The organism is Klebsiella sp. HMSC16C06 (assembly GCF_001808325.1).
In the GTDB taxonomy this organism is placed as follows: domain Bacteria; phylum Pseudomonadota; class Gammaproteobacteria; order Enterobacterales; family Enterobacteriaceae; genus Klebsiella; species Klebsiella variicola.
Genome location: NZ_KV792976.1, coordinates 55,617 through 110,384, shown reverse-complemented (window position 1 = coordinate 110,384; position 54,768 = coordinate 55,617). Strand labels below are relative to the sequence as shown.

Annotated in this window: 56 protein-coding genes and 8 pseudogenes (2 of these 64 running past the window's edge); 32 read left to right on the top strand and 32 right to left on the bottom strand. The window is 52.4% G+C overall.

Features of this window, described 5'->3' with window-relative positions:
- Positions 1 to 585, bottom strand: the 5' portion of a protein-coding gene (gene rluE / locus HMPREF3142_RS01380; RefSeq protein ID WP_012968555.1) for a 23S rRNA pseudouridine(2457) synthase RluE. The gene continues 66 nt to the left of window position 1, outside the view; 585 of the gene's 651 nt are visible here — the first part of the coding sequence; its start codon is at positions 583 to 585; its stop codon lies beyond the left edge, outside the window.
- Positions 586 to 825: 240 nt separating this feature from the next.
- Between rluE and icd the strand changes: the two genes are divergently transcribed.
- Positions 826 to 2,076, top strand: coding sequence for an NADP-dependent isocitrate dehydrogenase (icd, locus tag HMPREF3142_RS01375; protein ID WP_008806032.1), 1,251 nt, complete (start codon positions 826 to 828; stop codon positions 2,074 to 2,076).
- A 117-nt stretch (positions 2,077 to 2,193) separates the two neighbouring features.
- Here the strand turns inward: icd and HMPREF3142_RS01370 are convergent.
- Both HMPREF3142_RS01370 and HMPREF3142_RS01365 read right to left on the bottom strand, forming a co-directional pair.
- Positions 2,194 to 3,321 (bottom strand): annotated as a pseudogene (locus HMPREF3142_RS01370) (phage integrase Arm DNA-binding domain-containing protein).
- A complete protein-coding gene (locus HMPREF3142_RS01365; protein ID WP_012542206.1) occupies positions 3,302 to 3,547 on the bottom strand; it encodes an excisionase in 246 nt (81 codons plus the stop codon). The pseudogene HMPREF3142_RS01370 and the gene HMPREF3142_RS01365 overlap by 20 nt, the downstream one beginning before the upstream one ends.
- A gap of 34 nt (positions 3,548 to 3,581) precedes the next feature.
- Between HMPREF3142_RS01365 and HMPREF3142_RS30155 the strand changes: the two are divergent.
- The 8 genes and pseudogenes from HMPREF3142_RS30155 to HMPREF3142_RS01335 form a co-directional block, all read left to right on the top strand.
- A pseudogene (locus tag HMPREF3142_RS30155) lies at positions 3,582 to 3,770 on the top strand (hypothetical protein); the annotation flags it as partial.
- 62 nt (positions 3,771 to 3,832) lie between these two features.
- Entirely contained in the window at positions 3,833 to 5,242 is a 1,410-nt protein-coding gene (locus HMPREF3142_RS01360) for a tail fiber domain-containing protein (RefSeq protein ID WP_023322372.1), read from the top strand.
- A 422-nt stretch (positions 5,243 to 5,664) separates the two neighbouring features.
- The gene (locus tag HMPREF3142_RS01355) at positions 5,665 to 6,723 is read left to right on the top strand and encodes a sensor domain-containing diguanylate cyclase (protein ID WP_023322373.1); all 1,059 of its coding nucleotides are present in this window, start codon (positions 5,665 to 5,667) and stop codon (positions 6,721 to 6,723) included.
- Positions 6,724 to 7,078: 355 nt separating this feature from the next.
- Positions 7,079 to 7,771 carry an EAL domain-containing protein gene (locus tag HMPREF3142_RS01350; protein ID WP_021462616.1) on the top strand — a complete coding sequence of 231 codons (693 nt, stop codon included), beginning with the start codon at positions 7,079 to 7,081 and terminating at the stop codon, positions 7,769 to 7,771.
- Between the two features lie 5 nt (positions 7,772 to 7,776).
- The gene (locus HMPREF3142_RS28865; RefSeq protein WP_123806412.1) at positions 7,777 to 8,100 is read left to right on the top strand and encodes a hypothetical protein; all 324 of its coding nucleotides are present in this window, start codon (positions 7,777 to 7,779) and stop codon (positions 8,098 to 8,100) included.
- Between the two features lie 317 nt (positions 8,101 to 8,417).
- Positions 8,418 to 8,585: pseudogene (locus HMPREF3142_RS27210) on the top strand (isocitrate/isopropylmalate family dehydrogenase); the annotation flags it as partial.
- Between the two features lie 398 nt (positions 8,586 to 8,983).
- Positions 8,984 to 9,322 (top strand): hypothetical protein, encoded by a 339-nt coding sequence (locus tag HMPREF3142_RS01340; protein ID WP_032732780.1) that lies wholly within the window; start codon positions 8,984 to 8,986, stop codon positions 9,320 to 9,322.
- Positions 9,319 to 9,792 (top strand): hypothetical protein, encoded by a 474-nt coding sequence (locus tag HMPREF3142_RS01335; RefSeq protein WP_032730035.1) that lies wholly within the window; start codon positions 9,319 to 9,321, stop codon positions 9,790 to 9,792. The genes HMPREF3142_RS01340 and HMPREF3142_RS01335 overlap by 4 nt, the downstream gene beginning before the upstream one ends.
- Before the next feature lie 337 nt (positions 9,793 to 10,129).
- On the opposite strand, the gene HMPREF3142_RS01330 is transcribed toward HMPREF3142_RS01335, so the two are convergent.
- The 5 genes and pseudogenes from HMPREF3142_RS01330 to HMPREF3142_RS01315 form a co-directional block, all read right to left on the bottom strand.
- On the bottom strand, positions 10,130 to 10,843 hold the full coding sequence (locus HMPREF3142_RS01330; RefSeq protein WP_064171154.1) for an ArsR/SmtB family transcription factor: 714 nt from the start codon (positions 10,841 to 10,843) through the stop codon (positions 10,130 to 10,132).
- Complete coding sequence (locus HMPREF3142_RS01325) at positions 10,840 to 11,232, bottom strand: amino acid-binding protein (RefSeq protein ID WP_032732783.1); 393 nt, start codon at positions 11,230 to 11,232, stop codon at positions 10,840 to 10,842. Before HMPREF3142_RS01325 ends, HMPREF3142_RS01330 begins: the two co-directional genes overlap by 4 nt.
- Positions 11,225 to 11,548 carry an antibiotic biosynthesis monooxygenase family protein gene (locus HMPREF3142_RS01320; protein ID WP_012542151.1) on the bottom strand — a complete coding sequence of 108 codons (324 nt, stop codon included), beginning with the start codon at positions 11,546 to 11,548 and terminating at the stop codon, positions 11,225 to 11,227. Before HMPREF3142_RS01320 ends, HMPREF3142_RS01325 begins: the two co-directional genes overlap by 8 nt.
- 201 nt (positions 11,549 to 11,749) lie before the next feature.
- Positions 11,750 to 11,881: pseudogene (locus HMPREF3142_RS27205) on the bottom strand (DUF1272 domain-containing protein); the annotation flags it as partial.
- Positions 11,882 to 11,988: 107 nt separating this feature from the next.
- Positions 11,989 to 13,182 (bottom strand): zinc-dependent alcohol dehydrogenase, encoded by a 1,194-nt coding sequence (locus HMPREF3142_RS01315; RefSeq protein WP_070611411.1) that lies wholly within the window; start codon positions 13,180 to 13,182, stop codon positions 11,989 to 11,991.
- A 610-nt stretch (positions 13,183 to 13,792) separates the two neighbouring features.
- On the opposite strand from HMPREF3142_RS01315, the gene HMPREF3142_RS01310 reads away from it, so the two are divergent.
- The 6 genes from HMPREF3142_RS01310 to cydB all read left to right on the top strand — a co-directional run bounded on the left by HMPREF3142_RS01310 (position 13,793) and on the right by cydB (position 18,468).
- Positions 13,793 to 13,978, top strand: a complete 186-nt coding sequence (locus tag HMPREF3142_RS01310; RefSeq protein WP_004150795.1) for a con-10 family general stress protein — start codon at positions 13,793 to 13,795, stop codon at positions 13,976 to 13,978.
- Positions 13,979 to 14,067: 89 nt separating this feature from the next.
- Positions 14,068 to 14,562 carry a YciE/YciF ferroxidase family protein gene (locus HMPREF3142_RS01305; protein WP_008807707.1) on the top strand — a complete coding sequence of 165 codons (495 nt, stop codon included), beginning with the start codon at positions 14,068 to 14,070 and terminating at the stop codon, positions 14,560 to 14,562.
- Positions 14,563 to 14,588: 26 nt separating this feature from the next.
- Entirely contained in the window at positions 14,589 to 15,095 is a 507-nt protein-coding gene (locus tag HMPREF3142_RS01300) for a ferritin-like domain-containing protein (protein ID WP_008807706.1), read from the top strand.
- Positions 15,096 to 15,111: 16 nt separating this feature from the next.
- Positions 15,112 to 15,999 carry a manganese catalase family protein gene (locus HMPREF3142_RS01295; protein WP_043875502.1) on the top strand — a complete coding sequence of 296 codons (888 nt, stop codon included), beginning with the start codon at positions 15,112 to 15,114 and terminating at the stop codon, positions 15,997 to 15,999.
- A gap of 55 nt (positions 16,000 to 16,054) precedes the next feature.
- Positions 16,055 to 17,461: a cytochrome ubiquinol oxidase subunit I gene (locus HMPREF3142_RS01290; protein WP_012542145.1), complete on the top strand. Its 1,407-nt coding sequence runs from the start codon at positions 16,055 to 16,057 to the stop codon at positions 17,459 to 17,461.
- Positions 17,458 to 18,468 (top strand): cytochrome d ubiquinol oxidase subunit II, encoded by a 1,011-nt coding sequence (cydB, locus tag HMPREF3142_RS01285; RefSeq protein WP_032732786.1) that lies wholly within the window; start codon positions 17,458 to 17,460, stop codon positions 18,466 to 18,468. The genes HMPREF3142_RS01290 and cydB overlap by 4 nt, the downstream gene beginning before the upstream one ends.
- On the opposite strand, the gene HMPREF3142_RS01280 is transcribed toward cydB, so the two are convergent.
- Genes HMPREF3142_RS01280 through HMPREF3142_RS01270 form a run of 3 tightly spaced genes read right to left on the bottom strand, consistent with a single transcriptional unit; the run spans position 18,462 to position 21,635 of the window.
- A complete protein-coding gene (locus HMPREF3142_RS01280; protein ID WP_032732787.1) occupies positions 18,462 to 19,382 on the bottom strand; it encodes an efflux RND transporter periplasmic adaptor subunit in 921 nt (306 codons plus the stop codon). The genes cydB and HMPREF3142_RS01280 overlap by 7 nt on opposite strands.
- Entirely contained in the window at positions 19,379 to 19,591 is a 213-nt protein-coding gene (locus tag HMPREF3142_RS01275) for a DUF1656 domain-containing protein (RefSeq protein ID WP_023322380.1), read from the bottom strand. The genes HMPREF3142_RS01280 and HMPREF3142_RS01275 overlap by 4 nt, the downstream gene beginning before the upstream one ends.
- Positions 19,584 to 21,635 (bottom strand): FUSC family protein, encoded by a 2,052-nt coding sequence (locus tag HMPREF3142_RS01270; protein ID WP_048267758.1) that lies wholly within the window; start codon positions 21,633 to 21,635, stop codon positions 19,584 to 19,586. The genes HMPREF3142_RS01275 and HMPREF3142_RS01270 overlap by 8 nt, the downstream gene beginning before the upstream one ends.
- Positions 21,636 to 21,712: 77 nt before the next feature.
- On the opposite strand from HMPREF3142_RS01270, the gene HMPREF3142_RS01265 reads away from it, so the two are divergent.
- Positions 21,713 to 22,507: an AraC family transcriptional regulator gene (locus HMPREF3142_RS01265; protein ID WP_012542139.1), complete on the top strand. Its 795-nt coding sequence runs from the start codon at positions 21,713 to 21,715 to the stop codon at positions 22,505 to 22,507.
- 58 nt (positions 22,508 to 22,565) lie between these two features.
- Here HMPREF3142_RS01265 and HMPREF3142_RS01260 read toward each other — a convergent pair whose 3' ends face one another.
- On the bottom strand, positions 22,566 to 22,763 hold the full coding sequence (locus HMPREF3142_RS01260) for a hypothetical protein (RefSeq protein WP_004140506.1): 198 nt from the start codon (positions 22,761 to 22,763) through the stop codon (positions 22,566 to 22,568).
- 572 nt (positions 22,764 to 23,335) lie between these two features.
- On the opposite strand from HMPREF3142_RS01260, the gene HMPREF3142_RS01255 reads away from it, so the two are divergent.
- Entirely contained in the window at positions 23,336 to 23,968 is a 633-nt protein-coding gene (locus tag HMPREF3142_RS01255) for an ECs1377 family protein (protein ID WP_008807698.1), read from the top strand.
- On the opposite strand, the gene HMPREF3142_RS29225 is transcribed toward HMPREF3142_RS01255, so the two are convergent.
- Complete coding sequence (locus HMPREF3142_RS29225; protein ID WP_032691162.1) at positions 23,947 to 24,135, bottom strand: hypothetical protein; 189 nt, start codon at positions 24,133 to 24,135, stop codon at positions 23,947 to 23,949. The two genes, HMPREF3142_RS01255 and HMPREF3142_RS29225, sit on opposite strands and share 22 nt — an antisense overlap.
- Before the next feature lie 467 nt (positions 24,136 to 24,602).
- Between HMPREF3142_RS29225 and HMPREF3142_RS01250 the strand changes: the two genes are divergently transcribed.
- Both HMPREF3142_RS01250 and HMPREF3142_RS01245 read left to right on the top strand, forming a co-directional pair.
- A complete protein-coding gene (locus HMPREF3142_RS01250) occupies positions 24,603 to 25,289 on the top strand; it encodes a KPN_01159 family EAL domain c-di-GMP phosphodiesterase (protein ID WP_016160694.1) in 687 nt (228 codons plus the stop codon).
- A 129-nt stretch (positions 25,290 to 25,418) separates the two neighbouring features.
- Positions 25,419 to 25,829: a Spy/CpxP family protein refolding chaperone gene (locus tag HMPREF3142_RS01245; protein WP_016160695.1), complete on the top strand. Its 411-nt coding sequence runs from the start codon at positions 25,419 to 25,421 to the stop codon at positions 25,827 to 25,829.
- A gap of 75 nt (positions 25,830 to 25,904) precedes the next feature.
- On the opposite strand, the gene HMPREF3142_RS01240 is transcribed toward HMPREF3142_RS01245, so the two are convergent.
- A complete protein-coding gene (locus HMPREF3142_RS01240; RefSeq protein WP_016160696.1) occupies positions 25,905 to 27,407 on the bottom strand; it encodes a UbiD family decarboxylase in 1,503 nt (500 codons plus the stop codon).
- 120 nt (positions 27,408 to 27,527) lie between these two features.
- Between HMPREF3142_RS01240 and HMPREF3142_RS01235 the strand changes: the two genes are divergently transcribed.
- Positions 27,528 to 28,418, top strand: coding sequence for a LysR substrate-binding domain-containing protein (locus HMPREF3142_RS01235; RefSeq protein ID WP_012968530.1), 891 nt, complete (start codon positions 27,528 to 27,530; stop codon positions 28,416 to 28,418).
- A 6-nt stretch (positions 28,419 to 28,424) separates the two neighbouring features.
- Here the strand turns inward: HMPREF3142_RS01235 and HMPREF3142_RS01230 are convergent, their stop codons facing one another.
- Positions 28,425 to 30,209: a sensor domain-containing diguanylate cyclase gene (locus HMPREF3142_RS01230; protein WP_012542132.1), complete on the bottom strand. Its 1,785-nt coding sequence runs from the start codon at positions 30,207 to 30,209 to the stop codon at positions 28,425 to 28,427.
- Between the two features lie 73 nt (positions 30,210 to 30,282).
- On the bottom strand, positions 30,283 to 31,491 hold the full coding sequence (locus tag HMPREF3142_RS01225) for an HD domain-containing phosphohydrolase (protein WP_008807692.1): 1,209 nt from the start codon (positions 31,489 to 31,491) through the stop codon (positions 30,283 to 30,285).
- A gap of 308 nt (positions 31,492 to 31,799) precedes the next feature.
- Between HMPREF3142_RS01225 and fraE the strand changes: the two genes are divergently transcribed.
- The 4 genes from fraE (at position 31,800) to HMPREF3142_RS01205 (ending at position 35,537) form a co-directional block, all read left to right on the top strand.
- Positions 31,800 to 32,843, top strand: coding sequence for a fructose-asparagine asparaginase (fraE, locus tag HMPREF3142_RS01220; protein WP_012542131.1), 1,044 nt, complete (start codon positions 31,800 to 31,802; stop codon positions 32,841 to 32,843).
- A 657-nt stretch (positions 32,844 to 33,500) separates the two neighbouring features.
- Entirely contained in the window at positions 33,501 to 34,415 is a 915-nt protein-coding gene (gene lpxP, locus HMPREF3142_RS01215) for a kdo(2)-lipid IV(A) palmitoleoyltransferase (RefSeq protein WP_008807690.1), read from the top strand.
- An 89-nt stretch (positions 34,416 to 34,504) separates the two neighbouring features.
- The gene (leuE, locus tag HMPREF3142_RS01210) at positions 34,505 to 35,143 is read left to right on the top strand and encodes a leucine efflux protein LeuE (RefSeq protein WP_004203730.1); all 639 of its coding nucleotides are present in this window, start codon (positions 34,505 to 34,507) and stop codon (positions 35,141 to 35,143) included.
- A 130-nt stretch (positions 35,144 to 35,273) separates the two neighbouring features.
- Entirely contained in the window at positions 35,274 to 35,537 is a 264-nt protein-coding gene (locus tag HMPREF3142_RS01205; RefSeq protein WP_004203731.1) for a DUF2534 family protein, read from the top strand.
- 59 nt (positions 35,538 to 35,596) lie between these two features.
- On the opposite strand, the gene HMPREF3142_RS27200 is transcribed toward HMPREF3142_RS01205, so the two are convergent.
- The 4 genes from HMPREF3142_RS27200 to HMPREF3142_RS01200 form a co-directional block, all read right to left on the bottom strand.
- Positions 35,597 to 35,722: a hypothetical protein gene (locus tag HMPREF3142_RS27200; RefSeq protein WP_012542130.1), complete on the bottom strand. Its 126-nt coding sequence runs from the start codon at positions 35,720 to 35,722 to the stop codon at positions 35,597 to 35,599.
- A 119-nt stretch (positions 35,723 to 35,841) separates the two neighbouring features.
- Positions 35,842 to 35,916 (bottom strand): protein YoaJ, encoded by a 75-nt coding sequence (gene yoaJ / locus HMPREF3142_RS30150; protein WP_004892898.1) that lies wholly within the window; start codon positions 35,914 to 35,916, stop codon positions 35,842 to 35,844.
- Complete coding sequence (locus HMPREF3142_RS27190) at positions 35,916 to 36,017, bottom strand: YoaK family small membrane protein (RefSeq protein ID WP_004150782.1); 102 nt, start codon at positions 36,015 to 36,017, stop codon at positions 35,916 to 35,918. Before HMPREF3142_RS27190 ends, yoaJ begins: the two co-directional genes overlap by 1 nt.
- A 57-nt stretch (positions 36,018 to 36,074) precedes the next feature.
- Entirely contained in the window at positions 36,075 to 37,088 is a 1,014-nt protein-coding gene (locus tag HMPREF3142_RS01200; RefSeq protein WP_023297404.1) for a sensor domain-containing diguanylate cyclase, read from the bottom strand.
- A 155-nt stretch (positions 37,089 to 37,243) separates the two neighbouring features.
- Here HMPREF3142_RS01200 and HMPREF3142_RS01195 point away from each other — a divergent pair.
- Positions 37,244 to 39,295: pseudogene (locus HMPREF3142_RS01195) on the top strand (replication endonuclease); the annotation flags it as partial.
- A 606-nt stretch (positions 39,296 to 39,901) separates the two neighbouring features.
- Here HMPREF3142_RS01195 and HMPREF3142_RS01190 read toward each other — a convergent pair.
- A complete protein-coding gene (locus HMPREF3142_RS01190) occupies positions 39,902 to 42,412 on the bottom strand; it encodes an AlbA family DNA-binding domain-containing protein (protein WP_070611409.1) in 2,511 nt (836 codons plus the stop codon).
- Between the two features lie 764 nt (positions 42,413 to 43,176).
- Between HMPREF3142_RS01190 and HMPREF3142_RS30055 the strand changes: the two genes are divergently transcribed.
- A complete protein-coding gene (locus tag HMPREF3142_RS30055) occupies positions 43,177 to 43,299 on the top strand; it encodes a hypothetical protein (RefSeq protein WP_267283788.1) in 123 nt (40 codons plus the stop codon).
- Here HMPREF3142_RS30055 and HMPREF3142_RS29685 read toward each other — a convergent pair.
- A pseudogene (locus tag HMPREF3142_RS29685) lies at positions 43,272 to 43,575 on the bottom strand (phage portal protein); the annotation flags it as partial. The gene HMPREF3142_RS30055 and the pseudogene HMPREF3142_RS29685 overlap by 28 nt on opposite strands.
- Here HMPREF3142_RS29685 and HMPREF3142_RS27180 point away from each other — a divergent pair.
- Together HMPREF3142_RS27180 and HMPREF3142_RS01185 are read left to right on the top strand one after the other, a co-directional pair.
- Positions 43,573 to 43,851 (top strand): annotated as a pseudogene (locus tag HMPREF3142_RS27180) (integrase core domain-containing protein); the annotation flags it as partial. The pseudogenes HMPREF3142_RS29685 and HMPREF3142_RS27180 overlap by 3 nt on opposite strands.
- A gap of 270 nt (positions 43,852 to 44,121) precedes the next feature.
- Positions 44,122 to 44,361, top strand: coding sequence for a putative hemolysin (locus HMPREF3142_RS01185; RefSeq protein WP_008807687.1), 240 nt, complete (start codon positions 44,122 to 44,124; stop codon positions 44,359 to 44,361).
- On the opposite strand, the gene HMPREF3142_RS01180 is transcribed toward HMPREF3142_RS01185, so the two are convergent.
- Complete coding sequence (locus HMPREF3142_RS01180; protein WP_162493323.1) at positions 44,351 to 44,689, bottom strand: DUF488 domain-containing protein; 339 nt, start codon at positions 44,687 to 44,689, stop codon at positions 44,351 to 44,353. The two genes, HMPREF3142_RS01185 and HMPREF3142_RS01180, sit on opposite strands and share 11 nt — an antisense overlap.
- Before the next feature lie 4 nt (positions 44,690 to 44,693).
- Positions 44,694 to 45,203 carry a 2-thiouracil desulfurase family protein gene (locus HMPREF3142_RS01175; RefSeq protein WP_012968516.1) on the bottom strand — a complete coding sequence of 170 codons (510 nt, stop codon included), beginning with the start codon at positions 45,201 to 45,203 and terminating at the stop codon, positions 44,694 to 44,696.
- 145 nt (positions 45,204 to 45,348) lie between these two features.
- Between HMPREF3142_RS01175 and HMPREF3142_RS01170 the strand changes: the two genes are divergently transcribed.
- The gene (locus HMPREF3142_RS01170) at positions 45,349 to 46,041 is read left to right on the top strand and encodes a CTP synthase C-terminal region-related (seleno)protein (RefSeq protein WP_012968515.1); all 693 of its coding nucleotides are present in this window, start codon (positions 45,349 to 45,351) and stop codon (positions 46,039 to 46,041) included.
- A gap of 31 nt (positions 46,042 to 46,072) precedes the next feature.
- On the opposite strand, the gene HMPREF3142_RS01165 is transcribed toward HMPREF3142_RS01170, so the two are convergent.
- The gene (locus HMPREF3142_RS01165) at positions 46,073 to 47,248 is read right to left on the bottom strand and encodes a CynX/NimT family MFS transporter (RefSeq protein ID WP_162494479.1); all 1,176 of its coding nucleotides are present in this window, start codon (positions 47,246 to 47,248) and stop codon (positions 46,073 to 46,075) included.
- 106 nt (positions 47,249 to 47,354) lie between these two features.
- Between HMPREF3142_RS01165 and HMPREF3142_RS01160 the strand changes: the two genes are divergently transcribed.
- Positions 47,355 to 48,149 carry an AraC family transcriptional regulator gene (locus HMPREF3142_RS01160; protein WP_008807682.1) on the top strand — a complete coding sequence of 265 codons (795 nt, stop codon included), beginning with the start codon at positions 47,355 to 47,357 and terminating at the stop codon, positions 48,147 to 48,149.
- Here the strand turns inward: HMPREF3142_RS01160 and HMPREF3142_RS01155 are convergent.
- The 3 genes and pseudogenes from HMPREF3142_RS01155 to HMPREF3142_RS29680 all read right to left on the bottom strand — a co-directional run bounded on the left by HMPREF3142_RS01155 (position 48,133) and on the right by HMPREF3142_RS29680 (position 49,452).
- The gene (locus tag HMPREF3142_RS01155; RefSeq protein ID WP_012542127.1) at positions 48,133 to 48,579 is read right to left on the bottom strand and encodes a DUF441 domain-containing protein; all 447 of its coding nucleotides are present in this window, start codon (positions 48,577 to 48,579) and stop codon (positions 48,133 to 48,135) included. The two genes, HMPREF3142_RS01160 and HMPREF3142_RS01155, sit on opposite strands and share 17 nt — an antisense overlap.
- Positions 48,580 to 48,696: 117 nt before the next feature.
- Positions 48,697 to 49,197: a YbaK/prolyl-tRNA synthetase associated domain-containing protein gene (locus HMPREF3142_RS01150; protein WP_008807680.1), complete on the bottom strand. Its 501-nt coding sequence runs from the start codon at positions 49,195 to 49,197 to the stop codon at positions 48,697 to 48,699.
- Between the two features lie 95 nt (positions 49,198 to 49,292).
- Positions 49,293 to 49,452 (bottom strand): annotated as a pseudogene (locus HMPREF3142_RS29680) (hypothetical protein).
- Here HMPREF3142_RS29680 and HMPREF3142_RS01145 point away from each other — a divergent pair.
- Complete coding sequence (locus HMPREF3142_RS01145) at positions 49,447 to 50,583, top strand: glycosyltransferase family 9 protein (RefSeq protein ID WP_162550793.1); 1,137 nt, start codon at positions 49,447 to 49,449, stop codon at positions 50,581 to 50,583. The pseudogene HMPREF3142_RS29680 and the gene HMPREF3142_RS01145 sit on opposite strands and share 6 nt — an antisense overlap.
- 170 nt (positions 50,584 to 50,753) lie before the next feature.
- Here the strand turns inward: HMPREF3142_RS01145 and HMPREF3142_RS01140 are convergent, their stop codons facing one another.
- From HMPREF3142_RS01140 to umuD, 3 genes are all read right to left on the bottom strand, one after another.
- A complete protein-coding gene (locus HMPREF3142_RS01140) occupies positions 50,754 to 50,996 on the bottom strand; it encodes a DinI family protein (protein WP_002901096.1) in 243 nt (80 codons plus the stop codon).
- Between the two features lie 263 nt (positions 50,997 to 51,259).
- Entirely contained in the window at positions 51,260 to 52,522 is a 1,263-nt protein-coding gene (gene umuC / locus HMPREF3142_RS01135; protein WP_070611407.1) for a translesion error-prone DNA polymerase V subunit UmuC, read from the bottom strand.
- Positions 52,523 to 52,524: 2 nt separating this feature from the next.
- The gene (umuD, locus tag HMPREF3142_RS01130; protein WP_008807676.1) at positions 52,525 to 52,944 is read right to left on the bottom strand and encodes a translesion error-prone DNA polymerase V autoproteolytic subunit; all 420 of its coding nucleotides are present in this window, start codon (positions 52,942 to 52,944) and stop codon (positions 52,525 to 52,527) included.
- Between the two features lie 493 nt (positions 52,945 to 53,437).
- Here umuD and HMPREF3142_RS01125 point away from each other — a divergent pair, with 493 nt between their 5' ends.
- Positions 53,438 to 54,214, top strand: a complete 777-nt coding sequence (locus HMPREF3142_RS01125) for a BPL-N domain-containing protein (protein WP_016160704.1) — start codon at positions 53,438 to 53,440, stop codon at positions 54,212 to 54,214.
- 26 nt (positions 54,215 to 54,240) lie between these two features.
- On the opposite strand, the gene HMPREF3142_RS01120 is transcribed toward HMPREF3142_RS01125, so the two are convergent.
- Positions 54,241 to 54,768 carry the 3' portion of a TetR/AcrR family transcriptional regulator gene (locus HMPREF3142_RS01120; RefSeq protein ID WP_022065835.1) on the bottom strand. It continues 60 nt past the right edge of the window, so 528 of the gene's 588 nt are visible here — the last part of the coding sequence; the start codon falls outside the window, past its right edge; its stop codon occupies positions 54,241 to 54,243.

Sequence of the window (54,768 nt, the reverse complement as noted above, 5' to 3'; positions counted from 1 at the left end):
GATCAGACGCAGGGTGGGGAAGCCGACGTGGGCGGTCATCCGGCGCACCTGGCGGTTACGTCCCTCGTAAAGGGTGATTTTCAGCCAGCGGGTGGGGATCGATTTGCGCTCGCGAATAGGCGGGTTGCGCGGCCACAGCCACGCGGGCTCCTCCACCACTTCCACGCCTGCAGGCAGGGTGGGGCCATCATTGAGCGTGACGCCGTCGCGTAGCGCGGCCAGCGCCTCGGGCGTGGGTTCGCCTTCCACCTGGACGTAGTAAATCTTGCCGGTGCGTTTACCCGGCTGGGTTAGCTTCGCCTGCAGCGCGCCATCGTTGGTCAGCACCAGCAGGCCTTCGCTGTCGCGGTCAAGACGACCGGCGGCGTAGACGCCCGCGACGGGGATAAAATCTTTCAGCGTGCTGCGCCCGGCTTCGTCGGTAAATTGCGGCAACACATCATAGGGTTTATTGAACAAGATCACAGTTTTTGGCTGGCGTTCTTTACGTTGTCTGGTGACTTGTTGTGTGCTGAATCGCTCAACGCGATGTTTTCTAAATGAAGTTTTCTGCATGGTATTTTCAGGCTCTATCAATTGCCGCATTATAGCCTAATTACGAATGCCTTTCATGGACGCAAACATTCAGGTAGTATTGACATGCTCATTACAAATTATTAACAAAAAATTGCTCAAACCGATTCGCACTACAGGCAGGAAGGCGACACGGACGCGATAGCTCCGCTTAGCGGGAAAACCCGGTACGCTGGAGCTGGCCGACTCAGCCAACACCAGGCTCGCGTGAAGAGGGAAGAGCAGAACCAGAAGCGCTCGAAGGAGAGGTTAATGGAAAGCAAAGTAGTAGTTCCGGCGGAAGGTCAAAAAATCACCCTGCAAAACGGCAAACTGAACGTCCCTCACAATCCGATTATCCCGTTCATTGAAGGTGATGGTATCGGCGTTGACGTTACCCCAGCGATGCTGAAAGTGGTTGATGCCGCCGTTGAGAAAGCCTATAAGGGCGAGCGTAAAATTTCCTGGATGGAAGTTTACACCGGTGAAAAATCGACCCAAGTCTATGGCCAGGATGTCTGGCTGCCAGCTGAAACCCTCGATCTGATTCGTGACTACCGCGTTGCTATCAAAGGTCCTCTGACCACCCCAGTCGGCGGCGGCATCCGTTCTCTGAACGTGGCGCTGCGCCAGGAGCTGGACCTCTACGTCTGCCTGCGTCCGGTACGTTACTACCAGGGCACCCCGAGCCCGGTTAAGCACCCTGAACTGACCGATATGGTTATCTTCCGTGAAAACTCAGAAGATATCTATGCCGGTATCGAGTGGAAAGCCGACTCTGCTGAAGCAGACAAAGTCATCAAATTCCTGCGCGATGAGATGGGCGTGAAGAAAATTCGCTTCCCGGAACATTGCGGTATCGGTATCAAGCCGTGCTCTGAAGAAGGCACCAAACGCCTGGTTCGCGCCGCGATTGAATACGCGATCACCAACGATCGTGATTCCCTCACTCTGGTGCACAAAGGCAACATCATGAAGTTCACCGAAGGTGCGTTCAAAGACTGGGGCTACCAGCTGGCTCGCGAAGAGTTCGGCGGCGAGCTGATCGACGGCGGCCCGTGGGTGAAAATCAAGAACCCGAACACCGGTAAAGAGATCGTGGTGAAAGACGTGATCGCCGATGCGTTCCTGCAGCAGATCCTGCTGCGTCCGGCGGAATACGACGTTATCGCCTGTATGAACCTGAACGGCGACTACATCTCTGACGCGCTGGCGGCACAGGTTGGCGGTATCGGTATCGCCCCGGGCGCCAACATCGGTGACGAGTGCGCGCTGTTCGAAGCGACTCACGGTACTGCGCCGAAATATGCTGGCCAGGACAAAGTGAACCCGGGCTCCATCATCCTGTCCGCAGAGATGATGCTGCGCCACATGCAGTGGTTCGAAGCCGCAGACCTGATCGTCAAAGGCATGGAAGGCGCTATCGCCGCCAAGACCGTGACCTATGACTTCGAACGTCTGATGGAAGGCGCTAAACTGCTGAAATGTAGCGAGTTTGGCGACGCGATCATCGCGAACATGTAATCTGGCCCCCAGATTATGTCAGAACGGGAACTTGGTGGTTCCCGTTTTTATTATTAGTTTTCGAACGGTTATCAAAATTTTATCAAAACAAGTTATCAAAACCCCTCCCGAAAAACCTCATAAGGCCACCGTTGTCCACCCCTTCCCTCGATCATCATGGTACCTATCCGTTTGTTGTTGAGTTTTATGTCCAAGTAAATCTTTCGTGTTTATACCCTGGGCTTTATATAACCGCTCGGAAAGCGATCTTTGTTCATGGAAAGTTGCCGGGGTACCTTGTCCCCAGTCAATATCTGCACTGCCTCTTGCCTTGCTGAAATTCATGGTCAGTGTTCTGGGTTTCACCTGTGCTCCTCGCTCAGCCTGTGAGGTGGTTCTAAAGAAATGAACCAAATAAGGGCTTACTGCATAATCCCGGCAACGACTGATTACATCTCGGAGGCTCCAGTTGATTGCGTTGCAACGCAGAGCTAATGGTATAGCGATTTTGCTTCCGGTTTTCTCTTGCTCAACGTGTAGATGATCGTCCCAGATGTCCGAGAATTTCATACGGGATATATCACCTAGTCGCTGTCCTGTTACTATGGCTAAAAGCATGGCGTTCCCCATGTATTTGTGATTTTCATCGGCTATATCAAAAATCTTTTGCCATTCCTCAAGAGTGAGGCGCTGGCGAGTGATCTTTCTACGAGGTTGTTTAGTTGCTAGTGCAGGGTTATAACCAGGAGGTACTTCTCCCGCATGCTGAGCTTCTTTAAAAACATCTATTAGGACAGAGCGAATGACCTGAGCCATTCTGGGTTATCCCTCCGCTAAATATTCATCAAGAATTTGCGCAACATCTCGAACATTGACAGCGGATATTAATTTCATTCCTACCCGCTCCTTAAGCAGAGATACTGGTTTTGCTTTTTGTTTGATAGTGTTTTCTTTAATATCTCCGGACTTTAATCTTTCCTGCTGAATCTTCCAGTAACGTTCAAGCCAGGTGTTAGTTGATATTGATTTTCCTGAGCTGGTGGAAATTCTGTCAGTGATTGCCATTATCTGGCGGGTTTGTTGTTCCGCCAGTCTTTTATTTGCTTCAATAGCTATTGCCGTGGCCTCTGCTTCATCTGTTCCTAGACTATGAAACTTACCAGTTATCGGGTGCTTATAACGCCAGTATACTTTATTAACCTTTCTACTGTAGAGCGGGTATAAATTTGGAATAGATATATTATTTTTAAGTGGTCTGGCAGCCATCGTTCAAAATCCTCTGCAAAAGAACAGGGTCGCTTTTCTTTACTACAGGAGTGGTCAATGTACCGACCAACTCAGCATCCTCCCTGACGCGCCAGAATCGACCTTCTTTTTTGGCTGGGGGAGAAAACATATTCTGTTTAGCATAATTCCTGAGAGTGGAAACGCTTGGAGGATTGCTTCTATATTTCTCGTTTGCCCACTCTTCAAGGGTTAACATCTGAAGCATGTGTTTTACCTCATTATGGCCCATTGCTGGGCCAGTAACCGCGCAAGAGTCAATGAACGTAGACAACATGTCATTTGTCGTCCCTGCCGGTACTGGCGACGCTGTTCTGCGATATGGCTGTTACCTAGGCCGTAACGGACAGATGGTATTAACCATCCTCTCAAGATTCGACGCCTTCGCCGCGCGCAATAACAACGTAATTAGAGCTGCATCATCTGCTTAAATCATGGCCCCGCTAGGGGCCTTTTCTTTTTCCAGGGAAAACCATCCAGGAGGAACTTTATTATGGCTATGTATGAAGTCGGCACCGTCACGGGTGCAGCGTCGCAGGCACGGGTGACAGGTGCGACAACAAAATGGTCACAGGAGGCGCTGGGGATACTGCCCGGGTCGATTCTGGTGGTCTACCGCAGCGGTAGTGCTGACCTGTATGCGATCAAATCTGTGGACAGCGACACGCAACTGACGCTGACCCGGAATATCACCACCGCATTTTCCGGTGCCTGTTACGGCATTATTACCGCTGAAACCGCCAGCACCTCGTCGTTTGCTAACCAGCTGGCCAGCGCATTTGCATTCTGGCGTAGTGTGGTGGAGGGCTGGTCGATGGCCCTGACCGGCAGCGGCGATATCACCCTGACTGACCCGATCACCGGAAAGCAGGTGACCGTACCGGCGATAGCCGGGATGGCGAAGGCATCGGATCTTAACGCACTGGCAAAACTCACTGGAGGAAACGACCTCGACGGCTCGCAGGTTATAACCAGCGATAATGCCGGTTTTATTCTTGGCAGGAACAACGATATTGGACTGGTCAAAAAATCAGGCACCTACGGGAAGCTGATGGTGGGCAGCGGAACGCGCTTCAGCGTGGTGAAAGGAAATAAGGCGACCATCAGCCCTGAAGATACCCAGACGGAGATTATGGGGGTCGATAGCGCCGGCAATATGGCTGTTCCGGGCAACATCAGCGCGGGGAAATATTTTGCGCAGGCCATTGAGCTATCGATGAGTACGCCATACATCGACTTTCATTTCAACGATAGTACCGCCGATTACACAACACGGCTTATCGAGAACGTAGCAGGTGAGCTGACTCTCGAAGGGGCCTTTATGTGTAAAAAGCATCTATACGCCTGGGGAGCACTCATGGCGAGAAGCGTTGCCCCGAGCAATCCAGCGAATGGACAACTGATCACCGGCGCACCGTTCCAGTCGATGATTCAAGGGCGTGGCGGCTTTGGCGATGCCCGTGGTGCGGTAGCAAACTATTATGTTGAGGAGTCTGTGGGTTCGGAGCACAGGGCGGTTGTCTATCTCGATGATTATGGCCGAACTGATGCATGGATCTTCCGTGCTGGCGGCACCATTTCCACTGGCAAAGGGGACGTCCTGACCACCGGCTCAGACGTGCGGCTTAAAGAGGATTTTACGGAATCTCGGGAAGGTGCCTCCAGGCGCATTAACGCGCTGGGGGTATGCGAGTTCAACATGAAGGGTGAAACGCGCCGGAGGCGTGGATTTATCGCCCAGCAGGCTGAAAAAGCTGACGATCTGTATACTTTCCTCGGCATCGAGCAGGAGATTGATGGCGAAAAATTCAGAGTGATGAATGTGGATTACACGGCAATCATCGCCGATTTGGTGACCGTGGTACAGGATTTGCTTAGGCGAGTTGACGCCCTAGAAAGTTGAGGAGCATAAAAAATCCCCCGGAGGCACTTGCCGGGGGCAACTGAAACGACATTAATTGCTGTGTACATCACAGAATAATTTGAAGTAAACGATAAGTAAGTTCAAGTAAACTTCTACTGGTCAGATGTTGTGTCGTTTTTTAATAACCTACCAAAATTAATAATGCAATAGTGCTAAATCCTGTTGGGTTTTCATGTTTAAGGATTTAAAACTAAAGTATTACTTTCCATCAGATAGAAATCATAAAGATAGATTCAGGGTAATGGATGCTAAATATTATTATTGACACGTTTATAATTAATTGAGGTGCAATCTTGTAATTTTTACACCCATGTTATAAATTTGTAATGCAGGGCGGTTTTATCTTGTTATTTAGTGGGTTGTAGTGATATCGGTTCTTAGCGATTTTTAATAGGCTTTCTATGTTAACAAATTTCCCGGATGAAAAATACATTTCTGATAGAAATTCATCGTTTATTAAACGAGTATATTTTTTACGTCAGATAGGTGTCGTTCTTTGCTTTCTCCCTATATACTCTGTCCTCCAGGAGCAGTCACATCAAAAAATAACAATAGCCTTGTTAATTCTTAATGCACTCATCTGGCCATCGGTTGCTTATCTGGCAAGCATGATGTCGAAGGATATGCTGGGTACTGAAAAAAAGAATATGATACTTGATTCATTCTGGGCTGGTATCTGGATAGCCGTAATGCAAGTTAGTCCAATTCCATCATTATTCATAATTTCAGTTCAAATAGCTGATCGCTATGCTGCTGGTGGATGGAAAATTTTAAAACCAGCATTAACGTGTATGATGATTAGTTTCCTGACAGTTTGGTTAGCAAATGATTTCAGATATACGATTGAATTCAGTACCCGAACGGTATTGCTTTCTTTACCCTTGGCAACCTGCTATCCCATTGTATTGAGTGTAGTTTCAAGACATTTATCTATAAAGTTGAGGAAAAGAAGGGAGTTACTGGAAAAGCAGGCCCTGATGGATCCTGGTCTAGATCTTCCAAATCGCCGTTTTTTTGAGCAGAAAATGGAAAGTGCTTTTCGTGCGACGCGTAAAAAAAGAATTCATTCATATCTTATGCTCATTGATGTTGATAATTTTAAAAAAATTAATGATACCTATGGTCATGAAGTAGGCGATGCGGTGTTATCTCGTATATCAACAATATTACGAGAGTGCGCTGGTGTGAAGGACGTGCCAGCAAGGATTGGTGGCGATGAGTTGGCTATTATTGTTAACAACAGTAATAACAAGCTTGTTATAGCTATGGTTCATTTAATTCAAAAAAATATTAAAGATCTTTCATTGCCTTCCCACAAAGATATGTACTGTACTGTCAGTATCGGTATTTCTTGTGCAGAAAATAAAGAATCAATCATCGAGTGGATCAAAGAGGCTGATGAAATGCTATATGAAGTTAAACGTAACGGAAAGAATGGATATTGCATGCCAAATAATTGAAGAAGATATGATTTCTTTTCTCATGATTTTATACATATATATGTTTAAGAACGTTTATTATCCACAATTATAACAAGGATAAATCTCTTCGAAACCATAAGCGCCTTTCAACTTACATTGGACATCTGCCACCCAAGTCATTCGCGTAATGCAACTATCTGATCCAAATAGCTTTAATATTGAAATCATGTTTCTTTTTTAACCTTCCTTTTCATTTGATTTGAATGATCGATCGATACTCAAAGTATGATAGTTTTTGCCTATCATTAGATCGTTATCGATCATTTTAAACTATTTCTCTTTCATATTTAATTATGACACGATTAGGATTATTCTTAGTTCCGGTGTTTTTTTAATGATAAAGAACAGTGTGGAAATAGAATCCTGTAGATTTGTTTTAGAACCATCTTACAAAAAAGATGGTTCTGTACATTCTTGGGAAATTCTCACGAAAAATGTTAAAAAAAAGAATGCTAATGGTTACCTTGCTAATGAAAGTGCTTTTTGTTTCAGCACACTAAGTGACAAAGAAAAAATCGATTTGTTTAATAAACAGATATTGACAATTGAAGAAATTGATGCTTCTAAATTGAAGTTAAAGCCAGTTTCGTTGAATGTTGACAGCCTAATTAGCGATTATATCTTGAATGATAAATATATTAGCGATTACTTAAAAAAACAAAAAAACATTGCCTTTGAGATTAACGAAGAGTTTCATGAATTTAATACTAAATGCTGTATGATTGACTTAAAGTGTCTTTCGAAATTGTGTCCAGTATGGCTGGATGATTTTGGGAGGGGTTTAACAAGTATTACAATTATTCAGATGTTTAATTTTGAATGTATAAAAATCGATAAAGATTATTTCTGGGAAATACAGTATGAGAGTAAATTATTTAAGATATTAAATGAAGTAAAATCATACTGCAATTTCGTAATTGTTGAGGGAGTTGAGACAATAGAACAAAAAAATAAAGTACATTCTGTTGTTGATTGCGCTTGCCAGGGAAGGTTGTGGATGAGCGATTACTATTATGTCGAGATTTAAAATAAATGATAACAAAAGATAAAAAATGTCCATTTTGTGGTGCATATTTAATTGCTGAGGACCACTGCCAAAGTTGCCATGCATTTCAGATTAAAGGATATGTATCAAGAGACGCTCGCACAAGAATTAATTTGGTATCTATCGGCACGTCTTTACTGGTTGCGCTCTTTGGAATCTTAGTTGTGTTTCTGGTATCTTTCGGTATCGGTGCATATATTGCTATAATTGCGTTTTCTCTTGTTTTTTATTTTATTATGAAAAAGATTCTGTATTTAAAAGAAGAGAAAAAAGGGAAGATGGTTTGGAAAAGAGCAATAATCACATGGTAGATAATTATTAAAATAATATTATAGTGATGGTGCTTTCAATGAAAGCCTCGAATTTCGAGGCTTTTTTATAGTATTTTTATAATGCTTTCAAAGCATGAATTAGAACATCCGAAATATTTAACCCGACTCACAGGGAGTGAGTATTATTGGCTAATAATTCACCCTCCAGATGAGCTGAAAAACTCAAAGCCAGTTATCAAAACTGAAAATATACTAATGAATTTCAATAGGTTAGGGCTTAGGCTAAAAACATTAACCACATATCAAAAACACCTATTTTTCTTTTTAAATCAATAAGTAATGATGTTGTTAGTTAACTACTGCTGCGCCACATGCAGTGGTTCGAAGCCGCAGACCTGATCGTCAAAGGCATGGAAGGCGCTATCGCCGCCAAGACCGTGACCTATGACTTCGAACGTCTGATGGAAGGCGCTAAGCTGCTGAAATGTTCAGAGTTTGGCGACGCTATCATCGCGAACATGTAATCCCGTTGGTGGATTAAGTAAAAGCGGGAGTCGATGGGCTCCCGTTTTTTTTGATTTTCAGTCAATGATTCCCCCAGGTGCTCATCGGATCGTGTAGTGACAGATATCCTGCTGCACGACATCAACCAGTTCAATGCTGCCTTTCTAACTTAAGTATTTGCCATGACCGGGTTATGAACTCAGAAAGATATCAGGTTAGGAAATATCTTGGCAGTTTGCCATTACCAGAAGTGTATATATAGAATCTCTTTTTCTTTAAAAAGAGATTGATAGCGAAAAAGAATGCGTTGTATAGGTAAAATTCCCTAAAAATCTTGTTCTTCTAATTTTCTTCAATACAATGAAGAAGTCTTACTTTATCTATACAAACTCTAATTCATACATCAAGGAGAGATACTATGGCAGTCCAAACTTATAAGGAATTAGCAGAAATATATGCTGCTCGCATATCTAAATGTAAAGATGGAGATATGCGAGTGATAGAATTGAATAAAATCTGGATGGAAATTCAGACTTTAACAGTAGATGGAAACCCTCTTACTGAGCATCAACGGGTTCGTATGCTCGAAGAGCTAAAAAAGGCCCTGACGGACCTGGGGTATGACGATGATGTTATCGCCCTTGAACACTACAGTGGTAGGGAGGATTATGAGGCGTTAGCTAAATCAGGCTCATCCATTAGCAATGATGAAATACTAGCAATGATGAGAATGGTAGCAAAAGGACCGAAACCATGAATCAAGAACAATTAAATATTGTAACGCTAACGCTGTCATGTATAGCTTTGGTGGCTTCTATCTATTCAGCACTTCAATATCGCAATGCAAACGTTATTTCCAAAAGAGCGCTGAAGTTACAGGAAGCTGCTCTCGAAAGTCAGATTACAAATAGTATTGCTACTGCAACAGTACAGCTGCGCGAGGCATTGATGAAATACGCAGAAGCTGATAGCTCTGCTGTCAACTATCCAATCATCAGCAAAAATTATAATTCAGCACAAGAAACTTGGCTCAATGCATATGATCAAGCCTGTATGAGTTATCGTGAAGGAAAACTAAACAAGGAAACGTTTAAGAAAACTTATCACGTTCCAATCAGAGAGTTGTACGAAGATAAGGAGTTGCAGTTTTTCTTCAGTCCTGCTGACACATCTAAATATCAGTCAATTATATCGGTTTACCGGGAATGGGAAACCTATCATCGCTGACAGTTTCGACAAGAGTCGGGATTTGGCAAGTTATTGTTTTTAGATTGAAATATAAAAAATTAATCTTACTGAACAGGTTTAACTTATTGATTTTAAATTTATTATAGAAGAGGTAGTGAAACATATTATTTGTTTCTGGTTAGGAATGAGCACAGATTAGCTTATCCTCACATGGTGCCCTTAATCCCCCGTCACACGTTCCCCGACATAGAGGTGCGGAATTTATGCGGACATGCAAACAGATGCACCAAAGTTAGAGGGGGAGTTCGGGGAGAAAATGCAGGTTAAAACCGCGCCGAACGTTAAGGCGCCAAATGGGTGACTGAAAAGCAATACGCTATCCGCTCACTTTCAGATTAAACAGCCGGGACAACGCCGCTCTGCCGCTATCCGTCACTTGCACTTCCCGATATCCCGGCGTGCAGGTTATCCATCCTTTCTGCTCAAACAGTGCCATCAGCGCCGATCCGGCGTCACCGCCCAGATGAAAACGTCTTTCACTCCAGTCAAGACAGGGACAGCAAGGCTTACGTCGCGGGCGGGTGTTCAGTACTGCGCCAAGGCGTTCAAGCTGGGCTTTACCGGCTGATGTCAGGGCCAGGCCATCGGCCGCCAGCCATTTTTCCCGCAGCATAAACTCATAAATGTTCACCGCCAGCTCGCCCGCCAAATGGTCGTAGCAGGTGCGTGCGTAACGAAGGTTAACCGGCGTGCTGGGGAGAAGCGTCTTATGCGCCTGCATAGAGACGCCCATCAGGTTTTCCAGCAGCGCGGCGATATGCGCGCCCGCCAGGCGGTAATAGCGGTGACGCCCCTGCGCGAGACACACCACCAGCCCGTTGCTGAGCAGTCGGGCAAGATGTCCGCTGGTGGTGGAGGCAGACACCTCGGCAACCGTACTGAGTTCGGTTGCCGTCCATGCGCGCCCATCCATTAGCGCGCATAGAATACTGACCCTTGACGGGTCAGAGAGGGCGGAGGCCACCATCGCCATAGCGGTTTCCAGCGCCTCCTCTGGCTCACTGTCTTGCTGCGTTTTCAGGAGATTCATTCAGAAAGTATGGCCCATTTTTTGGTCACTTCCGCAGCCCGGGTGTCATCATCGGTAATGAGAATGAGCCGGTTACGGTGGTCGCTGTACTGTACCAGAATATTAATGCCATTGCGGGCAAGGGTGTCTGCGATGTCGCCCAGTTCCCCTGGTCGTTCCTGAGGTAACTTTCTGATCAGAGGACGGCATACACTGCTGACGGCAAAGCCGGCCTCGGTCAGTACCCTGCGGGCTTTCTCACCGTCTTCCACCAGAAAATGCGCATGTCCGGCCTCAGGCGTGGTGAATACGCCGCCGCCTTCGAGCCCCACGCCGTTGTTACCCAGCGCCATACCCATTGCGCCAAGCGAGCCCGGCGTGTTGCTGAGAATCACGTGGATGTCATACATCTGGCTGTGCTCCCCGATCCGATGCGTAATCCCGGAACACGCGGGCAACGCGTATTCTGTAGTATGAAAAAATCGATGCTTTGCCTTCGCGCTGGGCAGCCAGATGCCGCTCATTTTGCTGCCAGTTGGCCACCGATGCTTCATCTTCCCACCAGGATAGCGAGAGGATTTTGCCGGGCGTACTCAGGCTCTGAAAGCGCTCAATGGCAATAAACCCCGGCGTGTCTGAAAGCAAAGGCGTCAGCCCGGCCGCCAGCTGTAAATATCTTTCCTGTGCTTCTGGTAAGGCGTCGGCTTCAAAAAGTACCGCAATCATCAGTGTGCTCCGTGGTGAATGTCCCCGCAGTCTACTGACGGCCCGAGCAGGATGCTTCGGTGGGCAGCGAAGTATGCCTGTAGGCAGATAAGCGATGGTAATGGCAGTTTGCCAGTATATTTTCGCGCTTGTGAACGGCAAAAAAAGAAAGCGTTTGATGCCCTGGTGCGACTTGCGGCCTTATGGTTTGAACAGGCCAGAGCAATAGCCGTGCAGCCGCGCCGTCATGCAGTCCCGGCAAAAAGTACACTCGAACGAGCAGATAAACGCCTCGGGTGAGTCTGGCGGCAGATCTTTATCACAGCATTCGCAATTCGGGCGTAACTCGAGCATTAACTTCTCCTGTGGTTAACGGCTGTATCAGCGACGGCGGGTCAACGCATGCTGTTTTTATATCACGGCCCGGACTGGCTGCCGAGAAGGGCGGATTAACTTCCGCCTCAAAGCGTTGCCTTCCCGGGCTGCATCCCCGGCACAAGGATGACTTTGCGGCATGCCTCTTCGCGTTTCTCAAAGATCTGATAGCCGCGCGCGGCCTCCTCCAGCGGCATATGGTGAGTGACGATCTCCTCCGGGGTGAGCAGCCCTTGCTCAATTAGCGCCAGCAGGTCCGGCAGCCAGGCATGGACGTGGGTTTGCCCCATCCTGAAGGTCAGTCCCTTATCAAAGGCATCACCAAACATAAACCCATGAATGAAACCGGCGTAAACCCCGGGCACGCTGACGATACCGCCGCGGCGCACGGCGGCGATGCACTGACGCAGGGCTTTTCCGCTGCTGCCCTCGATTTTCAGGTTGCTGAGGACGGTTTCCGTGAGGCTGCCTTTCGCCTCGAAGCCCACGGCGTCAATCACCGCGTCGACGCCGCGATGTCCCGGCGTGTTATCGATAATCCACTGCGCCGGGTCGTCATGGGTGTCGAAGTTTATCGGGATCGCGCCATAGCGTTGCTGCGCGAAATCGAGTCGGTAATCGTTATGATCGATGATAAATATCTGCTCTGCGCCATTGAGCCTGGCGCAGGAGGCGCACAGCAGCCCTACCGGGCCGGCGCCAAAAATAGCCACGCTGCTGCCGGGTTTGACCTCGGCGTTTTTTACTGCCTGCCAGGCGGTGGGCAGAATATCTGACAGAAACAGCACCTTTTCATCGGGTAAGGTGTCAGGCACTTTAAATGGACCGGTATTGGCTTTGGGGACCCGTACATATTCTGCCTGGCCGCCCGGGATGCCGCCGTACAAATCGCTATAGCCAAACAGGGCCGCCGGTGGCGAAATGCCTTTTCGGTTGAGTGTCGCCCCCTGGCCGCTATTGGTGCTTTCGCAGGCGGCATACTGCTGCAGGCGACAAAAGAAGCAGTCTCCGCAGGCGATCACAAACGGGATAACCACCCGGTCGCCTTTGCGGACCGCGGTGACCTCGGAACCCGCTTCCACCACTTCCCCCATAAATTCATGGCCGAAAATATCGCCGTGGTGCGTGCCGGGGATCTTTCCGCGGTAAAGATGGAGATCGGAACCGCAAATCGCCGTCGCGGTGACGTGCAGTATAATATCGTCCGGCGCCTCAAGGGCCGGGTCGGGCATGGTGTCGACGCTGACATGATGGGGACCATGATAAGTGAGTGCTTTCATTGCATATTCTCCTGGAGAGAACGGCTGACCGCATCAGGCGCAAAGGCATATTGACCTGACGCGATGGCCACCGATAAACCACCGTAAAAATAAAGCGTAGAGTACAAGTAATGGAACTGCGTGATATTTCAGTTGTTGGGTGTGTTTTACGTTTCGCTTATTTCACGTTTGGTTTGTTGGGTTATTTGCATATTCGGATGAAGAAGGCTAGCCTTAATCAGGCATGATATTCGCTCCATTTTTTTATTTGATAGCCGCTCCCCCAGCGGCTTTTTTTATTGGTTATCTTTAGAAAAGTTCTGAATTTCATGCCGACGAAGCCTCGCCGCGCCGCTTCGTTATATACCTCAACAGGAGTACTCCGATTGTATCGATAATACGAGGTCTGCAGGTATTATTTCCCCGCACACAGTAAGTTAGCGGTGATGTGCCGTCTGGTTATTTTTAATGTGTGTTGTAGAATTATTCCGAATTACTGCTGAAAGACGTCGGGAAAACGGAATAATAATTTGACTAACCAGCATTACCCGCTAGAGTTAAATATCGAACGACGAGTGATACGGAATATTTTCGTATCGTACTGACATAACCGATATACATGAGGTGAAATATGGCAGAGCATCGTGGTGGTTCCGGTAATTTTGCTGAAGACCGTGAAAAAGCTTCTGAAGCAGGTCGTAAAGGTGGTCAGCACAGCGGCGGGAACTTTAAAAATGATCCGCAGCGTGCGTCCGAAGCGGGTAAAAAAGGCGGACAAAACAGCCACGGCGGTGGCCGCAAGTCCGATAATTCCTGATTATCTTTTTCCTTGCACCCTGAAGTGAAAGTATCTCCTGCGAGTCTGTATAGACTCGCAGTTATTTTCTGACTCCAGAAGGTATTTCTATGAATATGAAAAGCATTGAAGATGTATTTATTCACCTGCTCTCAGATACCTACAGCGCAGAGAAACAATTAACCCGCGGGCTGGCTAAACTGGCCAGAGCGGCGTCCAGTGAAAAACTCAGCGCGGCGTTCAATGCTCATCTCGAAGAAACCCAGGGCCAGATTGAACGTATTGACCAGATTATTGAGCAGGAATCCGGCCTGAAAATCAAACGCATGAAATGCGTGGCCATGGAAGGATTAATCGAAGAGGCCAATGAAGTCGTTGAGAGCACGGAAAAAAATGAGGTACGAGATGCTGCGCTAATTGCCGCTGCGCAAAAGGTCGAGCATTACGAAATTGCCAGTTACGGCACCCTGGTCACCCTGGCAGAACAGCTGGGCTATAAAAAAGCGGTCAAATTGCTGGCCGAAACGCTGGAAGAAGAAAAGCAAACCGACGTTAAATTAACCGATTTGGCGGTAGGTAACATTAATAAAAAAGCGGAAAAATAAACGCGCTCTGACACGAGGAAATGACCATGAATCACGTTGAACATTATCATGACTGGCTACGCGATGCGCATGCCATGGAAAAGCAGGCAGAATCCATGCTCGAATCGATGGCTGGCCGTATCGATAATTATCCGGATCTCCGTGCCAGAATTGAACAGCATATTAATGAGACCAAACGGCAAATTACCGTGCTGGAAGAGATCCTCGACCGCAACGACATTTCGCGCTCGGTGATTAAAGATTCGATGAGTAAAATGGCGGCTCTCGGCCAGTCCATCGGCGGAATGTTTCCTTCCGATGAAATCGTCAAAGGCTCGATCAGCGGGTACGTCTTCGAGCAATTTGAGATCGCCTGCTACACCTCTCTGCTGGCGGCGGCTGAAAAAGCGGGCGACACCGCCTCCATCCCGGCTATTGAGGCTATCCTGGCGGAAGAGCGGGAAATGGCCGACTGGCTGATCAAACATATTCCTCAGACCACGGAGCAGTTTCTCCTGCGTTCAGATGCTGACGGCGTAGAAGCGAAAAAATAACCCAGGAGGCAGGCCTATGTTTCGTCATGTGAAACAACTGCAGTATACCGTGCGCGTTGCTGAACCCAATCCGGGGCTCGCGAATTTACTGCTCGAACAGTTTGGCGGTCCTCAGGGCGAGTTGGCCGCCGCGTGTCGTTATTTCACCCAGGGATTAAGCGATGACGATCCTGGCCGCAAAGATATGCTAATGGATATCGCGACAGAGGAGCTGAGCCATCTGGAGATCATTGGCACCCTGGTCGGCATGCTGAATAAAGGCGCCAAAGGAGCCCTGGCGGAGGGCACCGAGAGCGAGGCGGAACTTTATCGTTCACTCACTGCCAACGGCAATGACAGCCATATTACCTCGCTGCTGTACGGCGGCGGTCCCCCGCTGACCAACTCGGCGGGCGTGCCGTGGACGGCGGCCTACATTGATACTATCGGCGAACCCACCGCCGACCTGCGGTCGAATGTCGCGGCGGAGGCGAGGGCGAAGATCGTCTATGAACGCCTGATCAACGTGACCGACGATCCCGGCGTGAAAGACGCGCTGGCGTTCCTGATGACCCGCGAAGCGGCGCATCAGCTCTCTTTTGAGAAGGCGCTGCAGTCGATTCGCAACAACTATCCTCCGGGCAAACTGCCGCCCATTAGCGAGTACGCTAACACCTACTACAATATGTCTGAAGGTGGAGAAGTACGCGGCAGCTGGAACAGTGACAAACACTTCGATTATGTCAAGGATCCGCAGCCGGCCGTGGATGGCGGAGATGGCGGCGCTACTGTCGGCCTGACGCCAGAGCAGGAAGCGCTGTGCAAAGCGATGCTGAAGCGAACGCAGTCTGACCCGCAGGGCGATCCTTTGACCGGCGCCGAACTCGGCGCCGGTAAGCAAAACACTTCCTCATCGGCTAAGTGATGTTCGCATGAGCCCCGGCTGCGGCCGGGGCGATTCACAATGATGGGTGTGGAATATGTTTGAATTCGACGCGTTTCATCTGGCCCGATTGCAATTCGCCTTTACCGTTTCCTTCCATATCCTCTTTCCGGCCATCACCATCGGCCTTGCCAGCTACCTTGTGGTGCTTGAGGGGATGTGGCTGCGAACCCGGGATAACGTCTGGCGCTCACTCTACAATTTCTGGCTGAAAATTTTCGCCGTCAATTTTGGGATGGGCGTGGTCTCCGGATTAGTGATGTCCTATCAGTTCGGCACCAACTGGAGCGGATTTTCCCAGTTTGCTGGCAGCATAACCGGCCCGCTGCTGCTGTACGAAGTGCTGACTGCCTTTTTCCTCGAAGCGGGATTCCTCGGGGTGATGCTATTTGGCTGGAATAAGGTGCCGCCGGCGCTGCATTTTTTTACTACCTGCATGGTGGCGCTTGGCACCCTGGTCTCCACTTTCTGGATCCTCGCCTCCAACAGCTGGATGCAGACGCCGCAGGGTTTTACCATCGAAAATGGTCATCTCATTCCGCAGGACTGGCTGGCGATTATCTTTAACCCCTCGTTCCCGTATCGTTTGTTTCATATGGCGATAGCCGCGTTTCTCAGCAGCGCCATGTTCGTCGGGGCCTCTGCCGCGTGGCATCTTCTGCGCGGCAACGACTCGCCGGCCATCCGCAAAATGCTGTCGATGGCGATGTGGATGGCGCTGCTGGTGGCGCCAATCCAGGCGGTGGTGGGGGATATGCATGGTCTTAACACCCTTGAGCATCAGCCAGCGAAGATCGCCGCCATCGAAGGGCATTGGGAAAACCGACCCGGCGAGGCCACGCCGCTGCTGCTGTTTGGCCTGCCGGATATGGAACAGGAGCGCACCCGCTATGGCCTCGAGATCCCCGCTCTCGGCAGCCTGATCCTCACTCACAGTCTGCATAAGCAGGTGCCGGCGCTGAAAGACTTCCCGAAAGAGGACCGACCCTATTCACCCGCCGTTTTCTGGTCGTTTCGCATCATGGTTGGGATGGGCGTGTTGATGATCGCCTTAGGGATCTGCAGCGCCTGGCTGCGCTATCGGCGGCGACTGTATCACTCGCGTCCCTTTCAGTGGTTTGCGCTCTGCATGGGGCCTGCCGGCCTTATTGCCCTGGTCGCCGGGTGGGTGACCACCGAGATGGGCCGCCAGCCGTGGGTGATCTACGGCTTGCTGCGCACCCGGGATGCGGTGTCGTTGCACAGCACGCTGCAGATGGCCATCAGTCTGCTGGTGTTTATCGTGGTCTACTGCGCGGTATTTGGCGTGGGGTATTACTACATTTTCCGGCTGATTAAAAAAGGGCCGCAACCGGTGACGGAGCTGACCTCGCAAACCGCAGGCACCCCGGCGCGTCCGCTCTCGGCGGCAGAGCCGGTGCGTGATGAGGAGAACGCATCATGAGCATCGATATCTCGGTGATTTGGTTTGTCATCATCGTCTTCGCCACGCTGATGTATATCGTGATGGATGGTTTCGATTTAGGTATTGGGATGCTGTTCAGCGTGGTGCATGATGGCGAAGAGCGCGATGTGATGGTCAACAGCGTGGCGCCCGTCTGGGATGGAAATGAAACCTGGCTGGTACTCGGCGGGGCAGGGCTGTTCGGCGCCTTTCCGCTGGCCTATGCGGTGATCACCGATGCGCTGGTCATCCCGCTGACGGCGATGCTCATCGGTCTGATTTTTCGCGGCGTGGCGTTTGAATTTCGTTTTAAAGCGGTTCCCTCGCATCGTACCTTCTGGGACTATGCCTTCGCCGGCGGCTCGCTGCTGGCGACCTTCAGCCAGGGGATTGTCGTCGGCGCGTTTATCAACGGCTTTGCGGTGGCTGACCGCCGCTTCGCCGGTTCGACGCTGGACTGGCTTACCCCCTTTAACCTGTTCTGCGGCCTGGGGCTGGTGGTGGCCTATCTGCTGCTCGGCACCACGTGGTTGATCATGAAAAGCGAAGGCGCGCTGCAGCAGCGGATGCGCGAGCTGACCCGCAAGGTGCTACTGGCGCTGATGGTGGTGATCGCGGTGGTCAGCGTCTGGACGCCGTTGGGCTGGCGCTACGTGGCGGAGCGTTGGTTCACGCTGCCCAATTTCTTCTGGTTCCTGCCGGTACCGATTCTGGTGTTGGCGCTGGGCCTGTGGATCTGGCGCCTGAGCGCGCGCCCCGCCAGCCACGCCCGCCCATTTATCCTGACGCTGGGCCTGATTTTCCTCGGCTTCAGCGGGTTGGGGATCAGCGTCTGGCCGAACATTATCCCACCGAATATCTCCCTGTGGGATGCCGCCGCGCCGCCCTCCAGCCAGGTGTTTATGCTGCCGGGGGCGCTGCTCATTATCCCGGTGATCCTGATGTATACCGCCTGGAGCTATTACGTCTTTCGCGGCAAAGTCTCCGGCAGCGAAGGCTATCACTGAGCCTGATTCGCGCCGGCAGGTGAGGATTTGCCGGCGCGTCGCGCCAACCGCGCGGGAATGACCGAGATAGCCGCGGACAAACCGGCGACCCGTTCCACCCCCTCGGGCAGGGTATCGATATGGATGCGCACTGGCACACGCTGCGCCAGCCGCACCCAGCTGAAGGTCGGCTCGACCTCCGGCAGGCCCAGGGCGCCGGTCTCATCATTGGTATCGCCGATCCCGTGTCCGATACTCTCCACATGGCCGGTAATGACCGGATCATACCCCATCAGCGTGATATGTGCGGTATCGCCAACGTGGATGTGGCGCAGACGGGTCTCTTCAAAATACCCCACCACCCAGAAACGCTGGCCATCGATAATGGCCACTTTCGTCACCCCGGCGGTGGCATAGTCGCCCGGGCGTAGCCGCAGATGGGTGACGTACCCGGCCACCGGCGTCCGCACGGTGGCATGCGCTAAATTCAGTTGCGCCAGCGCCAGTGCCGCCATCGCGCCCTGGTAGTTAGCGGCCGCGACGCTGGCCGCACTATTGGTCTGTTTCAGATCTTCGCTGGAGATGACGCCCTGGATCTGCGCCCGTCGTCTGGCGGCATCCTGGCGCATCGCCATCTCCTGGCGTCGGGCTTCCACCTCCGCCTGGGCGCTACTGACCGCCAGCTTCAGCCAGCGCGGATCGATGGAATAGAGCACATCTCCCCGATTGACCCACTGGTTGTCTTTCACCGCCACGCTGGCCACCGGCCCCGAGACATCGGGAGCGATCTGCACCACGTCGGCCCGCATCCGACCATCGCGGGTCCAGGGCGTTTGCGCCTCCTGTTTCCAGAGAATGAAAGCCAGTAGCGCGGCGGCGGCAACGGCGCCTAAGGTCAGGGCGTAGCGGCCCAGAAGAGTGAGATAGACTGTCATACGGCAAACCCCAGCATGTTAACTTCCTGCATAAGCAGAAAAAAGAGTGCGATATAGAGGGAAAGCCCCCACAGCGGGCGGCAGGGCAAGCGGCCCAGGCCCCGGACGGAGAAAATAAGCGGTTGCAGCAGCAGCGTCGCGAGCAGGGCGACAAGGCCGACAACCAGCAGGCCGGGGAAAAATACCCCGCCCATCGCGAGATCACGCATGGTTTTGGCTCTCCTCAGGCCGGTGTAAGGCGCAATACAGGGAAATGAGCGCTTCCGCGCGCTCATGTGAGGCGGCATCAGCCGGTAAACCGTGGGCTAACAGCGCGTCAACAGGCTGCGCGAGGGCCTCTATGTCCGGCTCCTGTCTAAGGGCGTCAAGCAGCGTCTGCACAGCGGTAGCCGCTTCTCGATCCATCGGCTGATAGCTACGGCGCAGGTGGATCACCGCCAGGCCGGTACGAATATCGTGCAGCATCTTGTCCAGCAGTTGACCTGCGGTTGGCCCGCTCTGCGGTAGCCGCGGCAGCAGTAAAGCGGTCCGGTCGATCATCAGGTTGGTCCAGCGGTGGGCATTCTGCGCCAGTCGGCCCCGCGCGGCGCGGCGGATATCGCGACGGCACAGCGTCAGCAGACGATGGACAGCGGCATCGGCCTGCACGGTTTGCAGCAGGCGCATACCAAACGCGGCATAGCCGATGGCGACAAACAGCGCGATAGACGTATTCATCGCCGTCGCGAAATCCCCCTGATAACTGGGGCCCAGTTCGCACAATATCGGCAGCGTCAGGGTGATGCCCATCGCCATAAAGGTGGTCGGCGGCCGCGCCTGCAGTGAACCGGCCAGCAGATAGACCGGGGCGAGCATCGCCGCCAGCAGGGCAAATTCGCTCACCTGCGGCAGCAGGGCGAAGCTATACAGCAGGCTGAACAGCACGCCCCACACGCAGCCGATCAGGTATTTCACCAGATGCGCCGCCGGCGCATCGAAGCTGGCGAACAGGCTACAGCAGACGCCGAGGATCGAGACCGCAGTGCCGCCATCGGGCCAGGCGGAGCCTATCCAGATCAGGCAGCCGCTGAGGATGATGACGAAGGCGCCGAAGGCGGTCCGCAGGGCGCTGAGCGGATCGCGATGGAAAACATAGCCCTTTGCCGAGCGGGCGTCAGGGGGCAGGGTTGGCGATCGGCGGTGATAAATCGCCTTCGCCAGCCGTTCGCTCTGCTGCAGGAGACGGATGGCTTCCGCCAGGTGGCGCACCAGGCTAACGCGCAGCGCCTCGTTCAGCGTCTGCGCAGGGGCGCACCGGTTGATGAGCTGCTCGCAGCGGGAGAGTAGCCCGTCGGCGGAGAGCGCCGTTCTGTGGGCTTCCGGACCTCTCAGCCAGACCTCTGCCTCCGTTAGCAGCGTCTGCAGGTCGTCAGGTGGCTGCCCGCACCTCTGTAAACGGTCATACAATTCGCCATTGACGATCAACAGTCGTGCCAGCCGGTCGTGGATCGCTTTTCTGACCTCGCGGTGGGGAACAGAGAGACCGTCATCCCAGGGAAGATGGTGGTTGATGCCCTGCAAAAACTGCAGGCTCAGCGCCAGCCGCAGGGTTTCCGCCGCCACCGGCTTACCGGCCAGCGTATCGGCGATCCGCTGCCGGGCGGTTGCCAGCGTCTGTGCCAGCGTGCTGTTAAACCGCCCGGCGATGCGCACCGGCAGCACGAAGCGGTGAATCAATCCGGCGCACAAGATACCGATGGCGATCTCTTCCACCCGAGTGACCGCGAGGTCAAAGATGGTCCCGGGCACGGAGACGGCGGGGAAACCAATCAGGCTCGCGGTGTAGCCCGCCAGCAAAAAAGCGTATCCGCGCGGCGTGCGCTCAAGCAGCGACAGACACAGGCAACCCGCGATCCACAGGGCCAGCATGGCACTACACAGGATCGGCTGGTTAACGAAGGTGGGCACGATGAAGACGGTGGCCGCCGCGCCGACGAGGGTCCCGACCAGGCGATAGACGCTGCGGCTTAGCGATGCGCCCACCGAGGTCTGCGACACGATATAGACAGTGATGATGGCCCACGAAGGCCTTTGCAGACCGATGGATAGCGCAAGATAGTACGCCAGCATCGCCGCGGCGAAACTCTTTGCGGAAAAGAGTATTGCCTGGGCATCACTGCGCAGGACGGCTGAAGTCGATTGCGGCATGAAAGGGCGCGCGACGGCGCCTGCGGCACGCAGCCAGGAGGACTGGCGAAAGTGGTTGATGTTCATGCCGCGGATTATGGCTGGCTTGCGCTTGCGGCGAAATACTCTATTCTGTCAAAAAATACCTGAATCTGGCCAATCGTATGCCATCACCTTTTGCCAATACGCTGTACGATCCGGACGCCGCGTCCTGCCCGGCCGTCGCCTGTCATCTTGATTTTGTCGAGTATGAAGCGGAAGTGCCGGTGCATACCCATCGCAAAGGGCAGTTGATTATTGTGCTGTATGGTGCAGTGAGTTGTCGGGCGGAAAATAACCTGTGGATTGTGCCGCCTCGCTGCGCGGTATGGATCCCGGGCGGTATTCCGCACAGTGTGTCCGCCACCTGGAACGCGCGCCTCAATTATCTGTTTATTGAACCCGGCGCTGCCGCGCTGCCTGGCAGCTGCTGCACCCTGGCGCTCTCTCCCCTGATCCACGAGCTGGTGGAGCGACTCACTCGTGAGGGGGCGGATTATGTGGCGGATAGCCATGCCGGGAGACTCACCCGAGTGACCCTTGACGAACTGGCGACCATGCCGGCGCAGCGCCTGAATCTGCCCGTCTCAGCACATCCCAAAATTCGGGCGATGGCCGACCGGCTGGTCAGCCATCCTGACGATCGCAGCACCCTGTCGGTGTGGGCGAAGCGTCTGGCGCTGAGTGAGCGTTCGCTGGCACGGGTGATGCTGCGGGAGACCGGCCTGACCTTCGGGCGCTGGCGCCAGCAGCTGCATTTGATTATTGCCCTGCAGGAGCTGGCCAGCGGCGTTTCGGTACAAAACGTGGCGGCTAAGCTGGGGTATGAATCGGTAAATGCCTTTATTACCATGTTCAAAAAAACGATGGGGACGACACCGGCGCACTATTTTGCCGAGCGTCAGACCGCGGCTCGTTAAGAAAACCTTGTCGGGCCGCGACGGCTGGCGTGGCACCCAACAAGGCGGCAGGGGGTGCTTACGCTTTCGGCGGCTTGATCTTAATAATAAATCGTTCGTTAACCCGGGTGATCCTCGCGCCAATATCGCCAAACTCGGTGGCGATTTTAAAAAAATCGTCCGCGGCGACATCAAAATCGAGTTCAATTTTCGGGTGCTGTCCTGTCGCCAGTAATTCATAGAAATGGTCAAGGCTGCGGGCTTTTTCGCTGGGCATCTTATTTCTCCATGGTAAACCAATCAGCAGGGCGTTTATTGTTTAAAGCGTTTTCCGGATTATTCAGCAGGATGACAGTGGCGCCTGATATAAGATGATGCAATGTCATTAATGATACGGTGGGGCGATATTATTCCATGTTGTTAAACCTGTGGCCGCGCGTTTCCCCAGGATGCTATGAGGCGCGGGACAACCCTGCGGCGCGGGTTGATGATAGACATTTTATGATGACAATTTGATGACAGTAAAATGAACGTACAATAGCGCCGGGCTTTCTTTTGACTAAATAAATTTATTTGGTGGCTGTTAAGGCAGAACTTAACTACTTTATGGTGAGGGGCGTCATTCGGCGATGGCTAACAGTGAGGGAGCAACGATGCAATTACTTGATTTATTCGCAGGTTTATTGTGGTTAAGCAGCGTTATTTTCCTGCTGTATCTCCTTGATGTGGTCATCACCCGTTATCTGTATCGTAAATAACCGGGAAGGGGATGCGCGAGGACGCTCGGCATAGGGTACTGCGCCAGAGGATGTTATTATGACGCCGGACTGATTCAGAAAGGAATGCGCGGTGGCCGGGAGAATTGATTACGATATTGAAAAATACCAGTTTACCGAAGCCGGTGAGTCGCCACGGCTCAGAGCGCAGTGGCGTGAGGTCTATCTGGAGTGTCGTCAGCAGCAGGCCGGGGCTGAGGAGCGTCTGCGCATTGCGCTATTGAATGTCGACTATGTCACCAGCTTCGAATTGCCTTTTCGCCTGCTGCTGGTACGCGCGCCGCAGCTGATCGCCGACGTGCGCGATCAGCTGCAGCTCAATCGTAAAGCCGCCGTTTTCAACGGCAAACGTTACGGTTGTGTCTACAGTCTGAAGCAGGATTTACAGCCGATTCCGGAGTCCTTCCATTACCACCTGTCAAACCGTATCCGTCGCGTCGATCCGCAGGGACCGACGGCAGCCCCGTACCAGCAGATTGCCCGCGAGATAAAGCCGGCCCGGGAGCGACTTCGCCATGCGTTACTTGCCGGCTTGCCGGTTACCGCGCTTGATGCGCTGTTCTGGTTCGGCAGTCAGCGGGTGGCGGCGGACATTGCGCAATTGCGCCGGTCCGGCATGGGAATTGTCACGGAAGAGGTGGAAGCCAGCGATAATCTGTTCAACACCACCCGGCGAGTACCGGTTTATCGTCTGACCAGTAAATGATGCGGCGAGCCTTCGCCCAGTCGTTGCTTCGGCAGGCAGCTCACCATTGCCCCGTCAAACCAAACGCACTGCATGCTGCCGGTGTGCCGCGGCGCAGGGCCCAGCCATGCGCTGGCGATGAGCATGAATAGCATCAGCCCCAGCGGAATCACGTTTATTTTTTTCACTGCCTGTCATCCACTTCACTCTTCTTCGCTGCAGGATAGCGGGAAAGTATGACGTTTTGTCGACTGAGTCACACTTTTTTATTGAGGACTCATGGCATGCCAGGCGAAGCGGCGCCTCAGGACGCAGCGTTATTCATATTCGGCATAATGATATGACTAAAACTGGCGGCTTGTATTTTTCATTTTTATTACCCCTCTCTTTTTTTACCTGGCAGCACAAAGCGTGAGACGACCAGGCTTTACGCAGAATACTCTGGTAACTGTCTGGTTTGAAACAATATTTTAATTGACTTTTCAGAGGGAGTTACAGCAGTGGCTAATTTATATTAATTCAATTTACCGATCAATAAATTATATCTTGATAGTTTTTAACTATCGAATGATTATTATCGATCACTTTAAACTATTTTTGTTGGCGGAAAATATATGACATGCTTTAACCCTTTCTTATTTTTGGTATTTTTTAAATGGTTGAAGAAAACGTGAAAAATACCTCTTATCGCTTCGTTCTGGAGCCCGCTATTAGCGATGACGGCAGCTACCACTCGTGGGAGTTGCTTACTAAAGATATTATAGCACCCGCACAAAATACCACCTCTGCGTCGACGTTTTCTTTCTCCACGCTTACCGAACGCGATAAGCTTGCTCTATTTATTCGGCAAATCGAGTTACTTTCTGTATTTGATTTCGCCCGGGTCGATAATAAACCGATATCGCTGAATATTGATGATTTATTAAGCCACTTTATTCTGACGGATCGCTATCTCTGTGATTTCCTGCGCTCCTGTAAACACATTGCTCTGGAAATAAATGAGAACTTTCACGAGTTTATCGCCGGACGTGAGCTGACGGCGCTGAGCACGCTGGCGGCGCTTTGCCCGGTCTGGCTGGATGATTTTGGCCGCGGACGGACGTCCTTCCCGCTGCTGGAGCGCTTCCGCTTCGATTGCGTCAAAGTGGATAAAGATTACTTCTGGGATAAAGAAAACGACCCCGCTTTTCCCGGGCTGTTGCAATCTATTCATACCCTGACCAGCCATGTGATCGTTGAGGGGATTGAAACCGAAAAGCAAAAACAGTTAATCAGCGCCGCCGGGGATATCATTGGACAGGGCCGTTACTGGAAGGATGAATATATCTTTCTGTGCTGCTGACCCGGGATCTGATTTCTGTTTCTTACCATCCTTTTTTTATCCAGTTTTAAATTAACCCTTTGTTACAGATAGTCTTTATTAGCGCAGTGATAATCGCCTCTCATTTTCTTTTTTGAAGGATCATTCACTGTGAATACTCGCTTGCGTAACACCCTGCTCGCCATTGCGCTGACCACCTGCTTTACGGCAGCCAGCCAGGCGTCGACCTCCGCCGATGTACCGTCTGTCTCGCAGGATCCGGTCGTCCAGCACCTGAAGCTGAGTGAAGAGCAGGTCGCCAAAATCCAGGCGCTGCGTCAGGGATTCGAAAACAATGTAAGCCAGATTAAAATCAGCGGCTATCAGGATGGTGCCCTGGCAGACGTTATTCACTCCGGGAAATGGGATGACGCTAAGGTCAAACAGCAGCTGGCCGCCTTTGGCCAGCTGGACCAGCAGGTGCGGTATTATCGTGTGAAATACTACTTCGACGTGAGCCAGGTGTTGACCCCCGAGCAGCGTGAGCAGGTGAAAAAAGACCTCTCCGCCGCGATCAACTAACCCTGCGTCAGCCACCCGCTGCAGGTGATGCTGGCCCGGAAGATGCCGCCGTGCTCCGGCGGCTACCACCTGATTTTACTGACCGTGGTTTTTTTCCAGCCGGGCAAAATACTCTGGCGCAAACGGACGCGGATCGACATCGGCAAACGGTGCGCGCTCGAAGTGTGATTTCAGCGCCCACGGCACCGTGCAATCGAAGATTGTCTTGCAACTGATACCCTCTCCGCGGATCGATGGGCTGTATGCCGGGGTCTGGGAAGGATCCAGCTGGTGACCACGGATGCCGGGGATTGTCGTGATGCTGACATCCCCCTGCATACGGGTGGTCATGGCCCACAGGATATCGTCGCTGTCAAAGATATCCACATCTTCATCGACCAGAATGATATTTTTCAGCTCGGAATAGGTCGCCAGCGCTACCAGCGCGGCCTGCCCCTGACGCCCTTCGTCGGCGGGTTGGCGTTTTTTCACCTGCAGGATCCCGAGGAATTTACCGCCGCCCGCGGTGTGGGCGTAGACATTTTGTAAAAAGCCCGGGATAGCAGCCTCGACAGCATTCCAGATACTGGCTTCCGTTGGCAGTCCGGCGAGGGTGGTATGCTCTTCGCCCGGCCCTACCAGCGTCTGCAGAATCGCATTGTTTCGCATGGTCACCGCTTTGACTTTTATCACCGGCAGCGACGGATTGGCGCCGCCGCAGTAGCCAGGAAATTCCGGCATCGCGTGGCCGCTGTTGGTATGCTGATCTTCTCTGACGCGTACCCCCGGCAGCAGTTCCCCTTCGATAACGATCTCGGCGCGAGCGATGGCTTTCTCCGGGACGCTGACGCCCTGTACCAGCTCTACCGGACGCTGACGCAGCGCACCGGCGACGCCCAGTTCGTTATAGCCAAACGGTGTGGTTGGCGCTTCAAAGCAGGCGCCGATATAGATAGCCGGATCGAGTCCCATATTGATGGTTATCGGCAGCGGTTTGCCGGCGGCCTCGGCTTTCTGGCGAAACACTTCGATATGGCGGCCAGCGGCGAGAAACATCGACAGCTCATCCCGGCCCTGGACGCACAAGCGGTGGATGGTGACGTCGGTGAGCGAGGCGTCGTCGGGATCGCTGGCCAGCGCCAGGCCCAGGCAGAAGAAGGGACCGGCGTCGATCGGGGTGTTGGTGGGCGCCGGGAGCAGGGTGCGCAAATCAAAATCCGGATCGTCGGCCAGAAAGACCTGTTCCTGACAGGGGGCGCTGCTGGCCGGAACGACCACCGGCGCGACCGGTTTTTTCACCGCTTTGCCTACCTCCAGCGCCAGCTGTGAGGCTTCGCAGCCCAGCAGCAGCGCGGCCCGCTGGCGGCTGGCGTGCATGCCCACCAGAATGCGCGAGTGCGGATAGCCCTTAATATTGTTAAACATCATCGCCGGGCCGATGCGGGTGGGGCGCTTCACGGTGCCGCCCGCGCCGATGTGGCGATAGACGCCGGCCAGCTCAGCGTTAGGGTCAACCGGATGATCGGTTTCGAGGTACTGATTGTCATGCTGTTGTAGCAGCGCGATAGCGTCGCGCAGATCCTGAATCGGTGCGGTCATGATGTTCTCCTTAGCGTGTCGATGCGGATAGTATGCTTCGCAGGCTAATGGTTATCAATTGCATCATTCATGCGTTATTGATAAGATTTTTATTATCAATTTACTCTGCGGAGTTCGGCCATGTCTTTTCGAGCGTTACGCCATTTTGTGGTCGTTGCTGAAGAATTACATATGCATCGGGCGGCGGAGCGGTTACATATCGCCCAGCCCGCCCTCAGCCAGCAGATTAAACAACTCGAGCAGCGCCTGGGCGTGGTGCTCTTCTCCCGCGCTAACCGGCGCCTGACCCTCACCGCCGCGGGCGAGGCCTTCTTGCAGAAGACGCGGCTGGCGCTGGAGATGGCCGATCAGGCGGTCCTGGACGCCCAGCGCACCGCGCGAGGCGAGCAGGGGCGATTGCATCTGGGCTATGTCTCCAGTGCGATGTATGACAGCAAACTGCCGGGGCTCCTGCGCGAGTTGCGCGCTGACTGGCCGGGGATTGAGCTGTCGCTGGTGCAGGGGGATGTGCAAATGCTCTACGAAGCGCTGCTGGATCTGCGTCTGGATATCGCCATCATCCGCGCGCCGCTGGCTTCACCGCCGGACGCGCTGGTGGTCAGGCCATTTGTGCGGGAAAAACTTTGCCTGGCGCTTTATCAACAGCATCCGCTGGCAGGCGTGGGGGCGCTCAATCTGGCCTCGTTGCGCACTGACAACTGGATCTCGCTTGACGATCCGCAGGGCACCGGACTGGAGCAGGTATTTATTGACGCCTGTCGCGTCGCGGGTTTTACGCCGCAGGTGGTGCAGCGAATTAACGATGTCACCTCGATGATTAGCCTGGTCTCCGCCGGGGTGGGGGTGGCGCTGGTGCCGGTCTCGGCGCGGGCCTTACGCCTTGATAACGTGGTGTATATCGATCTCCAGGATCGGCTGGCGGAGAGTGAGCTGAGCATGGTTTACCACCGCCATTTCCGTTCGGCGGTGGTGCGGAAAGTTATCTCGCTGCTTAATGCCGCTGAGCAATAATCCCGCTTAGCGGGTCTTCAGGCGGCCAAAGCTGACAATCCTTGAACGGCCCAGCTCTTTCGCCCGGTACAGCGCGGCGTCCGCTGCGCGCAGCAGGCTGTCGCTTTGGGTGTGCTGCGGGTAGCTGGCGATGCCAATCGACACATCCACCTGGCCTATCTCCGTCAGGCCATCGCGCAGCGTCATATTGTGCACCTGGGTGTAGATCTCGCTGGCGCACTGGTGCGCCCCGGCTTCGTCAATCCCGGGGAGCAGCACTAAAAACTCCTCGCCGCCGTAGCGGAAAGCCATGCCGATATCGCGCACCGCGCGCTGCACAATGGTCGCGACGCTCTTAATCACCAGATCCCCGGCTTCATGGCCGTAGCGGTCATTGATGGCTTTGAAGTGATCGATGTCGATCATCAGGCAGCTCAGCGGGGTGTGGGTATGGACCGCCAGCGCCATCTGCGAGTGCAGCGCTTCATCAAGATGATGGCGGTTACGCAGGCCGGTCAGCGAATCGAACAACGCTTTTTCCAGCAGGGCGCTGCGTAAACGCTGATTGGCGAGCGCCAGCCCCAGCGCTTCGGCCATCAGCTCCAGGTAAGCCCGGGAAGGGGCGTCACTGGCGGTGACGTTCTGAAAGCTCAGCAGACCGATCGCTTCGCCCTGGGCGATGAGCGGTACGCAGAGCGACTGGCCGGCGTGCGCCTCCGGCAGATGATAGCAGGTGATATCGGGCTCACCCTGTACCGGCGGATGGCTGAGTCCCCGCCGTATCGCCCAGCAGTCGTCGGGAGCAAAGGACGTCGTCTCCCCGGCGGGCGACAGCCACTGCGCCACGCAGCGCATCTGCCATGGATCGGTATCCAGAATATACAGTTTACCGGGGATCGTCGGGGCGATGTTCGGCGCGAACAGCTCCGCCACCTTAATCACATCCTCTATGGTTTCACAGCCCTGCAGACGCTGGGTCATACGCGCCAGCAGTTCACGGATCGCCCAGTCGGCGTCGCGCTGCTGCTCCAGCTGCTGGCGGGCCAGGCCGTTCTCGCGAAAAATGCGGATCGCCTGGGCCATATCGCCAATCTCATCCACCTGGGTGAAGTGCGGCGTCTCCACCGCATAGTCCTGGGAGGCGAGACGCTGCACCACGTCGCTCAGACGGACCACCGGGTACAACACCCGGCGTTTGAGAATGAAGCCGAGGACAAACAAAAACATCAGGGCGGTCAGGCCGACCATGATTTCCGACAGCGTACGCCAGATCCGCGAGCGCTCGGTGGCCTGGTCGATAGCGATGGCGGCGCGATGCTCAAGCATCTGACGGAAGCGATCGATCTGCGTCTGCATGCGCTCCAGTTCGGTCTCATACGCTTTGCCGTACAGCACCGCGATGGCCGCTGGCGCATCGCCGCGGGCGACATGCGTCAGGGCCGCCTGCTGTTCATCCTGAAGCTCATCGGCGATCCGCAGACCATCCTGGAGTAGCGCCAGCTCCTCGCGGCTGGCGCCGTTATCTTTCAGTCCGGCCAGCCGCTGCTCAATGCTTTTGTCGGTCTGCTGCAGTTGCTGATACTGCGTAAGCGTCTCCGGCGAAGGCTTAACCACGTACAGTCGGGCGAGGTCAGACAGCGCCCAGGCGTCGTTTTCCACCTCGTCGGAGAGGGTATCAAAGACCTGGCGCTGTTGTACCGCCTGGCGTTCGACGCGGTCGGCGCTGGAGGCCATAAGCATGGCGCTGCCGGATGCCAGCGTCAGGCCGACGGTGATCCCGTAAGCCCAGTTGGTGATGGTGGCGATTCTCACCCTGTATTTCCTTGCATGCAGATGAAGCTGTTTTAATTATAGAACTCGCCCCCCGCCATGACGGCGGCCTGCCTCAGGGGCGGTGCTCGCTGCGGGGGTGTTCGAGGGTCTGAAGAATGATGGCGTGCAGCGTTTCCGCATGGTGGCGCAAAACGAGAAAGACATCGCTATCCAGAGCGCCATTTATAACATCCGCTTCCATAATCTGTAAGGCCTCCTGCCAGGCCATTCCTTTACGATAAGGGCGATCTTCGGTCAGCGCGGTGAAAATATCGGCGATAGAGATAATACGGTCGGCGAGGGTCAGATGATCTTTTTCGAGATGCAGAGGGTAGCCGCTGCCGTCCAGTTTTTCATGGTGATTCGACGCCCAGTTAATGATGTCGCCGAGCTCGCTGTAGTCGCTGAGGATCTCGCCGGTCATATAGCTGTGCTCGCGCACCTGGTTCAGTTCGTCCTCATCCAGTTCGCCCTCTTTTTCGAGGATGGAGAGCGGGATAGAGATCTTGCCGATATCGTGCAGATAGCCGGCAATCTGAATTTGCTGGCAGATGGGCTCCGGCAGTTGCATCCAGCGGGCAAGCTGGCGGGCGATTTCCCCCACCATGATGCTATGGGTGGCGGTAAAGCTGCTGTAGGTGTCGACAATTTTGGCAATCAGCAGGCAGATATCTTTCAGACCATGAATATCCAGATACAGCGTGTTGATGGGACCAATAATTTCCAGCAGCCGTTGAATATGGCCGGGATGAAGGTGCTGCCAGAAGTTCGCATTTTCAGCGACCTCGCACAGCATATCGCACAGCGGCGGATCGATCTCCCGGTGCAGGGAGACGAATTGTTCCACCACCGCCCGTGTGGGCCAGCCAGCCACGTGACTCCCGGCAGGCAGCAGCCGTTCAAAGGCATCGGCGAAATAGACAATATGCTGTTCGCGGCTACCCCGGTGGTCCGGGCTAAAATGGTGATCGCGAATGAAGGGGACAATGGGCAGAAAGGTCACTAACCCTTCCAGCATCGCCGCCCCCTGGCGCTGATGCGGATCGTGGATGTTATCGATGGCATCCAGCGAATGAATGGTGCGTTTATCTCCCAGCACGCCGATATCGTGCAGCAGCGCGGCGCAAAAAATGGTCTGCTGCCGCTCGGCAGGCAGCCCCAGCCTTTGCGCCAGCGTCAGGGCGATTAAGGCCGTTCGTTGCATATGCCGGTGCAGTTCAGGGTTAATGATCTGAATGACTCTGGTCGTCAGCATTAGCGCTGATTTCAGGGCAATACGCATTTCTGTTCTCCGTACGCGTTACCTGGCGGGCAAAAATGACCTCGCGGGTGACGGAAGTGTCGATAATCTGATCGCAATGCGTGTTGTGTAGTTGGCTGCTGAACAGGTTAATACCCAGAATGTATCAGGTTCATAGCGCTGCCCGATTCAGAGCCTGCCGTGCACCAGATTTGGGCGATGTTGATGCGAGAACCTTATTATTGTCTGATAGTTAACCATTTCCCCCCCAAAAAATAAATAAATTCTGGCAAGCCCTTTGCATTAAGCAAGCGTTAGTTTGATTAATGTCTATGAAGGGAGTGACCTGTATGAATTTTAGAGCATTACTTACCATTGCGTTACTGACGATGAGCAGTCTGGCATTTAGCGAGACGCGTCTACCGCATATTGTCATTTTAGCCACCGGCGGGACAATTGCCGGTTCGGCGGCCAGCAATACCCAGACAACGGGTTATAAAGCCGGGGCGATTGGGGTGCAGACGCTGATTAACGCCGTGCCGGAAATGAGTAAAATCGCTCATGTCGAGGGCGAGCAGGTGGCGAATATCGGCAGTGAGAACATGACCAGCGACATTATCCTGGAACTCTCTAAGCGGGTGAATGCGTTATTGGCCCGGGATGATGTCGATGGCGTGGTGATCACCCACGGCACGGACACCCTCGATGAAACCCCTTATTTCCTCAACCTGACGGTCAAAAGCAACAAGCCGGTGGTCTTTACCGCGGCGATGCGTCCGGCGACGGCGATCAGCGCCGACGGGCCGATGAACCTGCTGGAAGCGGTCACGGTCGCCGCCGATCCTGATGCCCGGGGGCGCGGGGTGATGGTGGTGCTGAACGACCGCATCGGCGCGGCGCGCTTCGTCACCAAAACCAATGCCACTTCGCTGGATACCTTCCGGGCGCCGGAGGAGGGCTACCTTGGCGTCGTGGTGGGCGGAAAACCCCAGTTCGAGACGCGCGTGGATAAAATTCACACCCTGCGCTCGGTGTTCGATGTCCGCCAGCTGAAGACCCTGCCGAAGGTGGTGATCATTTATGGTTATCAGGACGACCCGGAGTATATGTACGACGCGGCGATCGCCCATCATGCCGACGGTATTATCTACGCCGGAACCGGGGCGGGGTCGGTGTCGGTACGTAGCGCTGCGGGCATCAAAAAAGCGCAGCAGGCGGGCATCGTGGTGGTTCGCGCCTCCCGTACCGGCAGCGGCGTCGTGCCGCCGGATGACAGCCAGCCTGGGCTGGTGTCCGACTCCCTCAACCCAGCGAAAGCGCGTATTCTGTTGATGACTGCGCTGACGCAAACGAAAGATCCACAGCTGATCCAGCAATATTTCCACACCTACTGATCCTCTGCGGCCAGGGCGTCGCTCACGCCTTCGCTGCGGTTTGCCCCACAGTGACCCGATGTCGGGTCACTGTCCGCGCTAAACGCCGCGCTTTATGCGTATAAGGCGTAAAGAAATATTTTTTTTACGGCGGGTGAGGGCGGTATTAAAGTGCAAACAACTGGCAAGACGCTTATTTTTAAAGCATCTTTAAATAAGTCTATTCTTAATTATTCCCTTAAGGCGATTTTAATATTCCTTATGCCGACGGATAAAAAATGTTTCACTCTGAAGCGGGAGTGCTTTAATTCTTTCGCGGTACAGACGACGATCTTGTGGACGCGGGCAGGCTGCGGGCCACGTGGCTGAGCGGGCTCAGTCCCCGGCAGACAAGGCGTTCTCGCGGCGGGTTTCGGTTATGCCTGTTAGTAACGCTGATGATTAGCGTGAAAATGATATGCACGATGAATATATTAAGAAGAGGATAAGATTTAAGTTTACATTTGGTAACATTTGTGCCGCAATTATGTTTTTTTGTCAGCAAGTTGTTTTTTACTTGCCGGAGGGAATTTCAGCGGATTAGTATTGTCGAACTTGCTGTACGTACCGCCTAATGATGATAAATGGATTCTGTTTTCCTTAAGCGTTACCACATAATTAATGTTTACAGGAAAAATCATGGCCTGCGTATTTAATAAACAACTTTTACACCCGCGCAACTGGCTGACCTGGTTTGGGCTCGGCATCCTCTGGTTAATCGTGCAACTGCCTTATCCGCTGCTGCATTTTATTGGCACCAGCGCGGGTCGCCTCTCCCGACGCTTTCTCAAACGCCGCGAACATATCGCCCGGCGCAATATTGAGCTCTGCTTCCCGGACATGTCGCCGGCGGCGCGCGAGACCCTGATCGATCAAAACTTTATGTCGCTGGGAATGGGGCTTATCGAAACCGGCATGGCCTGGTTCTGGAGCGACGAGCGGGTCAAAAAATGGTTTGATGTCGAAGGATTTGCCAACCTTAATCATGCGCTTAGCGGCGGCAAAGGGGTGATGGTGGTCGGTGTGCACTTTATGTCGCTGGAGCTGGGCGGGCGCGCGATGGGGCTGTGCCGTCCAATGATGGCCACTTATCGTCCGCACAACAGCCCGCTGATGGAGTGGGTGCAAACCCGTGGTCGCCTGCGTTCGAACAAAGCGATGATCGATCGCAACAACCTGACCGGTCTGGTGCATGCCTTAAAATCAGGCGAAGCGGTGTGGTTTGCTCCCGACCAGGATTACGGTCCTAAGGGCAGCGTGTTTGCGCCGTTTTTCTCCGTCCCACAGGCGGCGACCACCAACGGCACCTATGTTCTGTCTCGTTTATCGGGTGCGAAAATGCTGAGTATCAGTATGGTGCGCAAGCTGGATCGCCAGGGCTACAGCCTGCATATTAGCGAAGTAATGAATGATTATCCGGGTGAAGATAAGCAGATCGCTGCCGGCTATATCAACAAGGTGATCGAGCGCGAGATTTTGCGTGCCCCCGAGCAGTATCTGTGGGTGCACCGTCGTTTTAAAACCCGCCCGCTGGGTGAACCTTCCGTCTATTAACCTTCCCGCACAGGCTGCGCTTTCAAAATCCCGACAGTTGGGGTAACGTGAGCCGGATCATGTTTTAGTCGTGCGCGAAGGAGTGCAAAGTGTTCGCTGAGTTTGGTGTTCTGAATTATTTGACCTACCTGGTCGGGGCGGTGTTTATCATTCTCGTCCCTGGCCCTAATACGTTTTTTGTGCTGAAGACGGGCATTGCCCACGGCGTGAAGAAAGGCTATCTGGCAGCGGCGGGCGTCTTTATTGGCGACGCGGTGCTGATGTTTCTGGCCTTTGCCGGCGTGGCGACGCTGATTAAGACCACGCCGGTGCTGTTTAACGTCGTCCGCTACCTCGGGGCGATCTACCTGCTGTGGCTGGGGGGTAAAATGCTCTACGCGGTGCTGACCCAGCGCGATGGCCAGGCCGACGCCAGCGCGGAGCCGGCGAGCGCGATCCTCAAGCGCTCTCTGACCCTGAGTCTGACCAATCCGAAAGCGATTCTGTTCTATGTGTCGTTTTTCGTGCAGTTTATCGATGTCAACGCCAAAGCGCCCGGCGTGGCGTTCTTTATTCTGGCGCTGACCCTCGAGGTGATTAGCTTCTGCTATATGAGCTTTTTGATCCTCTCCGGCTCGTTTGTCACCCGCTACGTTAAAACCCGCAAGAAGCTGGCCAAACTTGGCAACAGCCTGATTGGTCTGGTTTTCGTTGGGTTCGCCGCGCGCCTGGCTACCCTGCAGTCCTGATCCCCTCGGGCCGGTTACCCGCTGACCGGCCCGCCGTCTCTTATTCTGCCCTGTAACAAAAACCCTTCATTTTTTATTGCATTGGTGTTACATATACAGCCGTTTATCGCTCAGCAAAAAGGAAGCCCCGATGATTCTGCAAAAACTCCTCAGCAATAAAAACTGCAAAAAATACTGTCTGTCGCTCGCGGCGGTGTTTGCTATCGCGCTGGCGGTGGTGGGGCGGGCGACCTTCGGGGGCGTGGTGAGCGAGTACAATATGCCGTACTCAGAGTGGACGACGTCCATGTTCTTCCTGCAGGGGGCGATGGTGACGGTTTACAGCATTGTCTTTACCGCGCTCTTCGCTATTCCTCTCGGCTTTATTTTCCTCGGCGATGAGCGCCAGGATTAAGCGTCAACGGGCGAACCATGGTTCGCCCTGTCTTATCGGCCCATCAACAGCCTGAAGGATTAATCATCGTCATGATAGTGATGATGGTGGTGATGGCGATGGGCGTGGTACCCATCGTCAATAATGCATCCCGATAACAGCGTGCACAGCGCAATAATCAACGGTAACACGATCGGTTTTTTCATCCCTTACTTCTCCCGCTATTCTGCTTTCCCCGGGGCAGAGAATGCCGCGGTGGATAACGTGAGTGTAAAGGGTTAACTTGTTGATGGGATAGGATAACTCCGCAATATCGCCGCCGCGATCACCACCAGCCGAACTGGCTGCCGGCCACCGCCACGATGGCGACAACCAGCATAATAATGGTGCTTTTTTTCATTATGCCCCACCTGGCGCCGCATAGCCGCCGACAAAAAACCAGCCGAGAAAGACGACGGCGATGATAAAGATCGCCACCGGGAAAAGAATACCCAATTTCATGATAGTGTCCCTGTACCCACGAATGATGCCCTGCATGATACTGGATATCGCGGTACTTTAGTCAATATGAATGAAATTCTCCTGACGGCGGGACTTCTTATCCTGGTACATCGCCTCATCGGCGGCGCGTAAGGCCGCTTCAACATCGATACTCTGCGGATCGCAGATGATCACCCCGAAGCTGGCGCCCTCATAGTCGATACGCTGTTCGCCGAGGAAGTAGACGCCGCACAGGGCCTGGCGCAGGGTCGTGACATACGCCTGCTGCGCGGCAGGTTGCTGGGCACTACCGACGATCAAAAACTCATCGCCGCCAAGGCGGCCAACGATATCCTCACGGCGCGCGACGGCGGTGAGTCGTTCGCCGACCTGTACCAGAAAGCTGTCGCCGCACGGATGACCGAACCGATCGTTAATGGCTTTGAAACCGTCGAGATCGATAAAAATCAGCGAGACCTGCTGCTGCTGGGCGCGGGCGGAGGCAAAGCGTAGCGCCAGCTGCTTAAACAGCGCACGGCGATTAGGAAGCTGGGTGAGCTCATCGGTCGACGAGTGCAGCTCCAGCGCGACGTTAGCCGCCTGCAGCTGTTGCACCAGGGTGTCTTTTTCCACGTAGTGGGAAATGAGCTTCGCGAACAGGCCCATCACCTGTTCACCTTCGAGATTATAAGGTTGCTTCTGTCGGCTGGTGGCGCAGAGGGTACCGAACAGAGAGCCGTCGGCCAGGCGGACGGGAATGCTTAAAAAGGTGGCGATCCCCAGCTCCTGGGCGGCGATGCAGGAGTGCCAGCGATGGGCCACGTCGTTGCTAAACGTGCACTGATCCTCAAGGGCGCGTTTGCACAGGGATTCATCCCAGGGGACGGAAAAACCTTCCGGGATCTGCATTTCGCTGCTGTTATGGGCGAACATTACCTGCTGCCGCTGGGCGTTGATATCGATGCGGGTAAGATAGGTGGACTCCATTCGGGTCACCGCCTCAAGCATCTCCAGCAGCTGGCGCACCAGGGTTTCCAGGGACTGTTCCGCAGCGAGGGTTTGCGACACCCGGGCAAGAATAAAATCTGACATGAATAATACAGCTCCAGCACGCCAAACGTCACCCCAGCATAATGGGCTGCAAACGGACATCAGCGTCGAATAAACAGTGATATTTTTAAATTTATCACATCTGTTTGGGGAATACTTGTCCACGCGGCAGGAAAAAAAGCCCCGTCGGGTGCGTTATGCCTGACTCCACATCCTTGGCATGGAGCTGGAATGCCAGAAAGCAGCCAGTAAACCCTTATGCTGTTGATGTGCCTGCACGGAAACCATCTGCGCTGGCCGTCTGGATTGCGCTTTATGAGCAGGATAAAAGCGATCAACGCGAGCAGGCTGAAGCAATGAGTCGTGCAGCAGAAGAGTGCCTCTTTTCTGTTGCACATTGCGATCCCTGGCGCTATGACGAACTGAATGATGCGCTGATTGAGAAAGCTAAGCGACATGCAGAACTCCATCGTGTTGATCCTCTTACCCTGATTCGTGATGACGTCGCCAGCTTGCCTGGTTTCCTGCGCAAGCCGCTGGAAACAAGGATTAAGTATTTGGAAAAATCAGAAGATCCGCGCCATTTGCCTACCTATCTGAATGAGGTCATTACTCCCTCATTAGTGAGGATTGACAAGGTCCGTACTAACCAGGCGTCGCTGTCATTCCAGGCCATGGCTGGCAGGGATAGTCTTGATCAACTCCTTCGACTTGCTGAACTGAATCAGCGGGAGGTTAAGCGGCTTTCAACGCTGGTCGCAGCGCACATTGATATGATTTTTATCCAGCTTTGCGGTGAGATGCTGACCGATGAATTAGCTTCTCCCATCGTAATACTGGAGCTCTATCGTCGTGTGGCGGCCGAAGTGTCACGCCTCGATGTTATCCCGCCGGGTTATGAAGCGCTCCGCAGCAAACATAATCGCCGCAACCCGATTAACTACGAGCTGATACCGGGCGCGCTTGCCCGTATGCGTTGTGCTGACTGGTGGCAACGTAAGCTGTGGCAACTCCGCAACGAATAGCGGGAAGAGTTGCTTCGGGTAGCGTGCCTTGTTCATTGGCACGCATCACCTTATGTCAGCCATGACATTCTGTTGCAGAAGCGGGAACAACGCCGTAAGGCGATGGATTTTTTCCGCAACCATGATCTGATTAACGAAGATGGCGACACGCTCAGCATGGAGGATGTGGTGCTTGCAAGTGCCAGCAATCCAGCGCACCGTCGTAATGAGATGATGGCCTGTGTTAAAGGCCTGGAATTGATAGCTGAAATGCGTGGCGACTGCGCCATGTTATATACCATCACCTGTCCTTCTAAGTACCACGTCACACTGATGAACGGGAAGCCTAACCCTACATGAGATCACTCGACAGTTAGGAAAAGCAGCGACTATCTGGTTGATACGTTTGCGGCATTCCGTAAGGCAATGCACAAAAAAGAGCTGCGCTGGTACGGCGTCCGCGTAGCCGAACCACATCACGATGGCACTGTGCACTGGCATTTATTGTGTTTTATGCGCAAAAAACATCGACGTGCAATCACAGAGCTGCTGCGTCGTTTCGCTATCCGAGAAGATCGCGCCGAACTTGGCAATAACACTGGCGCTCGTTTCAAGTCAAAGCTGATAGACCCGCGAAAGGGGACTCCGGCCAGTTATATTGCAAAGTACGTCAGTAAAAACATCGATGGGCGTGGGCTGGGTGACACCGTCAGCAAGGAGACGGGTAAATCACTACGTGATAGTGCCGAGCACGTCACTGCGTGGGCATCGTTGCAGCGTGTTCAACAATTTCGTTTTTTTGGGATTCCAGGCCGCCAGGCGTACCGCGAGTTACGATTGTTCGCATCGCAGGCTACTCGTGTAACGAAAACCAGCAAACCGGGTGCTCCGGTACTTATGGCTCCAAAACTGGATGCTGTGCTTGCTGCTGATGTTGGCTGTTTTGCAACTTACATCATGAAGCAGGCTGGTGTATTTGTTCCTCGCAAAAATCACCTCATTCATACCGCCTACGAACCGACCGCAGAACCAGTAACCGATGACAATCACGGGATTCATATTTATGGCATTTGGTCGCCAATCACCGCAAAGGAAAACAAGATATGCACGCACGTCCATACATGTAAGATGGTGAAGAAGGCTCACGCTAATCCAGGCGCCGAAAGCGCTGCCCAGGGTGACCCCGTCGCCCCTTGGACTCGTGGCGATAACTGTCCCCCAAACCATAAAATCAGCAAAAAAGAGATGTTAACTGACGTTGCTACACCCGAGATAATGACCCCTGGTGAAGGAACGGGAGCGCTTGATGTGAGTAAATTACCCGCAAAAGAGCGCCGGACTGTACTGAGAAGAGTTACAGGTGTGAGCTATAACAAGAAAAAAGCGCAGGGCCACGTAGAATCACGCAATTATTCTCCGCTTAAAGTCTTATTGCGCGATTTTGCTTTATCTATTGGGATCGAACTAAGTGAATCTCAGGTTAATCATTTACTTGAGGGTAAACGCATACGGTATGGCGATCGCATGCATTATGCTACTCACGATGGAGAGTTGCGCAGTTCTGATCTGGATAATTCAGATGTTCAGGTTCGGAATGTATATAATACGTTGAAAAAGCACAATAAGGTCGATGTAGGTCACATGATAGATAATCCAGTAGGGCATTATCTATCATGCTCAGTAAGCTGGACGCCAGGGCTTGGATTGTACTCTTTGGGGGACAAAAGAACAGGAAATGAATATCGCGAGTTTTCTATCCGAACTCATAATATAACCATTGATTTCATTTTGAAAAAATATACAGATGGCCTGATAATTTATAGAATAAAAACTGTCAGGCAATTGTTTATATTATTTCCCCTTTGCGTGCTTTAATAATTCATCATTTAAACCTTCGATTATGTTAAGACGTTGTGAATCCTGTTGCTTGAGTGAATCAATTGCTGATGTGATTGCATTAAATATTTTGTCTAGTAGAAAATCATCATCTACACAGCGCTCCCTGAAAATTTTGGAAATATCAATCAAATTCATTAGTGTATAAGAGCTCATGTCTCCATTTTCTAGTGCAAATAATATAATATTAGCTTTGGTTTTGACATCTTGTGTGAGATCTAAAATATGAACAATTTGCTCCAGAAGTTTTTGTGATTTCACTTTAAAGTTTTCTCTATTGAAACCATAGCCTCGACTGCTTTTGGAAGCAATTAGTATCTTGTAAGAATCAATCAATAGTTCCTTCTTTTTATTGTTATTAATAACGGTTGGAATGATCTTGTCAGTGACTTCGATATATCGGTCAGCCCATCGGAAGTCATTTGTACCGGATTTAATGGCGTTTTTACATATGTCCAAAACTGTTGAGTTTGATTCATTCTTCAATGAAAAATCATACCATTGTTCAAAAAATTGTTGTTTCCTTTGCCCCTTGATATAAGCTTGCTGAAAAGCATGACTCACCGATTTTGGCTCAGAATTAGGATCGGAATATTCTATTGATGCAGATAAATAATACAAATCTTTGTTTTCTTTGAATTCTGGATCACTAATTAAACTCTGTAATGTTTCTCTTGCCTCTGGAAATCGTAAACTTTTTAGTAATGCATTGCATTGGCGTACAGCTTCACCTACTCTGGGATGATATTTTCTAGAGTTGGATTGCAGGCCGTGAAATGCTTTTCTAATTTTACTTAAAAAATTATTAGCCTCCGGTATTATCTCACTAATCATATTTGAAATAAGATAGCTGATTGATGAGGAGGATTCATATCGCGGTTCTGATTCAATGAATGGTGTGCTATTCAGCAAGAATAATAGATCAAGCTCTTGGAGTGCGTTACCTATGTCAATGTACTCAAGATCAGTAAGCTGTCGGATTTCAGTTTTCGAACAAGAACCTACAGTGCAAACAGTGACCAGAACTTTTTTTGCTTCAAGAGATAATTCACTAACTTCTTTCTTTAAAGCAGCTTCTCGTACAGCCTCACCACTTTTTCCAGTCCAATCAGTTATTGCTAAATCTATTGAACTTCCTTGTTTGAATAATCTTAATATTGATTCTGAAAATAAAGGAGACCCTTCTGAGGCTTTTTCAAGTTTTTCTATGTTTTTATCATTAAGTTTTTGTAACTTGAGCCTCTCACATAAAGTATTAATAAGATCCTTGTATTCATCGCCAAACATACCAGGTATCAAAATTGATGAGTCCAAAGAGTAAATACTATTAACCCTGGTTGTTAATAATATTTTTGAAGATTCTGAAGAAATTGTACGTGCCATTTCTAAAATTCGTTTTTGTTCTTCAGGAGTGCTCGAGTCAACATCATCAATTACAATAAATGAAGGGTATTCTTTGAGATTTTGTTTAGCTAGTTTAGTTAATTGAATTAAAGATAAATCTTCAAGTGTCTTTTCTAACGTTCCAGTTCTTATACATATTTCTTTTAGTAGAGAATACATATCATTGAAATGGGTTTCGGGAACAGAAACATATTCATTAAAAACGGCTTTAAATTGTTTGTTTTTTGCAGTTAACCATATGATTTGCTCGATACCTTCAACTCTACTTGTAATCAATAATTGACAAAACTCGTAAGCTATAGAGGTTTTCCCCTTACCACCATCGGCAGCTAATACTTTGGAGTGTTGCAATTCATCTGCTAGCCATGCCCATAATTCATTTAAAATCCCAAAACGGCCTACAAAGACCGGGCATATAAACGATTTATCCGGTAGGTTATGATCTATGAAAACACTCGGGATTTTGCGCTGAGAAGATTTCTCACCAAAGATTCTTGGACTGGAGATAAAAACAAAATCTTCTGTGCTAATAACTTTTTTACATTCATCTTCTGCTCTAAAATATACTGCGCTTTTTTCAAGGATAAACTTTGAATTATCATCTTTTGCATCAGTTATAGGGGCGAGTGATCGTTCTGAACTTTTTCTCTTTGGAATGTACAACAATCCAAGCAAGACGTTGGCTCCATTGATTAATATCAATATTTCTTGATAAACCAGTGGTATTCGCTTGCCAAAATACTTATCAAATTGCCCTCTTAGTTTCTGTTGATTTATATGGTTTTCATTGATTCCAACAACCTCAAATTCGGTGTCTTTAATTTTTTCATTTATTCCATAGATTATATACCCACCATACGTATTGTATAAGCTTACGATGCTTTTTAGAGCTTTCTTTAATCCGTGTGGTGAGTCGTCGAACTCAACCTTATAATCCCACAAAATACTTTCTAAGGGTAATACTGAACCATTACTTTTGATAAATGTATTGAGAACATCTGAAGATACTTTTCCATCAAGAATCATATCACTAACTGTATTTTTAATTATTTCAATTTCCATTTCTCAATACCTCATATCTGCAAGAGTTCTCAAATCGTTATATTCATCACCGTAATCAATATCACCTAGGAACAAAAAATAATCAAGAATGCAATCAGAAAATCCCTGGATTTTACACTCAACGTAGCTATTACATAATACAGCTATACTCGATAAAACCCTTAAAATACAATGCTTTAGAGCCTACACAGAATCTAATGCCGGGTGAATAAGACGAGTTAATAGAACGTTTAAAATTGTAATTTTTACTGTGTTTTTATACAGGCTTGATACGTTTAGAAAAATTATCTAGGTATCATTGGAGGTGAGCCTGATTCTGATAGATTTAGACCGTTTTTACATCTAGTGCATTGCCAGCTTTTGGCTAAAAGCACGCGTTGTGAGATTGTTTATTGGCATCACGTTGCCATGGTTTCGAGTATTGACGTATGGGGTTGAATTATAATCTTTTTCAAGCTATGGCTTGAATGTCAGTATTCATATATAACTCGATGCACAATAGTGCACAAACTCACACAACTTTTTTGATACATTTTATCCCCTTTAACCCATGTAGGGCTCGGTCTGTGACCGATTTTGTGCATGCACGAAAAACGACAGGATCGTTGCGCGCAGGTGACGGGGGGCAAGCCCCCGCAAACGGGTCATGGTAGGGAAGGCGGCAGAATACGCAATTTAACGGTTTCTGCGTCACGGTGAGCGGTCGTTTTGGTTGGAGGCATGCCTTGTGCAGGGAAAAAGCAGCGACGCGCAGAGGGGCGCTGATGTGGGATTCTTTAAGCAGAAAAGATGAGGCCAGCAAAACGCTGGCCTGTTATAAATGGCTGATATTGTTTAAAGAAACTGAATTTTATGGCGGTTATTTCTCAGGGGTAAGCAACGCGTAAGGGTTAAAGCGGATCACTTCTGCTCCGATCCACTCGTTCACCACCTTCAGCGCCTCCATTACGGGCGTCAGCTCGTTGATGGCGTAGACCCTGGCGGCCTTTACGATGTCCCCAAATGATCCGTTTCCCTCTGGCATGGTGCCAATCAGCTGCGGTGGTATATGGTGTGCCGTGTGTATGTCGCCCAGGTGGCGTTCTTAATGTTGATAAACTCATCTTTCGCCGTGATCTGCTGAAACGGCAGGATCTGACACCATCCTTTCCACCGCCGCGCGCTCGACCAATCAATGGGCCTTTGAGCATGGTGTGGAACGACGGCTTATCCAGCCAGGTAAGCCAACGCAGAACGGATTTATTGAGAGTTTTAACGGACGCTTTCGCGATGAGTATCTGAATGAACACTGGTTCAGCGATATTCTTCATGCCCGGAAAGCGATTAATGACTGGTGGCAGGATTATAACGAGTGCCGTCCCCATTCTGCACTGGGCTGGATGACGTCATCAGAATTCGCAGAGAAGTCTGCCGGTTGGCAGAATATGCAGCCAACATGAAGCCGGTTATTCCTGATTACGACTGGATCATATTCGGGGTCAGGGTCAATATGTGGACACTTTTGAAATAAATCCTTTTATTTCAATTTATTAAAGACCAAAAAAAAGCCCCGTCGGGGGCGACGGGGAAAAACTCATTGATTATGGAATGATCTGTTCTCTGGTCAGTTCGAGAACAGGGGCTACTCTACGGGGGAAAAGTGCAGGCAAGATGGAGAAAACGTGGAGATTCAGGCTAAAATCCCCGGGCATTCAGGAAAGGGAGAAACGATGAAAAAGTTACTGGCTATTCTGCCACTGGTATTAGCCGGCTGTGCCCAGCCGCAGTCCACCGCGCCGACGAAAACCATCGGCATGGCCAATCCCGCGTCGGTGTACTGTCAGCAATCCGGCGGTACCCGGGTGCCGGTGCAAACGCCGCAGGGCGTTAGCACCCAGTGCAAACTACCCAGCGGCGAAACCCTCGACGAGTGGGCGCTGTGGCGTCGGGATCATCCGGCTAAATCGTAACCGGCAGGGCCGCCAGCCAGGCGGCCAACACCCGGGCATGATTCTGCTCGGTGTTCTTCGCAGCGTACAGCAGCGTCAACGGCTGGCGCTGCGCCAGCGCCGCCAGCCGCAGGCCCGTTTCACGATGGGTGTCGAGCTCCTGGCGATAGCGCTGGCTGAAGTGGGCGAAATCGATCGCCTCGCCGTGAAAGGCTTTTCGCAGCTCAGCGGAAGGCGTTAACGCCTTACACCACTCATCACAGGCCAGCGCCTCTTTTTTAATCCCCCGCGGCCAGAGACGGTCGACCAGCACCCGGTAGCCGTCGCTGCTTTCCTGCGGGTCATACACCCGTTTACATTGAATCATCATCCTGCTCCCTCTGTGCCATCCAGGCGAGCAACTGCGGGATTTGCCCGTCGGAAAATACCGTGATGCCGTGAGCGCGCAGCAGATCGGCCGCGACCCCGGCGCCCGCTTTGCGTCGTCCGCGAAAGGAGCCGTCATAGACAAACTGGCTGCCGCAGGTAGGGCTGCCATCGGTGAGTAACGCTGCCTGACAGCCCGCTTCCCGGGCGGCGCTGAGCGCCAGCCAGGCGGCCAGCTGGTAATGTCCCGTGACGTCGCGGCCGTCGCTTTCCACGATCCGCGCCCGCCCGGCAAGGACATCTCCGCCTGCGCCGCCGACGATCTCCGCCGGCAGACGGGGCGTGGACAGACCGGCCGCCAGCTCCGGGCAGTGGATCACCAGCCGCCCCGTCTGCTGCCAGCGGGACAGCGTCGCCGCCAGCTGTGCCTTCTCGCTACCGTTATACCGCACCTGGAATCCCATCAGGCAGGCGCTGACCAAAAGCTTACTTTTCATCCTTTCTCCCTTTCACGCTTGCTCCAGTATACCTTACCCGCCGGCGGGGGCGGTGGGGCGAAAATAAGGATTGTGTTCCACTGGAGGGATCGCTATCCTGACGTGCCTTGTGCTGCTCGTCTCGTCCAGACATAAGGAACCTGCTATGAAAACCCCTTTACGCCTCGCCCTCGTCGGCGATTATCACCCCGATATTGTTGCCCACCAGGCCATTCCCCTGGCGATAGACGATGCTGCCGCCGTGCTGGAGCAGCCGGTGAAATATGACTGGCTCGCCACCCCGTCGATCGTCTCCGGCGAGGCGCTGGCCGAGTACGATGCCGTCTGGGTCGTTCCCGGTAGCCCGTATCGTCATCCGCAGGGGGCCTTTACTGCGATCCGCTATGCCCGCGAAAACGGCATCCCTTTCCTCGGCACCTGCGGCGGCTTTCAGCACGCGGTGATTGAATACGCCCGTAACGTGCTCGGCTGGCAGGATGCTGGTCATGCGGAAACTGACAGCGAAGGGCGGATGGTGATCGCTCCCCTTAGCTGTTCGCTGGTGGAGACCTCCGCCGTCGTCGAGCTGCGGGCGAATACGCTGATTGCCCGCGCCTATGGCCGGGAGAGCATTGAAGAGGGCTACCACTGCCGGTACGGGGTGGACAGCGCGTTTGCCGGAGAGCTGGAACAGGGCGATCTGCGCGTCACCGGCTGGGATGAAGAGGGTGAGATCCGCGCCGTCGAGCTGGTGACGCACCCGTTTTTTGTCGCCACGTTGTTCCAGCATGAACGCCACGCGCTGGATGGGCGTCCCTCGCCGCTGGTCCAGGCGCTGATTCGCGCCGCGGCACAATAAACCCACCGGCAGCGGGCGCTGCCGGTCATCTTCAGGAATGGATTTCCCGGTCACGTCCGGCGAGGGCGCCGCAGACCGCCATCACCAGCGAAATCAGCGCCACCGCCAGCAGCGGAATATGCCAGTCGCCATTAGCATCGTGGATCTTACCCATCAGCGGCGGCCCGCAGGCGGCCAGCAGATAGCCGACGCTCTGCGCCATCCCTGACAGCGCCGCGGCCTGGTGCGCCGAGCTGGCGCGCAGGCCGATAAACGTCAGGCCGAGGATCATGGTAGCTCCGGAGCCAAAGCCGAACAGCAGCGTCCAGCCGATCGCCAGCCCTGGCAGCAGCCACAGCCCGGCGGCGCTGATGGCGCACATCAGGGCGACCAGCACCGCGATCCCACGCTGGTCGCGCAGCCGATGCAGGATCAACGGTATCGCCAGACCTGGCGCGGCGGTCGCCAGCTGCAGCAGGCCATGCAGCGAGCCGGCCTGCGCTTCGCTATAGCCCATACTCTGTAGAATCGACGGCAGCCAGCCGATAATCACGTAATAGACCAGCGAGTTGATGCCGAGGAACAGCGTCACCTGCCAGGCCAGCGCCGACCGCCAGATCCCCCGATTATGCATGGCGCCTGAGCCGGTCAATGGCGCCTCCGCCCGGTGCCGGGACTGTGGTAGCCAGCTGAGGATCGCCAGCAGCGGGAAGACCATCAGCAGCAACAGCGCGCCGCGCCAGCCGAATCCGGCCATTGCCACGGGAACCACCAGCGCCGAGCCGAGCGCCGCCGCGCCGCCCATCGTCAGGGAATAGGCGCCGGTCATCCGCGCGACATGCTGCGAGAAATCCCGTTTAATCAGCCCGGGCAGCAGGACATTGCCCAGCGCAATACCGCAGCCGATCACCGCCGTGCCGATAAACAGCAGCGCAGCGGAGGGCAGGGAGCGCAGGGCAATGCCGGCGCAGATCAGCAGCATCGCCAGCAGCAGGCTGCGTTCCATGCCGAACCGGCGGGCAACCCCTGCTGCCAGCGGCGAGACAAGGCCAAAGGCCAGCAGCGGCAGGGTGGTGAGCAGCCCGGTCTGCGCGGTGGTCAGGCCATAGTCGCTACGAATCGCGTCCAGCAGCGGCGCCGCGCCGGTAAAGACCACGCGCAGGGTGGTGGCGATGAGCAAGATACCGGCAATCAGCAGCGCGGGGCGGCGGCCGGTAGAGGAGATCACAGAAGACATATCATTCTCAAGGTAACTAACGAGGTGGTTACGATAGCGACTTTGTCCTCTGTTTAAATCAAGCTAAAATGACAGATTATCGCTAATATCGGACAACATAATGATCGGACTGGGTCTGGATGGTTATGAGCCGGACAGTGGCCACGAATCGGCCATTGCCTTTCGTATTCAGGTGGTGGAGGCGGAGCAGTATATTCCGGCGCATTCTCACCGTAAGGGGCAGCTGATCCTCGCCCTGCACGGCGCCTTGACCTGCGAGGTGGAGAACGCGATGTGGATGGTGCCGCCGCAGTATGCGGTGTGGGTCCCGGGACAGCTTTCCCACAGTAACCGCGCCACCCCCGGCGCCCAGGTGTGTTTCCTGTTCATCGAGCCGGGCGCCGCGCCGATGCCGGACCGCTGCTGTACGTTAAAGATTTCCCCACTGGTGCGGGAGCTGATCCTCACCCTGGCGGAACGCGGCGGGGAGTTGCTGGCCGCCCCTGCCACGGCCCGGCTGGTGCAGGTTCTGTTTGATGAGCTGCCCCGGCAGCCGCAGGAGCACCTGCAGCTGCCGGTATCAAACCACCCGAAAATTCGTCAGATGGTGACGATGATGGCCGAGGATCCGGCGCGCTGGCAGACCCTGAGCCAGTGGGCGGCGGTGTTTGCGATGAGCGAGCGCAATCTGGCCCGCCTGGTAGTGCGCGAAACGGGGCTGAGCTTTCGCCGCTGGCGCCATCAGCTGCAGCTGATCCTCGCGCTACAGCTGCTGATCCGCGGGCAGACGGTGCAGCAAACGGCTCAGGCGCTGGGCTATGATTCCACCACCGCCTTCATCACCATGTTTAAAAAAGGACTCGGACAGACGCCGGGCCGCTATCACGGCAGCCTGGCTACGACTTCCCAATAAACAATGAGATGATCCCGGCGGCAATCAGCGGTCCGACCGGGACGCCGCGAAACAGGGCGACGCCGAGTACCGTGCCGACCAGCAGCCCGGCCACCAGATGCGGCTGGGTGCCCATCAGGGAGACACCGCGCCCGCCGAGCCACGAAACAAACACCCCGACCGCAATCGCCAGCAGTGATTTCCAGTTCATAAAGGAGTGGATCAGCGTCGAGGGCGGCAGCGTACCGCTGGCGATAGGCGCCATCACGCCGATGGTTAAAATAATGATCCCGACAGTCAGCCCCTGTTTCTCAATCCAGGGAAAGAAGGTATTCAGCGGTGTAACGCGCACGATAATCAGCACGAGGATAGAGATCGCTACGGTGGTGTTATGGCTGATAAAGCCGAGCGCCGCCAGGCCCAGCAGGATCAACAGGGTGGTATCAAACATGTACAGAGGTCCTTGCCAAAAAAAGAAAGCCAAAAAATATCCCGCTTACTCTACGCATCGTGGCGTGAATAAACAGGATTTTCACGCCATGCGGCGAAAATCAGGGCGGATGCCCGGTTAGCTAAGGCGGCGAAAGGTCGCGATCTCCGGTCGGGCGATATGTAAATAATCCTCGGTATCGAGAATGATCGACCGGTCCAGGCGTCCGGCGTTAAAGGCGATTTGTGGAAAGCGCTCAAACAGCAGCGGGTCGGCCACCAGCCGCAGCGCCGGATGGAAGCTGAAGGGGGGAATGGCGCCGAACACGCAGGCGGTGAGGGCATCCACTTCCGCCGGACTGGCCAGCGAGGCTTTGCTGCCGCCGATATGTCGGGCCAGGCTGGCGAGATCGGCCTGCTGATCGGCGGCGAGGATCGCCAGCACATGCTGGTTGACGCCGTTTCCTTTTACTTTACAGACTAGCGCTTTTGCGCCCTGGCCAAGCGCGGTGCCGCGGATCGCCGAGACGGCTTCGCACTGGCCGACCGCGTCGTGCGCCATCACCCGGTAGCGCGCCTGGTGTTCGTCGAGCAGCGCGCACAGGCGCTGGTGGATATTACCTTCTACTGCTTCAAGCATAGCGTCCTCCTGACATCATCAAGCCGCCAGCTTAGCGCTGTTGCGTCAGCCTGCCAACGGTGGGCCGGGAAATTCACCATTCGCTCATTATTGCTTCACAGTGCTGTGGTGCAATCTCGCAGGCGCAGCAGATGAGTTTTGTAAATAAAAAAAAGAATGATTTTCATTTTCAATCGAACTTTTTTTATTTCGCTCAGTCTCTATCGGACGACACAGAATATTAATAATTGCCGTAATGAGGTTAGGATGATGCACGATGCAACCATGCAGGGTTCCCCACGCAAGAAGTTTAATAAAATAAGGGAGCTCAACAGACGGCGGAATTACTTTACTAAGAAAGTACGTAATGCCCTGCGGGTGGGAGTGGCGAAAGCGCTCTGGGACCGCCGACGCCGTCAGCCGGTGGATTTGTCGTCCGCGAAAACCGTCTTACTCATGCGCAATGAGGGGGCGGTCGGCGATGTGGTGGTGGATTCCGCGCTGGTAAAATGCCTGCATCAGTCAGGTTATATCGTTGATTTTCTACTGACGACCTCTAACAGCCAGGTGATGCGCTATAACCCGCGGATCCGCCATATTTATGAAGCTGAGCCGGTCAATTCCGCTGACTTTTTGCGTAAATTTAACCATAACGTTCCCCGCGACGTCATTAATGAACTGGCTAATAATAAGTACGATATTATTATTGACCCTTCGCTGTTCGATATTCCCGTGCATCGCCTGCGGCTTTTTCGACAAATAAAAGCCAAATCAGTACTCGGGTTTAATAAATGGCCATCGATTAAACATTACTCTCACTCTTTTGATTTTGACTGCCAGCGCTGGCACGTGACGAAGACGTTCGCGTTGATCGCCGACTATCTCCAACTGGACACCCGCGCTCTGGACACTTACGACCTGGCGGTGCCCGGGCCGATTATGCAGGAGGTGGCGCAGTATCTGGCGTCGCTGAGCGGAAAAGCGGTAGTGATTAATATTTTTGCCGGCCATGCCGACCGGAGTCTCTCCCAGACGCAGCTGGCCGAACTGCTCGACAAGCTGCGGACTCGCCATCCGGGGCTGGCGGTTATTCTGCTCGATCACCGGCGTGAGATCCGCATCCCGCTGCCGCCGGAGGTGGTGATTAATCCGTTTAACACGCTGCACCATGCGATGGCGCTGATTGCCCAGGCGGAGCTGATTATCTCCCCGGACACCTCGGTGGTGCATATGGCGGCGGCGTGGAACAAACCGCTGATCGCGGTCTATAAGGACGTTCTGCTCAATAACCGGCTGTGGGCCCCGGGCTATGACAATGCCAGGCAGATCATTGTTAAATGCGGGAAGGTCCATCAGCATCGCGAGCTGGTGGATCGGATAATGGCGGCGCTACCGGAGACGCTGTGAGGCGATGAGGGGAGGCTGGCAGGGCTCACCTGCTGGCCGTATGCAAGAGCCTGCAGGTGAGCGAAGGTTGCATTGCCAGTCTGCAACCGCCGCTATTGTACTGTTGCCCGCAGCTCTGACACATCCGGGAAAGCTCTTAAAGAGATGGCCACCGCCAACGACGGGCGGCATCACTCTTCAGTGAGCCACATATCCGCTTCTTCAAACATCTCCTGCACCGTACGGCTGATCAGCTCTTTTTCATGCTTGCTGGCGTCGGTGTTGATCGCCGGCAGCGTCATCATCGGCTTCACCCGCACTTCCGCTTCCGGGAAAATGCGCTGCATGCGTTTGGTCAGTTCGTTAAGAATGGCCTCTCTGGCACCCGGCAGCCCGGCAAAATTGCGCTTGTCATAAATCAGTTCCACAAACATCTTCTGTCCTCTGTATGCTGATCGCGGGCGATAGTTTTACTGTATTAATGTACAGTGTCAAGCGAATGCCGCGGTGCTGCTCATCCGCAACCTCGTGCGGTAGACGGGCTGCGCGCAAAAGCAGCACCTCGTCCGCCGGCGGTCAGGCAGGCCTCACTGACGAGCGGAGGGGATTTCCGCGCTGCAAAGGCGTTATCGCTGATTGCGTAGGCCTGGTAAACGCAGTGACCTTCACCCGAAGCGATGTCATTACCTGCGTACATTCATTTCGCGACGGGCAGGTCTGAATATCGGGTGGTGTAAGCCGGGGAAAGCATTTCACGCTTCATCGCCCAGGATTTTTCGATCCCCTGACCGGCAAACCAGACCTTTCCTTTCCCGGATTGATTTAATTGGTCGATAACGTCCATTAACGCAGCACTATTTTTGCGCGGCGCGTTATCGTCAAATAAGTTTAGCTGCGCTATGCCATTACTGAAGAAATCAGCAAGCATAACACCGGCTTTCATATATCGATAACCATCAATCCAAATTCTCTGCAGGCAGTTTGTGGCACAATTTATAATGTCACGGGTATCATTCGATGGCGTTAATAACCTCATTGACGCTTGATTGCCATAATATGTTTCATTAACGGCGTGCGGACTCGTCCGGACAAATACGCTAACGAAGCGGCAAAATTGATGCTCACTGCGTAATTTTTCTGCTGCTCGCTCAGCATAGGCGCAAATGGCTTGATGCATATCTGAATACTGCGTTACCCGGTTGCCAAAAGAGCGACTACAAATAATCTGTTGTTTTTTTGGGGAAAATTCTTGTAGCTCAAAACATGGCTCACCACGCAGTTCGCGAACGGTCCTTTCCAGCACCACATTGAAGTGCTTTTTTATGACCCATAATGAGCTTTCAGCCAGATCCAGAGCGGTATTAATACCCATTAAATTAAGTTTTTTACTCATTTTTCGCCCAACGCCCCAGACCTCTTCAACAGGGACAAGGGCGAGTAGCCTGCGTTGGCGCACAATATTGGATAAGTCGACAACGCCGCCCGTGCCGCGCCATGTCTTGGCGGCATGGTTAGCGAGCTTGGCTAATGTCTTGGTTTGCGCAATACCTACGCCCACCGTTAAGCCAGTATTTTTCAATACGTTAGTTCTTATTTCATGGCCGAAGGTGGATAAGGGGACGCAATTCATTACTCCGGATAAATTAATAAAGGCTTCATCGATAGAGTAGATTTCTATTGACGGAGACATTGCCGTGAGCGTTTGCATAACACGGTCACTGAGGTCGGCATAAAGCGCATAGTTAGAACTGAAAAAATGAACACTGGAATAATAAGGGTTATTTTTTATTTTAAAGAAAGGTTCGCCATTTTTTATACCGAGGGATTTTGCTTCGGCAGAGCGAGAAATAATGCAACCATCGTTATTGGACACGACCACAATAGGCTTCCCCTTTAAATCAGGGCGAAAAACCGTTTCACAAGAAGTATAGAAGTTATTGACATCGACGAGGGCAAACATAATTATTTATGCGCTTTAATGCTAAAAATGACCACGCCAAATATTTCTAACTCTTCGGCATTATGAAACGAAATGGAAGCGTAATCGCGATTGTGGGGCACTAGCTGTAAAAAAGGATGAGTGCGAAGTTCTTTCACGGTGAATTCACCTGCGATAGCCGCAATGACGATATCACCATGTACGGCAGACAGTGAGCGGTCAACCACTAAAAGGTCTCCATCACTGATGCCGGCATCACGCATAGACTCTCCGCTGACTTTGATGAAGTAGGTAGCACTCGGATGTTTTATCAATAATTTATTGAGATCCAGCCTGTCCTCAACATAATCCTGAGCGGGGCTGGGAAATCCGCAGGGCACCCTCTCGGAGAAGAGGGGGAGCATGAGTGGGGGCGAAATCTCAGTTGGCCGAGTAAACTGCATGGTATCGATCCTCGAATACTGTTTTTATATACAGTATTATTGAATGTGCTGATGGATCAAGGCGCACGTGACGTTGTTTTTATAACTGCATGAATATAATGATGATTTATGTAAAACATGCCATGTGGTGTTGTTGCTGAACTGCCATCGCTGTGTAGCGCGACCAGTACGCCAATGTTGACGTTTGCCCGGTAAGACGACCGCTGTATTACATGGAGCATGATCGACTCTTTTTTCACCCTCTCTTCAGTATTTAATATTATTGAGAAAGCGAAGGGTATGAGGATGTTTCATTGGAGGATGTTTATAAAATATTGTCACCTTTATCTTTCAGTGTGGAAAGACATTATTTATTTTAACTTAAATGGCTTGACAAATTTGATGGCAAGGATAGATTTGAGCAACTGCTCTAATTTATATTTATCATCTGCGGGATCCGAAAGTGATACGCTGTGATTAACCATGACACTACATAACCAGGGGATCTACTGACATGAAAATTTTTTTCCAGGGCACCAGACTTAAAAAAGCAAAAATACTAACGGTTGCCTTTTCTTTCGCCTTTTTCACCGCATCGGTGCAGGCAAAGTCCTCGCAATCAGAGAGTTATAATGTCGCCGTTTATCGCGGGGAGGCCGGGTGCCCGGGTTGTTCTGAAATGGTGGTAAAATCGCTGATCGCGACAGGTCTGCCTCTGCACATTTCTTATGTGGGCGAAAAAGAAAAGCTGAAATTAAATGCGCAAACACTGAAAAAATTCGATCTCTATATTCAACCTGGCGGCGGTCAGGATATACCCGGCTCTTATCAAGCCCTGGGTGATGAAGGGGCAGAGGCTATCCGCAATTTTGTGAAAAGTGGCAAATCCTTTCTTGGTCTTTGTATGGGAGCCTATCTTGCCGACAAAGACTGGATAGGGCTTATTGATGCGCCTTTAGAATCAGAGGTGGGAAGACCCGGTTCGCAGGCCGTTGATGAAGGCGATTATACCCTGCAACTGACATGGAATAATAAACAAGAGCCTTTTTACTACCAGGATGGGCCTTATCTCAACAGTAGTATCTCAAGTACTGGATTCCAGCCGATCGCTTACTACAAGAATGGAGATATCGCCATTGGTAAGTACCGGTATGGTAAGGGAAACATCATCCTGTCAGGTCCACATCCTGAAGCCGATGAGACCTGGATAGACAGCGCTGCGCCAGGGAATACGACGGCAGAAAGTAAAATGCAGCGTATTTTAAGTTATCTCAATATAAAAAAGGGTTAACTGATACGCTACCTTGCTTCACCCACTCAGAAATCTTTTTTAAGTATTTTAAAGGCAAGCTCAGATATTTCATTAAGAAAAATGCTGCGTCTGTCTTCTGAATAATCGAGGATCAGCAAGCTGGAATACCCATCAATTAATGTGTTTATTTGTCTGGCTGAGGTAGCGGCGTTTTCCGCAAGGAACTCGCCTTCCTGCATCCCTACGCTAATGATGCCTTCAAGAATAGTGATCCATTGCAGGGAGTGATCGTGCACTAATTTAGCATAATCCGCATCGCGTGCTGCCATTGGCCATAGTTCAAGGTAGAGCAGCCAGTGTGCCGAAGGTGCATCGGGTAACAGCGTTCTGATATAGAGGTTTACTCTTTCACTAGCGCTCATTTTTTCTGACGCGTTTAAAAACGCATGACATTCTTGTATGTCATTTTCAAACATATACTGAATAGTGGATTTCTTGAGCGTTTCCCAGTCTCGATAATAGTGATAGATATGACTTCTGGAAATATTCATTTTCTGCGTCAAATCACGGGTTGAGACATTGCTAAACCCTTT

Excerpts from the sequence above, each read along its gene's own strand:
- icd (WP_008806032.1), top strand. The coding sequence starts at position 826 with ATGGAAAGCAAAGTAGTAGTTCCGGCGGAAGGTCAAAAAATCACCCTG.
- HMPREF3142_RS01365 (WP_012542206.1), bottom strand. The coding sequence starts at position 3,547 with ATGCTTCAGATGTTAACCCTTGAAGAGTGGGCAAACGAGAAATATAGA.
- HMPREF3142_RS01360 (WP_023322372.1), top strand. The coding sequence starts at position 3,833 with ATGGCTATGTATGAAGTCGGCACCGTCACGGGTGCAGCGTCGCAGGCA.
- HMPREF3142_RS01355 (WP_023322373.1), top strand. The coding sequence starts at position 5,665 with ATGTTAACAAATTTCCCGGATGAAAAATACATTTCTGATAGAAATTCA.
- HMPREF3142_RS01350 (WP_021462616.1), top strand. The coding sequence starts at position 7,079 with ATGATAAAGAACAGTGTGGAAATAGAATCCTGTAGATTTGTTTTAGAA.
- HMPREF3142_RS28865 (WP_123806412.1), top strand. The coding sequence starts at position 7,777 with ATGATAACAAAAGATAAAAAATGTCCATTTTGTGGTGCATATTTAATT.
- HMPREF3142_RS01340 (WP_032732780.1), top strand. The coding sequence starts at position 8,984 with ATGGCAGTCCAAACTTATAAGGAATTAGCAGAAATATATGCTGCTCGC.
- HMPREF3142_RS01335 (WP_032730035.1), top strand. The coding sequence starts at position 9,319 with ATGAATCAAGAACAATTAAATATTGTAACGCTAACGCTGTCATGTATA.
- HMPREF3142_RS01330 (WP_064171154.1), bottom strand. The coding sequence starts at position 10,843 with ATGAATCTCCTGAAAACGCAGCAAGACAGTGAGCCAGAGGAGGCGCTG.
- HMPREF3142_RS01325 (WP_032732783.1), bottom strand. The coding sequence starts at position 11,232 with ATGTATGACATCCACGTGATTCTCAGCAACACGCCGGGCTCGCTTGGC.
- HMPREF3142_RS01320 (WP_012542151.1), bottom strand. The coding sequence starts at position 11,548 with ATGATTGCGGTACTTTTTGAAGCCGACGCCTTACCAGAAGCACAGGAA.
- HMPREF3142_RS01315 (WP_070611411.1), bottom strand. The coding sequence starts at position 13,182 with ATGAAAGCACTCACTTATCATGGTCCCCATCATGTCAGCGTCGACACC.
- HMPREF3142_RS01310 (WP_004150795.1), top strand. The coding sequence starts at position 13,793 with ATGGCAGAGCATCGTGGTGGTTCCGGTAATTTTGCTGAAGACCGTGAA.
- HMPREF3142_RS01305 (WP_008807707.1), top strand. The coding sequence starts at position 14,068 with ATGAATATGAAAAGCATTGAAGATGTATTTATTCACCTGCTCTCAGAT.
- HMPREF3142_RS01300 (WP_008807706.1), top strand. The coding sequence starts at position 14,589 with ATGAATCACGTTGAACATTATCATGACTGGCTACGCGATGCGCATGCC.
- HMPREF3142_RS01295 (WP_043875502.1), top strand. The coding sequence starts at position 15,112 with ATGTTTCGTCATGTGAAACAACTGCAGTATACCGTGCGCGTTGCTGAA.
- HMPREF3142_RS01290 (WP_012542145.1), top strand. The coding sequence starts at position 16,055 with ATGTTTGAATTCGACGCGTTTCATCTGGCCCGATTGCAATTCGCCTTT.
- cydB (WP_032732786.1), top strand. The coding sequence starts at position 17,458 with ATGAGCATCGATATCTCGGTGATTTGGTTTGTCATCATCGTCTTCGCC.
- HMPREF3142_RS01280 (WP_032732787.1), bottom strand. The coding sequence starts at position 19,382 with ATGACAGTCTATCTCACTCTTCTGGGCCGCTACGCCCTGACCTTAGGC.
- HMPREF3142_RS01275 (WP_023322380.1), bottom strand. The coding sequence starts at position 19,591 with ATGCGTGATCTCGCGATGGGCGGGGTATTTTTCCCCGGCCTGCTGGTT.
- HMPREF3142_RS01270 (WP_048267758.1), bottom strand. The coding sequence starts at position 21,635 with ATGAACATCAACCACTTTCGCCAGTCCTCCTGGCTGCGTGCCGCAGGC.
- HMPREF3142_RS01265 (WP_012542139.1), top strand. The coding sequence starts at position 21,713 with ATGCCATCACCTTTTGCCAATACGCTGTACGATCCGGACGCCGCGTCC.
- HMPREF3142_RS01260 (WP_004140506.1), bottom strand. The coding sequence starts at position 22,763 with ATGCCCAGCGAAAAAGCCCGCAGCCTTGACCATTTCTATGAATTACTG.
- HMPREF3142_RS01250 (WP_016160694.1), top strand. The coding sequence starts at position 24,603 with ATGGTTGAAGAAAACGTGAAAAATACCTCTTATCGCTTCGTTCTGGAG.
- HMPREF3142_RS01240 (WP_016160696.1), bottom strand. The coding sequence starts at position 27,407 with ATGACCGCACCGATTCAGGATCTGCGCGACGCTATCGCGCTGCTACAA.
- HMPREF3142_RS01235 (WP_012968530.1), top strand. The coding sequence starts at position 27,528 with ATGTCTTTTCGAGCGTTACGCCATTTTGTGGTCGTTGCTGAAGAATTA.
- HMPREF3142_RS01225 (WP_008807692.1), bottom strand. The coding sequence starts at position 31,491 with ATGCGTATTGCCCTGAAATCAGCGCTAATGCTGACGACCAGAGTCATT.
- fraE (WP_012542131.1), top strand. The coding sequence starts at position 31,800 with ATGAATTTTAGAGCATTACTTACCATTGCGTTACTGACGATGAGCAGT.
- lpxP (WP_008807690.1), top strand. The coding sequence starts at position 33,501 with ATGGCCTGCGTATTTAATAAACAACTTTTACACCCGCGCAACTGGCTG.
- HMPREF3142_RS01205 (WP_004203731.1), top strand. The coding sequence starts at position 35,274 with ATGATTCTGCAAAAACTCCTCAGCAATAAAAACTGCAAAAAATACTGT.
- HMPREF3142_RS27200 (WP_012542130.1), bottom strand. The coding sequence starts at position 35,722 with ATGAAAAAACCGATCGTGTTACCGTTGATTATTGCGCTGTGCACGCTG.
- HMPREF3142_RS27190 (WP_004150782.1), bottom strand. The coding sequence starts at position 36,017 with ATGAAATTGGGTATTCTTTTCCCGGTGGCGATCTTTATCATCGCCGTC.
- HMPREF3142_RS01200 (WP_023297404.1), bottom strand. The coding sequence starts at position 37,088 with ATGTCAGATTTTATTCTTGCCCGGGTGTCGCAAACCCTCGCTGCGGAA.
- HMPREF3142_RS01190 (WP_070611409.1), bottom strand. The coding sequence starts at position 42,412 with ATGGAAATTGAAATAATTAAAAATACAGTTAGTGATATGATTCTTGAT.
- HMPREF3142_RS30055 (WP_267283788.1), top strand. The coding sequence starts at position 43,177 with ATGTGGGATTCTTTAAGCAGAAAAGATGAGGCCAGCAAAACGCTGGCC.
- HMPREF3142_RS01185 (WP_008807687.1), top strand. The coding sequence starts at position 44,122 with ATGAAAAAGTTACTGGCTATTCTGCCACTGGTATTAGCCGGCTGTGCC.
- HMPREF3142_RS01175 (WP_012968516.1), bottom strand. The coding sequence starts at position 45,203 with ATGAAAAGTAAGCTTTTGGTCAGCGCCTGCCTGATGGGATTCCAGGTG.
- HMPREF3142_RS01170 (WP_012968515.1), top strand. The coding sequence starts at position 45,349 with ATGAAAACCCCTTTACGCCTCGCCCTCGTCGGCGATTATCACCCCGAT.
- HMPREF3142_RS01155 (WP_012542127.1), bottom strand. The coding sequence starts at position 48,579 with ATGTTTGATACCACCCTGTTGATCCTGCTGGGCCTGGCGGCGCTCGGC.
- HMPREF3142_RS01150 (WP_008807680.1), bottom strand. The coding sequence starts at position 49,197 with ATGCTTGAAGCAGTAGAAGGTAATATCCACCAGCGCCTGTGCGCGCTG.
- HMPREF3142_RS01145 (WP_162550793.1), top strand. The coding sequence starts at position 49,447 with ATGCACGATGCAACCATGCAGGGTTCCCCACGCAAGAAGTTTAATAAA.
- HMPREF3142_RS01140 (WP_002901096.1), bottom strand. The coding sequence starts at position 50,996 with ATGTTTGTGGAACTGATTTATGACAAGCGCAATTTTGCCGGGCTGCCG.
- umuC (WP_070611407.1), bottom strand. The coding sequence starts at position 52,522 with ATGTTTGCCCTCGTCGATGTCAATAACTTCTATACTTCTTGTGAAACG.
- umuD (WP_008807676.1), bottom strand. The coding sequence starts at position 52,944 with ATGCAGTTTACTCGGCCAACTGAGATTTCGCCCCCACTCATGCTCCCC.
- HMPREF3142_RS01125 (WP_016160704.1), top strand. The coding sequence starts at position 53,438 with ATGAAAATTTTTTTCCAGGGCACCAGACTTAAAAAAGCAAAAATACTA.